The sequence below is a fragment of the Qipengyuania sp. L-5Y genome (assembly GCF_056859455.1).
On sequence record NZ_JBSXOM010000032.1, the window covers coordinates 172,543 to 227,530 of the forward strand.

General features: G+C 61.8%; 61 protein-coding genes and 1 tRNA gene (2 of these 62 running past the window's edge). 30 read left to right on the top strand and 32 right to left on the bottom strand.

What is annotated here, in order from left to right; genetic code table 11:
- From dnaN to AC13F2_RS14455, 4 genes are all read right to left on the bottom strand, one after another.
- Positions 1-635, bottom strand: the 5' portion of a protein-coding gene (gene dnaN, locus AC13F2_RS14440) for a DNA polymerase III subunit beta (RefSeq protein ID WP_301643025.1). The gene continues 490 nt to the left of window position 1, outside the view; only the first 635 of its 1,125 coding nucleotides appear in the window; its start codon is at positions 633-635; the stop codon falls past the left edge of the window.
- Between the two features lie 201 nt (positions 636-836).
- Positions 837-1,589, bottom strand: a complete 753-nt coding sequence (fabG, locus tag AC13F2_RS14445; RefSeq protein ID WP_196845978.1) for a 3-oxoacyl-[acyl-carrier-protein] reductase — start codon at positions 1,587-1,589, stop codon at positions 837-839.
- Positions 1,589-2,527, bottom strand: coding sequence for an ACP S-malonyltransferase (fabD, locus tag AC13F2_RS14450; protein ID WP_482965623.1), 939 nt, complete (start codon positions 2,525-2,527; stop codon positions 1,589-1,591). The genes fabG and fabD overlap by 1 nt, the downstream gene beginning before the upstream one ends.
- A 22-nt stretch (positions 2,528-2,549) precedes the next feature.
- Positions 2,550-3,374: an LD-carboxypeptidase gene (locus AC13F2_RS14455; RefSeq protein ID WP_482965624.1), complete on the bottom strand. Its 825-nt coding sequence runs from the start codon at positions 3,372-3,374 to the stop codon at positions 2,550-2,552.
- 54 nt (positions 3,375-3,428) lie between these two features.
- Between AC13F2_RS14455 and AC13F2_RS14460 the strand changes: the two genes are divergently transcribed.
- Positions 3,429-4,856, top strand: a complete 1,428-nt coding sequence (locus AC13F2_RS14460) for a glutamate ligase domain-containing protein (protein ID WP_482965625.1) — start codon at positions 3,429-3,431, stop codon at positions 4,854-4,856.
- Between the two features lie 10 nt (positions 4,857-4,866).
- Here AC13F2_RS14460 and AC13F2_RS14465 read toward each other — a convergent pair whose 3' ends face one another.
- The gene (locus AC13F2_RS14465) at positions 4,867-5,829 is read right to left on the bottom strand and encodes a DUF808 domain-containing protein (protein WP_221598266.1); all 963 of its coding nucleotides are present in this window, start codon (positions 5,827-5,829) and stop codon (positions 4,867-4,869) included.
- Between the two features lie 427 nt (positions 5,830-6,256).
- On the opposite strand from AC13F2_RS14465, the gene rpsF reads away from it, so the two are divergent.
- The 9 genes from rpsF to AC13F2_RS14510 all read left to right on the top strand — a co-directional run bounded on the left by rpsF (position 6,257) and on the right by AC13F2_RS14510 (position 12,260).
- The gene (gene rpsF, locus AC13F2_RS14470) at positions 6,257-6,622 is read left to right on the top strand and encodes a 30S ribosomal protein S6 (protein WP_103023651.1); all 366 of its coding nucleotides are present in this window, start codon (positions 6,257-6,259) and stop codon (positions 6,620-6,622) included.
- A complete protein-coding gene (rpsR, locus tag AC13F2_RS14475) occupies positions 6,622-6,846 on the top strand; it encodes a 30S ribosomal protein S18 (RefSeq protein ID WP_086436027.1) in 225 nt (74 codons plus the stop codon). Before rpsF ends, rpsR begins: the two co-directional genes overlap by 1 nt.
- 11 nt (positions 6,847-6,857) lie before the next feature.
- Entirely contained in the window at positions 6,858-7,484 is a 627-nt protein-coding gene (rplI, locus tag AC13F2_RS14480; RefSeq protein ID WP_103023650.1) for a 50S ribosomal protein L9, read from the top strand.
- Positions 7,485-7,606: 122 nt separating this feature from the next.
- Positions 7,607-9,046, top strand: a complete 1,440-nt coding sequence (locus tag AC13F2_RS14485; RefSeq protein ID WP_103023649.1) for an AMP nucleosidase — start codon at positions 7,607-7,609, stop codon at positions 9,044-9,046.
- A 66-nt stretch (positions 9,047-9,112) separates the two neighbouring features.
- Positions 9,113-9,436, top strand: coding sequence for a hypothetical protein (locus AC13F2_RS14490; RefSeq protein ID WP_482965626.1), 324 nt, complete (start codon positions 9,113-9,115; stop codon positions 9,434-9,436).
- Positions 9,433-10,917, top strand: coding sequence for a methyl-accepting chemotaxis protein (locus tag AC13F2_RS14495; RefSeq protein WP_482965627.1), 1,485 nt, complete (start codon positions 9,433-9,435; stop codon positions 10,915-10,917). The genes AC13F2_RS14490 and AC13F2_RS14495 overlap by 4 nt, the downstream gene beginning before the upstream one ends.
- A gap of 143 nt (positions 10,918-11,060) precedes the next feature.
- Positions 11,061-11,522, top strand: coding sequence for a hypothetical protein (locus tag AC13F2_RS14500; RefSeq protein ID WP_146029832.1), 462 nt, complete (start codon positions 11,061-11,063; stop codon positions 11,520-11,522).
- Complete coding sequence (locus tag AC13F2_RS14505) at positions 11,510-11,905, top strand: hypothetical protein (RefSeq protein WP_482965628.1); 396 nt, start codon at positions 11,510-11,512, stop codon at positions 11,903-11,905. The genes AC13F2_RS14500 and AC13F2_RS14505 overlap by 13 nt, the downstream gene beginning before the upstream one ends.
- Complete coding sequence (locus AC13F2_RS14510; protein WP_475210950.1) at positions 11,889-12,260, top strand: hypothetical protein; 372 nt, start codon at positions 11,889-11,891, stop codon at positions 12,258-12,260. Before AC13F2_RS14505 ends, AC13F2_RS14510 begins: the two co-directional genes overlap by 17 nt.
- 30 nt (positions 12,261-12,290) lie before the next feature.
- On the opposite strand, the gene AC13F2_RS14515 is transcribed toward AC13F2_RS14510, so the two are convergent.
- From AC13F2_RS14515 to AC13F2_RS14550, 8 genes are all read right to left on the bottom strand, one after another.
- Positions 12,291-13,043 carry an SIMPL domain-containing protein gene (locus AC13F2_RS14515; RefSeq protein ID WP_482965629.1) on the bottom strand — a complete coding sequence of 251 codons (753 nt, stop codon included), beginning with the start codon at positions 13,041-13,043 and terminating at the stop codon, positions 12,291-12,293.
- A gap of 66 nt (positions 13,044-13,109) precedes the next feature.
- Positions 13,110-14,015 (bottom strand): 30S ribosomal protein S6--L-glutamate ligase, encoded by a 906-nt coding sequence (gene rimK / locus AC13F2_RS14520; protein ID WP_482965630.1) that lies wholly within the window; start codon positions 14,013-14,015, stop codon positions 13,110-13,112.
- Positions 14,012-14,476 (bottom strand): ATP-dependent zinc protease family protein, encoded by a 465-nt coding sequence (locus AC13F2_RS14525; RefSeq protein WP_103023641.1) that lies wholly within the window; start codon positions 14,474-14,476, stop codon positions 14,012-14,014. Before AC13F2_RS14525 ends, rimK begins: the two co-directional genes overlap by 4 nt.
- Positions 14,473-15,486, bottom strand: a complete 1,014-nt coding sequence (locus AC13F2_RS14530; protein WP_482965631.1) for a beta-propeller fold lactonase family protein — start codon at positions 15,484-15,486, stop codon at positions 14,473-14,475. Before AC13F2_RS14530 ends, AC13F2_RS14525 begins: the two co-directional genes overlap by 4 nt.
- On the bottom strand, positions 15,480-17,327 hold the full coding sequence (locus AC13F2_RS14535) for a M2 family metallopeptidase (RefSeq protein ID WP_482965632.1): 1,848 nt from the start codon (positions 17,325-17,327) through the stop codon (positions 15,480-15,482). Before AC13F2_RS14535 ends, AC13F2_RS14530 begins: the two co-directional genes overlap by 7 nt.
- 67 nt (positions 17,328-17,394) lie before the next feature.
- Entirely contained in the window at positions 17,395-18,150 is a 756-nt protein-coding gene (locus AC13F2_RS14540; protein WP_103023639.1) for an alpha/beta fold hydrolase, read from the bottom strand.
- The gene (locus tag AC13F2_RS14545) at positions 18,147-18,596 is read right to left on the bottom strand and encodes a GFA family protein (protein ID WP_482965633.1); all 450 of its coding nucleotides are present in this window, start codon (positions 18,594-18,596) and stop codon (positions 18,147-18,149) included. Before AC13F2_RS14545 ends, AC13F2_RS14540 begins: the two co-directional genes overlap by 4 nt.
- Entirely contained in the window at positions 18,593-19,240 is a 648-nt protein-coding gene (locus AC13F2_RS14550) for a DsbA family protein (protein ID WP_482965634.1), read from the bottom strand. Before AC13F2_RS14550 ends, AC13F2_RS14545 begins: the two co-directional genes overlap by 4 nt.
- Positions 19,241-19,332: 92 nt before the next feature.
- Here AC13F2_RS14550 and AC13F2_RS14555 point away from each other — a divergent pair, with 92 nt between their 5' ends.
- Genes AC13F2_RS14555 through AC13F2_RS14565 form a run of 3 tightly spaced genes read left to right on the top strand, consistent with a single transcriptional unit; the run spans position 19,333 to position 22,450 of the window.
- The gene (locus tag AC13F2_RS14555; protein WP_103023636.1) at positions 19,333-19,779 is read left to right on the top strand and encodes a MarR family winged helix-turn-helix transcriptional regulator; all 447 of its coding nucleotides are present in this window, start codon (positions 19,333-19,335) and stop codon (positions 19,777-19,779) included.
- Positions 19,772-20,857 (top strand): HlyD family secretion protein, encoded by a 1,086-nt coding sequence (locus AC13F2_RS14560; protein WP_103023635.1) that lies wholly within the window; start codon positions 19,772-19,774, stop codon positions 20,855-20,857. Before AC13F2_RS14555 ends, AC13F2_RS14560 begins: the two co-directional genes overlap by 8 nt.
- A gap of 3 nt (positions 20,858-20,860) precedes the next feature.
- Positions 20,861-22,450, top strand: coding sequence for a DHA2 family efflux MFS transporter permease subunit (locus tag AC13F2_RS14565; RefSeq protein ID WP_222828642.1), 1,590 nt, complete (start codon positions 20,861-20,863; stop codon positions 22,448-22,450).
- Here AC13F2_RS14565 and AC13F2_RS14570 read toward each other — a convergent pair whose 3' ends face one another.
- From AC13F2_RS14570 to trmD, 5 genes are all read right to left on the bottom strand, one after another.
- Positions 22,451-23,020: a hypothetical protein gene (locus AC13F2_RS14570; protein WP_482965635.1), complete on the bottom strand. Its 570-nt coding sequence runs from the start codon at positions 23,018-23,020 to the stop codon at positions 22,451-22,453.
- A complete protein-coding gene (locus tag AC13F2_RS14575) occupies positions 23,002-24,027 on the bottom strand; it encodes an aspartate-semialdehyde dehydrogenase (RefSeq protein ID WP_103023632.1) in 1,026 nt (341 codons plus the stop codon). Before AC13F2_RS14575 ends, AC13F2_RS14570 begins: the two co-directional genes overlap by 19 nt.
- A 124-nt stretch (positions 24,028-24,151) precedes the next feature.
- On the bottom strand, positions 24,152-26,467 hold the full coding sequence (locus tag AC13F2_RS14580; RefSeq protein WP_482965636.1) for a S9 family peptidase: 2,316 nt from the start codon (positions 26,465-26,467) through the stop codon (positions 24,152-24,154).
- A gap of 169 nt (positions 26,468-26,636) precedes the next feature.
- Positions 26,637-27,005: a 50S ribosomal protein L19 gene (gene rplS / locus AC13F2_RS14585; protein ID WP_103023630.1), complete on the bottom strand. Its 369-nt coding sequence runs from the start codon at positions 27,003-27,005 to the stop codon at positions 26,637-26,639.
- Between the two features lie 42 nt (positions 27,006-27,047).
- Positions 27,048-27,743 carry a tRNA (guanosine(37)-N1)-methyltransferase TrmD gene (gene trmD, locus AC13F2_RS14590; RefSeq protein ID WP_482965637.1) on the bottom strand — a complete coding sequence of 232 codons (696 nt, stop codon included), beginning with the start codon at positions 27,741-27,743 and terminating at the stop codon, positions 27,048-27,050.
- 55 nt (positions 27,744-27,798) lie between these two features.
- Here trmD and AC13F2_RS14595 point away from each other — a divergent pair, with 55 nt between their 5' ends.
- Positions 27,799-28,719 (top strand): NAD(P)/FAD-dependent oxidoreductase, encoded by a 921-nt coding sequence (locus tag AC13F2_RS14595; protein ID WP_482965638.1) that lies wholly within the window; start codon positions 27,799-27,801, stop codon positions 28,717-28,719.
- Here AC13F2_RS14595 and rimM read toward each other — a convergent pair.
- The 5 genes from rimM to AC13F2_RS14620 form a co-directional block, all read right to left on the bottom strand.
- Positions 28,716-29,201 carry a ribosome maturation factor RimM gene (gene rimM, locus AC13F2_RS14600; RefSeq protein WP_482965639.1) on the bottom strand — a complete coding sequence of 162 codons (486 nt, stop codon included), beginning with the start codon at positions 29,199-29,201 and terminating at the stop codon, positions 28,716-28,718. The two genes, AC13F2_RS14595 and rimM, sit on opposite strands and share 4 nt — an antisense overlap.
- Before the next feature lie 8 nt (positions 29,202-29,209).
- Positions 29,210-29,698 (bottom strand): 30S ribosomal protein S16, encoded by a 489-nt coding sequence (gene rpsP, locus AC13F2_RS14605; RefSeq protein ID WP_103023627.1) that lies wholly within the window; start codon positions 29,696-29,698, stop codon positions 29,210-29,212.
- A gap of 33 nt (positions 29,699-29,731) precedes the next feature.
- Positions 29,732-31,216: a signal recognition particle protein gene (gene ffh / locus AC13F2_RS14610; protein WP_475210967.1), complete on the bottom strand. Its 1,485-nt coding sequence runs from the start codon at positions 31,214-31,216 to the stop codon at positions 29,732-29,734.
- A gap of 204 nt (positions 31,217-31,420) precedes the next feature.
- Positions 31,421-31,496 (bottom strand) — tRNA-Ala (locus tag AC13F2_RS14615).
- A gap of 90 nt (positions 31,497-31,586) precedes the next feature.
- A complete protein-coding gene (locus AC13F2_RS14620) occupies positions 31,587-31,931 on the bottom strand; it encodes a TIGR02300 family protein (RefSeq protein WP_103023625.1) in 345 nt (114 codons plus the stop codon).
- 116 nt (positions 31,932-32,047) lie between these two features.
- Here AC13F2_RS14620 and aroA point away from each other — a divergent pair, with 116 nt between their 5' ends.
- The 7 genes from aroA to AC13F2_RS14655 all read left to right on the top strand — a co-directional run bounded on the left by aroA (position 32,048) and on the right by AC13F2_RS14655 (position 38,745).
- Positions 32,048-33,403 (top strand): 3-phosphoshikimate 1-carboxyvinyltransferase, encoded by a 1,356-nt coding sequence (gene aroA, locus AC13F2_RS14625; protein ID WP_482965640.1) that lies wholly within the window; start codon positions 32,048-32,050, stop codon positions 33,401-33,403.
- Positions 33,400-33,657 (top strand): CBU_0592 family membrane protein, encoded by a 258-nt coding sequence (locus AC13F2_RS14630; RefSeq protein ID WP_103023624.1) that lies wholly within the window; start codon positions 33,400-33,402, stop codon positions 33,655-33,657. The genes aroA and AC13F2_RS14630 overlap by 4 nt, the downstream gene beginning before the upstream one ends.
- Positions 33,654-34,280 carry a (d)CMP kinase gene (locus AC13F2_RS14635; RefSeq protein ID WP_196845957.1) on the top strand — a complete coding sequence of 209 codons (627 nt, stop codon included), beginning with the start codon at positions 33,654-33,656 and terminating at the stop codon, positions 34,278-34,280. The genes AC13F2_RS14630 and AC13F2_RS14635 overlap by 4 nt, the downstream gene beginning before the upstream one ends.
- A 362-nt stretch (positions 34,281-34,642) precedes the next feature.
- The gene (rpsA, locus tag AC13F2_RS14640) at positions 34,643-36,346 is read left to right on the top strand and encodes a 30S ribosomal protein S1 (RefSeq protein WP_482965641.1); all 1,704 of its coding nucleotides are present in this window, start codon (positions 34,643-34,645) and stop codon (positions 36,344-36,346) included.
- Positions 36,347-36,444: 98 nt separating this feature from the next.
- Positions 36,445-37,200: a hydroxyacylglutathione hydrolase gene (gene gloB / locus AC13F2_RS14645; RefSeq protein WP_482965740.1), complete on the top strand. Its 756-nt coding sequence runs from the start codon at positions 36,445-36,447 to the stop codon at positions 37,198-37,200.
- Positions 37,201-37,202: 2 nt separating this feature from the next.
- Positions 37,203-37,775: a nucleoside 2-deoxyribosyltransferase domain-containing protein gene (locus AC13F2_RS14650; protein WP_482965642.1), complete on the top strand. Its 573-nt coding sequence runs from the start codon at positions 37,203-37,205 to the stop codon at positions 37,773-37,775.
- Between the two features lie 4 nt (positions 37,776-37,779).
- Positions 37,780-38,745: an NADPH:quinone oxidoreductase family protein gene (locus AC13F2_RS14655; RefSeq protein ID WP_482965741.1), complete on the top strand. Its 966-nt coding sequence runs from the start codon at positions 37,780-37,782 to the stop codon at positions 38,743-38,745.
- Between the two features lie 62 nt (positions 38,746-38,807).
- Here AC13F2_RS14655 and AC13F2_RS14660 read toward each other — a convergent pair whose 3' ends face one another.
- The 8 genes from AC13F2_RS14660 to AC13F2_RS14695 all read right to left on the bottom strand — a co-directional run bounded on the left by AC13F2_RS14660 (position 38,808) and on the right by AC13F2_RS14695 (position 45,395).
- Complete coding sequence (locus AC13F2_RS14660) at positions 38,808-39,380, bottom strand: F0F1 ATP synthase subunit B family protein (RefSeq protein WP_196845954.1); 573 nt, start codon at positions 39,378-39,380, stop codon at positions 38,808-38,810.
- Entirely contained in the window at positions 39,373-39,867 is a 495-nt protein-coding gene (locus AC13F2_RS14665; RefSeq protein ID WP_103023618.1) for a F0F1 ATP synthase subunit B family protein, read from the bottom strand. The genes AC13F2_RS14660 and AC13F2_RS14665 overlap by 8 nt, the downstream gene beginning before the upstream one ends.
- A 79-nt stretch (positions 39,868-39,946) precedes the next feature.
- Complete coding sequence (locus AC13F2_RS14670) at positions 39,947-40,174, bottom strand: F0F1 ATP synthase subunit C (RefSeq protein ID WP_006832363.1); 228 nt, start codon at positions 40,172-40,174, stop codon at positions 39,947-39,949.
- A gap of 39 nt (positions 40,175-40,213) precedes the next feature.
- On the bottom strand, positions 40,214-41,002 hold the full coding sequence (locus AC13F2_RS14675; protein WP_255407933.1) for a F0F1 ATP synthase subunit A: 789 nt from the start codon (positions 41,000-41,002) through the stop codon (positions 40,214-40,216).
- A gap of 55 nt (positions 41,003-41,057) precedes the next feature.
- Complete coding sequence (locus AC13F2_RS14680) at positions 41,058-41,378, bottom strand: AtpZ/AtpI family protein (RefSeq protein WP_103023617.1); 321 nt, start codon at positions 41,376-41,378, stop codon at positions 41,058-41,060.
- A gap of 188 nt (positions 41,379-41,566) precedes the next feature.
- Positions 41,567-41,959 (bottom strand): YdbL family probable chaperone protein, encoded by a 393-nt coding sequence (locus AC13F2_RS14685; protein WP_221598516.1) that lies wholly within the window; start codon positions 41,957-41,959, stop codon positions 41,567-41,569.
- Positions 41,960-41,967: 8 nt separating this feature from the next.
- On the bottom strand, positions 41,968-42,135 hold the full coding sequence (locus AC13F2_RS14690; RefSeq protein ID WP_369828432.1) for a YnbE family lipoprotein: 168 nt from the start codon (positions 42,133-42,135) through the stop codon (positions 41,968-41,970).
- A gap of 32 nt (positions 42,136-42,167) precedes the next feature.
- Positions 42,168-45,395 carry an intermembrane phospholipid transport protein YdbH family protein gene (locus AC13F2_RS14695; protein ID WP_482965643.1) on the bottom strand — a complete coding sequence of 1,076 codons (3,228 nt, stop codon included), beginning with the start codon at positions 45,393-45,395 and terminating at the stop codon, positions 42,168-42,170.
- A 59-nt stretch (positions 45,396-45,454) separates the two neighbouring features.
- On the opposite strand from AC13F2_RS14695, the gene radC reads away from it, so the two are divergent.
- The 9 genes from radC (at position 45,455) to AC13F2_RS14740 (ending at position 53,824) form a co-directional block, all read left to right on the top strand.
- Complete coding sequence (radC, locus tag AC13F2_RS14700) at positions 45,455-46,165, top strand: RadC family protein (protein WP_375246675.1); 711 nt, start codon at positions 45,455-45,457, stop codon at positions 46,163-46,165.
- Positions 46,166-46,270: 105 nt separating this feature from the next.
- The gene (gene purB / locus AC13F2_RS14705) at positions 46,271-47,581 is read left to right on the top strand and encodes an adenylosuccinate lyase (protein WP_482965644.1); all 1,311 of its coding nucleotides are present in this window, start codon (positions 46,271-46,273) and stop codon (positions 47,579-47,581) included.
- A gap of 56 nt (positions 47,582-47,637) precedes the next feature.
- Positions 47,638-47,994: a DUF1049 domain-containing protein gene (locus AC13F2_RS14710; RefSeq protein ID WP_475211846.1), complete on the top strand. Its 357-nt coding sequence runs from the start codon at positions 47,638-47,640 to the stop codon at positions 47,992-47,994.
- On the top strand, positions 47,994-48,668 hold the full coding sequence (gene pyrF / locus AC13F2_RS14715) for an orotidine-5'-phosphate decarboxylase (RefSeq protein WP_397490863.1): 675 nt from the start codon (positions 47,994-47,996) through the stop codon (positions 48,666-48,668). The genes AC13F2_RS14710 and pyrF overlap by 1 nt, the downstream gene beginning before the upstream one ends.
- 11 nt (positions 48,669-48,679) lie before the next feature.
- On the top strand, positions 48,680-49,321 hold the full coding sequence (locus AC13F2_RS14720; RefSeq protein WP_482965645.1) for a phosphoribosylanthranilate isomerase: 642 nt from the start codon (positions 48,680-48,682) through the stop codon (positions 49,319-49,321).
- Positions 49,318-50,532, top strand: coding sequence for a tryptophan synthase subunit beta (trpB, locus tag AC13F2_RS14725; protein ID WP_196845950.1), 1,215 nt, complete (start codon positions 49,318-49,320; stop codon positions 50,530-50,532). The genes AC13F2_RS14720 and trpB overlap by 4 nt, the downstream gene beginning before the upstream one ends.
- Positions 50,533-50,764: 232 nt before the next feature.
- On the top strand, positions 50,765-51,553 hold the full coding sequence (gene trpA / locus AC13F2_RS14730; protein ID WP_196845949.1) for a tryptophan synthase subunit alpha: 789 nt from the start codon (positions 50,765-50,767) through the stop codon (positions 51,551-51,553).
- A gap of 121 nt (positions 51,554-51,674) precedes the next feature.
- On the top strand, positions 51,675-52,523 hold the full coding sequence (gene accD / locus AC13F2_RS14735) for an acetyl-CoA carboxylase, carboxyltransferase subunit beta (protein WP_103023608.1): 849 nt from the start codon (positions 51,675-51,677) through the stop codon (positions 52,521-52,523).
- 8 nt (positions 52,524-52,531) lie between these two features.
- Positions 52,532-53,824: a bifunctional folylpolyglutamate synthase/dihydrofolate synthase gene (locus AC13F2_RS14740; RefSeq protein ID WP_482965646.1), complete on the top strand. Its 1,293-nt coding sequence runs from the start codon at positions 52,532-52,534 to the stop codon at positions 53,822-53,824.
- Positions 53,825-53,847: 23 nt separating this feature from the next.
- On the opposite strand, the gene AC13F2_RS14745 is transcribed toward AC13F2_RS14740, so the two are convergent.
- Positions 53,848-54,988: the 3' portion of an AmpG family muropeptide MFS transporter gene (locus AC13F2_RS14745; protein ID WP_482965647.1), read on the bottom strand. The gene runs 587 nt beyond the window's last position; only the last 1,141 of its 1,728 coding nucleotides appear in the window; its start codon lies off the right edge, out of view; the stop codon is at positions 53,848-53,850.

A 54,988-nucleotide genomic window follows, 5' to 3' on the forward strand; every position in this document is an offset into this window, starting at 1 on the left:
TCGAGCAGCTTGCGCAGTTCGGCCACGGCTTTGCGCGGCACGATAACGTCGGGCATGCCTTCTGCGCCTTCCGGACGCGACAGCGTGAAGCGTGCGAGGCGATGACCATCGGTGGCCGCAGCTTTCAGCACCGGCTCGCTGTCGTCCGACACGTGGAAGAAAATGCCGTTGAGATAATAACGGGTCTCTTCGGTCGAGATGGCGAACCGCGTGCGGTCGATCAGTTCCGCCAGCGTCTTTGCCGGCAGTTCGAAACTGGTAGGCAAATCGCCTTCCACGATCACCGGGAAGTCGTCGCGCGGCAGCGTCGGCAGCGAAAAGCGGCTGCGCCCGGCCTTGATCGCCATGCGGTTTTCCGCGGCTTCCAGGCTGACCTGCGAACCGTCCGGCAGCTTGCGGGCGATGTCGAACAGCAAGTGCGCCGATACGGTGATCGCCCCGGCGCTTTCGACGCTGGCGTCCATATGTTCGACCACCTGCAGGTCGAGGTCGGTCGCCATGACCTTCAGTGAATTGTCGCCTTCCGCCTCGATCAGGACGTTCGAGAGGATGGGGATGGTGTTACGGCGTTCTACGACCGATTGCACGTGGCTGAGGCAACGCAGCAGCGTAGCGCGTTCGATGGTGGCCTTCATGGTCCTACTTTCGTCCCTTTTGGGCACACAGAGGGCCGGAATCGCCCCCATCAGCGCCGGAATACGGATAATTACCCTAGCGGGGCGGTCATAGGGAGCAAGCCGCAAGCGGCCCGGTCCCGATTTCCTTGGGGAAAAGTGGTGGGTTTGTCGGACATGGCGCGGATTGCCCCCGCGCCCACGTCCGCCAAAGCGCCTCCCTTATCCCATCATCGCCATTCCGCCGTTTACATGCAGCGTCTGGCCGGTGACATAGGCGGCTTCGTCGCTCGCCAGATAGGCCACTGCAGCGGCGATTTCCTCGCCCTCGCCCATGCGGCCCATCGGGATACGTGAATTGATCGCGCCCTTCTGATCGTCGTTCAGCGCATCGGTCATGGCGGTGCGGATGAAGCCCGGCGCCACGCAGTTCACCGTGATGTTGCGGCTTGCAAGTTCCTGCGCCAGGCTCTTGGACATGGCGGTCAGCCCGCCCTTGGCGGCGGTATAGTTCATCTGGCCCGGATTGCCGGTGTGGCCGACCACGCTGGTGATCGAGATGATCCGCCCGCCCTTGGCCTTCATCATCGGCCGCGCGCTGGCGCGCATCAGGCGGAAACTGGCTTCCAGATTGATGCGGATCACATCGTCCCATTCCTCGTCCTTCATCCGCATGGCGAGGTTATCGCGCGTGATGCCAGCGTTGTTGACCAGGATATTCATGCTGCCCAGCGTGTCGACGGTGGCCGGGATCAGTTCCTCCACCTGCTTCGCGTTCGACAGGTCGCAGGTGATCTCGACATGATCGTGACCGAATTCGCTGTTCAGCTGTTCGCGAAAGGCGCGCAGCTTGTCCGAATTCGAGCCCGACAGTGCCAGCCGTGCACCCTGCTTAGCCAGGGCGTAGGCAATCGACGAGCCGATGCCGCCGCTGGCGCCCGTCACGAGGGCGGTTTTTCCTTCGAGGCTGAACATCACGCGTTCTCCTTCGCGAAATTCTCGAGGTCTTCCATGGTGACGAGCGATACGGTCGCCGCGTCCTTGTCGATCCGGCCGATCATCGGGCCAAGCACCTTGCCACCCAGTTCGACGAACCACTCGATACCCGCTTCGCGCATGGCGATCACGCTTTCACGCCACCGCACGCGGCCGGTGATCTGTTCAACCAGCAGAGCCTGTTCCTCCGCCGGGTCGGAAACGCGCGCGGCGGTAACATTGGCGTAGAGCGGCACGGTAAAGGCTTCGGGCGGCGTATCGCCCAGCGCGCGCTTCATGCGCAGGGCCGCAGGGCCCATGAGTGAACAATGGAACGGCGCCGAAACGGGCAGCTTGATGCCGCGCTTGATGCCATGATCCTTGGCCATTTCGATGGCGCGGTCGATCGCTTCGGCATGGCCGGAGATGACGACCTGCGTGGGATCGTTATCGTTCGCCACTTCGCACACCTGACCCTCAGCCGCGGCTTCGGCCAGCGCGGTGGCCTTATCGATATCGGCTCCCAGCAGTGCGGCCATCGCGCCCAGTCCGATGGGAACGGCATCCTGCATCGCGATACCGCGCAAGCGCAGCAGCTTGGCCGTATCCGTCAGCGAAAATGCCCCGGCAGCACACAGCGCGCTGTATTCGCCCAGGGAATGTCCGGCCACACATTCGGCCTTGTCCGCCAGCGCGACGCCGAATTCCTTTTCCAGAACGCGCACCGTGGCGATCGAATTGGCCATGATGGCGGGCTGCGCATTGGCGGTCATCGTCAACTCGCTTTCGGGTCCGTCCTTCATCAGGCCGGAAAGATTCTGCTTCAGCGCCTCGTCGACTTCCTGAAAAACCTCGCGGGCATGCGCGCTGGCTTCGGCAAGGTCGGCGCCCATGCCGACCTTCTGGCTACCCTGTCCGGGAAAGATGAATGCAGTCATGAATTTCTCCTTGCGGGCGCGCCTAGGCCCGTGGGCCGCGCGCCTCAAGTCCGAAGGGGACAATCTTGTTGGAAGCATCATGGCCGATATCGGCGCGGCCGAGATAGGGAATCCCGCTGCGCGCGCACCAATCCTGCGCAATGGCGATCTCGTCGCTGCCGAAAGGACGGTCGTTTTCCGGCACGTCGCTGATCCGGCCGAGCCGTAGTCCCGCAATGCCCTGCAGGTGCTGGCTGATGTGGAAGAACAGCCGGTCCACGGCATAAAGATGCTCTGCCACTTCTTCGATCATGACGACATGCCCGGCCAGGTCGGGCATCAGTTCGGTCCCCACCATCATCGCCAGCGTGGTCAGGTTGAAAGCGACCGCAGGCCGCTCGTCCAGGCTCGGTTCCAGGCCGCTCACCCCGCCTGCCAGCCAATCGAGCGCACGTTCCACCGCCGCCTCGCCTCCGGCGCGCCTTATGTCGCCCGCCAGCGGGCCATGCGCCACCTGACCGATCCCGTGGCTATACAGCGCGCCGAGCAGGAAACCCGTGTCCGAATAGCCGATGAACCGCTTGCCCCGCGCATGGTCGTTCATTTGCCTCGCCGCCTCCGCCGCGATCCTGTTCGAACCATATCCACCCATGGCAAACCAGACCGCATCGAATGCGGGATCGTTGGCACAGTCCAGCAAGGCGGCAAGGCGCACCGCGTCGCTGCCGGCAAAATGCCCCTCTTCCAGAAAGCACTGTTCGTGGAACATCAGTTCCACGTCCTCGCGGCCCGCCACCAAGGCCTGGACCGCCTCGGCCCTGTCGCGCTTCAACCGTTTTCCGGGGGCGCAGATCGCAATTTTGACCATGTCCGCGTGCTAGCGCGCTTGTGTCGGGCGACACAACTCAATAGCTGCACCGGCATGAGCGATATGCCCACTCCAGATGAATTGTTTGCCCGCCCCTTCTTCTTCTGCGGCATCGGCGGCTCGGGAATGCTGCCGCTTGCGCAGATCCTGAAAGGGCGCGGCTGCACCGTCGAAGGATCCGATCGCAGCTACGATCAGGGCCGCACACCGGAAAAATTCGCCGCGCTGGAAAATCAGGGCTTCACCCTGCACCCGCAGGACGGCAGCGGAATGGTTTCGGCCGAACAGATCCTTGTCGCCAGCGCCGCCATCGAAGATAGCGTTCCCGAAGTCAGCCGCGCGAACGAACTCGGGTGCCTGCGCCTTACCCGCGCGGAACTGAATTCGATCCTCTTCAATACCAGCGGCGCGGGTCTTGCCGTCGCGGGTACCAGCGGCAAATCGACGGTCACCGGCATGCTCGGGTGGATACTGCACGCCTGCGGGCGCGAACCGACCATCATGAACGGCGCAGTGATGAAGAACTTCGTGTCGCCCGAACGCCCCTTTGCCAGTGCCGTGATCGGCGGCCAGAGCCTCTATGTCAGCGAAGTCGACGAAAGCGACGGATCGATCGCGCTCTATCGCCCTGCGGTTGGCGTACTGCTCAATGTCAGCCTCGATCACAAGAGCATGGAAGAACTGCGCCAGCTTTTCGGGGACTATCTCTCGCGTAGCCGCATCTCGGTGATCAACGCCGATGATGAAGAGGCGCTCGCGCTCCTCCCGCATGCGAAGGAAGTTGTCACTTTCGGCATCGATCAGGACAAGGCGCAGATCGGCGTGGTCCCGGGCTCGATTGCGGAAGGCCCCATGCGGCAGGCGGCATTGATCGTGGATCGGCACGATGGCAGCCAGCATCCCCTCACGCTCCACCTGCCCGGTCGTCACAATCTTTCGAACGCGCTCGCGGCGATAGCCGGCGCTGCAGCGGCAGGTATCCCGGTCGGCAAGGCGGTCGAGGCTCTGGCCGCCTTTGCTGGCCTCGCGCGCCGCTTCGACATTGTCGGCACCAGCCCCTCGGCCATTACGGTGATCGACGACTTCGGCCACAATCCCGAAAAATGTGCCGCTACGCTGCGCACCTTGAAAGCGCATCCGGGCCGCGTACTCGCCTTCTTCCAGCCTCATGGCTACGGTCCGCTCAGGCAGATGGGCGACGAACTGGCGGAAACCTTCGCCAACGAACTGGACGAAGGCGACACGGTTATTCTGTGCGATCCGGTCTATTTCGGCGGCACGGTCGACCGCAGCGAAGGCAGCGAACGGATTGTCGGCTTGATCGAACAGGCAGGCGGAAACGCCGAATATATCCCGTCGCGCGATGCGGTGGGCGATCGGCTGGCCGAAATGGCCCGCCCTGCCGATCGTATCGTCATCATGGGTGCGCGCGACGATACGCTCAGCAGTTTTGCAAGGGACCTCTTCTCACGCCTTCCGTGACGGCTGGCGATCAGTGCGCGGCAGCCTCGCCGCCATCGCCATGTCCCATGCCGAAGACCTTGTGCAGCAGGAATAAGAGGACGAACCCCAGCGCAAGTCCGACCAGCGCGGACAGCCCGGCAAAGGTCAGCCAGCCCAGAACGCCGCCGGCTGCTCCGGCTACGGCGGATACGCCGTGCTCGATACCTTCGATCCAGTGTTCCGGCCCTGCAATACCGATGTCCGCCAGGCCGTGCAGGATGATCCCGCCGCCGACCCACAGCATGGCAATGGTGCCGATGAAGCTCAACGCCACCAGCAGATGCGGCATGAACGCCACCAGCCCGCGTCCGAAGCTCTGCGCTGCCGCGCCGTCCTTCTTGGCGAAATGCAGTCCGATATCGTCCATCTTCACGATCAGGCCGACCACGCCGTAGACGCCTACCGTCACCGCGATGCCGACGATGGCCAGAACCCCGGCGCGGGTCAGCAGATCTTCTGCCGCCACTTCGTTCAGCGTGATGGCCATGATTTCCGCGGACAGGATCAGATCGGTTCGGATCGCGCTGGAAACCCGCTGCTTCTCGAACGCGACCGGGTCCTTGATATCGTCTGCCACCGTCTGGCCATGCTTCTTGCCGCCCAGCTTCTCGGCCACCTTCTCCGCACCTTCATACGAAAGATAGGCACCGCCTAGCATCAGGATGAAAACGATCGCCTGCGGCAGGAACTCGCTCAGCAGGACGGCGCCGGGCAGCAGGATCAGCAGCTTGTTTTTCAAACTGCCCTTGGTGATGTTCCAGATGATCGGCAGCTCGCGCGCTGGCGACAGGCCGGTCACATAGCTCGGCGTAACGGCGGCGTCGTCGATGACCACGCCTGCCGTCTTGGAACCTGCCCGGCCAGCAGCCGCGGCAATATCGTCTACCGAAGCCGCCGCGGTGCGCGCAATGATCGATACGTCGTCCAGAAGGGCTACCAAACCGCCGGGCATTGCGCGTCCTTGTTTATTTGAAATCCGCACCACGCTTGCCTGCCTTACGCAAACGAAGCAACTGGCGATTTCGCGCTGTCCTACATCGTGATGAAATGGCATGCAGCATGCCCTCGCCGCTGGGCGGGTTCATGGCGGCGCTTCGTCGCCTACCCCAACCGGCGGTAACGTGGTCGCGACATGGAAGGTGACATTCCCGGCTGCCAATTCAGGACTAAATCGTTGTTTGACAAAGGGAATGACGAATGCGCGAGTTTTGAATTCACCCTCGGTCGGCGTAAACCTGTTCGACCCTCGCTTGCATTCTGCGCCAATCCCGTTATGTGCGCGCATCCCTTGGGTGTACCGGGGGATTCGAAGAAAGCCGGAGGGGCCCCGCAATCCCGCGGATCAGCCAGCGATCGGCCATATGTGAAAGGACAAGGGCATGGCTCTCTACGAGCATGTTTTCCTGGCGCGACAGGACCTGAGCCAGGCTCAGGTGGACCAGCTCGCCGCCACCGCGACCGAGATTGTCGAGAATAACGAAGGCAAGGTTACCAAGACGGAAACCTGGGGCCTCAAGAACCTCGCCTACAAGATCGACCGCAACCGCAAGGCGCATTTCGTAATGCTCAACATCGAAGGCCCCGGCGCCGTCGTGGAAGAGCTCGAACGCCAGACCCGCATCAATGAAGACGTCATCCGTTACATGACCATCCGTGTCGACGAGCATGAAGATGGCCCCAGCGTGATGATGCGCAAGAACGAGCGCGATGCCAAGAAGCGCCGCGACCGCGAGGAGCGTAACTGATGGCCCGTCCGTTTTTCCGCCGCCGCAAGTCCTGCCCGTTCTCGGGCAAGAACGCCCCCAAGATCGACTACAAGGACACACGTCTGCTGCAGGGCTTCATGTCCGAACGTGGCAAGATCGTCCCCAGCCGCATCACCGCCGTCAGCGCGAAGAAGCAGCGTGAACTGGCCAAGGCCATCAAGCGCGCTCGCCACATCGGCCTGCTGCCGTACATCGTGAAGTAAGGAGAAAATCCATGGATATCATTCTCCTTCAGAGGATCGAAAAGCTCGGCTCGATCGGTGACGTCGTCACTGTGAAGGACGGCTATGCCCGCAACTTCCTGCTCCCGCAGAAAAAGGCACTGCGCGCCAACGAAGCCAACAAGAAGGTCTTCGAAGCGAACCGCGATCGCCTGGAAAAGGAAAACGCGGAACGTCGTACCGAAGCCGAAAAGGCTGGCGAAAAGGTCGATGGCGTCGAAATCGTACTGATCCGCGCTGCGTCGAACACCGGCCAGCTCTACGGTTCGGTCAACGTTCGCGACATCGCTGCCGCGCTCGCCGACAAGGGCCACGACATCGACAAGAAGCAGGTCATCATGGGTGATCCGATCAAGGCGATCGGCATGCATGAAGTCCGCATCGACCTCCACCCCGAGGTGTCGGTTAACATCAAGGCCAATGTCGCCCGTTCGGACGACGAAGCCGAGCTGCAGAGCCAGGGTGTCGACGTGATGGCGCAGATGTTCGAAGACGAACAGCGCGAGATCGAAGAACAGGCCGAAGCCAACCGCATCGACTCCAACCTCGAGCCGGGCGAAATTCCCGCCGACATGCTCGAAGACGGAGCGGACGAAGGCGAAGAGACAGCCGAAGGCTGATCCTCGCTTCGAATAAAGTACAATTAGGGCGCGGCGGCTTCGGTCCCCGCGCCCTTTTTGTAACAAAGCCCTGCTTATGGCAGGGAGGGACTTCATAAACACAAGAGGCAGGAGAAACGCCCATGGAATCCATCGAACAGACGCTCGACAGGCTCGAGAGCATCTATGACGCGGCAGTCGAGCGGCTGCGCGCAGACGTCATCGCCTTCGGCCGTGAACGCGAATTGCCCGCGCCGGAACGCCGCAGCGACGGCAGCTATTCCTATCCCGAACTGCGCCTGCGTTTCCGCGGCGGCGATCAGCCAGAAGACCGCAACCGCGCCTTCGGCCGCCTCAACGCGCCCGGGCTCTACACCACCACGGTCACCCGCCCGGCGCTTTTCCGTGATTACCTTCGCGAACAGCTCGAACTCATCGACGAGAATTACGAAGTCGAACTGGAAGTCGGCTCGTCACGCCAGGAAATCCCCTTCCCCTACGTCCTCGATGGCGAAGCCGGTGCGGAACTCGTCGGCGTCGATCCAAACCTTATCGCCCGTCATTTCCCCTCGACCGAACTGGCCGACATCGGGGACGAGCTGGCCGACGGTATAATCCTCGGCGAGCCGGACGAAGCCATCCCCCTCTCCCTTTTCGACGGCTTGCGGACCGACTTCAGCCTGGCACGTCTTGCGCACTATACGGGCACCAGCACGGAACACTTCCAGCGTTTCATCCTGTTCACCAACTACCATCGCTATGTCGATGAATTCGTGGACTGGGCCGGATCGCAGCTCGGCGCCAACGGCTACACGGCCTTGGCGGGCGCCGGCGGCCTCATGCTGACGGAAAAGACCGACAATGCCCGCGCGCAATTGTCCGATACGGCATGGCGGCGGCACCAGATGCCGGCCTATCACCTCGTCGGCCCGAACAAGGAAGGCATCACGCTGGTCAATATCGGCGTAGGTCCTTCCAATGCGAAGACGATCTGCGACCACCTGGCCGTGCTGCGGCCGGAAGCTTGGTTGATGATCGGCCATTGCGGCGGCCTTCGCCCCAGCCAGAAGATCGGCGACTACGTTCTCGCTCACGCCTATCTGCGCGACGATCACGTCCTCGACCCTGTCCTTCCGCCGGAAATCCCCCTGCCCGCCATTGCCGAAGTGCAGCAGGCGCTGGCCGGAGCGGCGGAAATGGTCTCGGGCGAACATGGCGCGGATCTTAAAAAGCGCATGCGCACCGGCACCGTGGTGACCACCGACGATCGCAACTGGGAACTGCGCTATACCAGCTCTGCCCACCGCATGAGCCTCAGCCGCGCGGTCGGTGTCGATATGGAAAGCGCAACGATTGCCGGCCAGGGCTATCGCTTCCGGGTCCCCTACGGCACACTGCTGTGCGTATCGGACAAGCCCCTCCACGGCGAAATCAAGCTGCCGGGACAGGCCAATGCCTTTTACGAAGAAGCCATTGCTGCCCACCTCCAGATCGGTGTGACGGCCTGCAAACTGCTGCGCGATGAAGGCCCCCGCCTCCACAGCCGCAAGCTTCGCGCCTTCAACGAACCGCCATTCCGCTAAATGGCATGATTGTGGTGCTTTAGAGGGTTAACGGTCCAATAATCCTTTTCTGCCATATGGGCAGTAATGACCACTATCGAACTGTCGGCGGCGACTCGCCGGCACCTGCTTGATACGTTGCAGATCGGCGCCGGCGTGCTGGCGGTCGGTGCGCTTCTGCTCGCGCCACCTGCAAAGGGCACGATGGCATTCTATCCGTTGACGGTGTCGGCCAAGCGAAACCTTCCTATGCTCGCCACCTCCGAAGGGCGAAAGCTCCTTTCGAAAACCGCGCTGGCCAATGGCTATATCGTCACGGGAACCCGTCCGGCTTATGCCGATCTGCTTTTCAATCACGGCATCATTGCCCTGGCCGTCGCGGATGGCGGCTGCATCGGAACAGCAAAATGATACGAAACGAAGTCGATACCCTCAGGCAGCAGGGTATCAAATGGATTGCTGCCGCCGGATGGGGCACGACTTTCGCCATCGGCCTGCTCACCCTCTCCATGGGGCAGCAGGCTCTTCACGCATGCATGGTCAGCGCGCTGCTCAACATCGTGCCGTCGCTACACGCCCTGCAGCGCCGATCAGATCTTGCCGCACGCCTCGCAGTCGCGCTCATGGCCGCTCTGCAACCTGCATTGCTTCTTTATGCAATGCGCGGCGCCGCCTGGCAGATCGACATGCATATGTACTTCTTCGTCGGGTTGGCCCTGCTGACCGTCCTTTGCGACGCACGCCCGATCGTTCTGGCCGCTGTGGCCATTGCGCTCCATCACCTGCTGCTTGCCCTCGTATCGCCGGAATGGGTCTTTTCCGGCGGCGGCGGCATTGAACGTGTGCTGGTTCACGCCTTGGCCGTTGTTCTTCAGGCGGCGGCCTTGTGTTTCATCGCTATTCGCCTCCACGCGATCCTGTCGCATCTGGCCGATGCTCTCATGGCGAGTGAAAATGCCAATGTCCTGGCAAATGAAGCACTCCAGCAAGCTGATGCAGAACGATCGAAGCGTGGAATGATCGAAAACGAACAGGCCGAACGGCGCCGGGTCGAACTGCTCCGCATCGCCGAAGATTTCGAGGGATCGGTTGCCATGGTCGCCGCCTCTGTCTCGCAAAGCGCCCTTACCCTCGACAGGGCCATGACTTCGCTCGATGCAACCGTCCGCGACACAGGCCGGCAGGCCAGCGACGTTGCCGCCTCCGCGTCGCAGGTCTCGACCGCCGTAGAATCGGTGGCCAGAGGCGTTGCGGAACTGTCCCGTTCGATCAGCAGCATTGCCGTAACTGCAGGACAGCAGGATCAACTTGCGAGCGAAGCTGGCGTCCGAACCAATTCTGGCGGCGAGGCAGTCACTTCACTGTCGAAGCATTCGCAGACAATCGGCGAAGCGACCAAATCGATCGCCAGCGTTGCAGAGAAGACCAATCTGCTTGCCTTGAATGCAGCGATAGAGGCCGCGTCTGCAGGTGAAGCCGGAAGGGGCTTTGCCGTCGTGGCGCAGGAGGTCAAAGACTTGGCCAGACAGGCCGCCAAGGCAACGCAGCAAATCGACAATCTGCTGTCCGGTGTGCGGGACGGGACAGGCGAAGCGGAAACCAGTTTCGGTGAACTGAGCGAAGCGATCGAGGAGCTTGCACGGTCCGCGGCAGCGATCCGAAGGGATGTCGATGGACAGCGCGGCGCTGCAGCCATGATCGAGACCAACGCAGAAGAAACCGCCAACGGCACCGACCAGATGGCGCGGCTGAGCGCCCTTCTCGCCGAAAGTGCTGTCCAGACGGAGCACCTGTTCAGCGACGCGCGTCGCACAACCGGTGAGCTCATGACAAACATCCGCTCGCTCGAAGCATCGGCCGGTCGCTTCGTCGCTACTATCAAGGCGGCTTAACTTCATCTGCATCGGGATCGGCGCAGCACTTCACACCCGCATCGCTCGGCCTGCCACCCCCGGTATCGTACCTAACGCGCCGGGTAGGGGTCGGTTACTCTGTCCGTTTACTAAAAAGCCATCTCGTCAATTGGGAGATGGTAATGCTCAAATATCTTCTCGCTTCGGCTGTTTCGGTCGCAGGTGCACTGACCTTTCCAGCGTCCATTCAGGCGGAACCGATCAATTTTCGGGCGACGCTGCTCGTTTCGTGCATAATCGTGGTTACGGACGGAGCCTTGGCGCCCAATGGCGACTACACGTTGCTGTCATCGGAAAACACGGGCGGGCTCCCGGCGACTGCTACCGTTACCGCGCTAGGCGGCGCACCGCGCCTGACCTTTACGGCGCCGACCATAACGTCTTCGGCAGATGTTACCGGCGTGACGCCCCAAATCCGGTACGTATCGCCCGGCGGGGCCAATCAACCATACACCAGCAGCCAGACGACATATAACCAGTCGGGCCTGCTCGGAACCTACACCGTCAACGCGCAGGCGTCGAAACCGACCGGTTTCAATGTCGGTACGTATACGATCGGCACGGTGCTGACATGTTCGGGCTGAGAGTTATCGCACCGCTGCTGCTGGTCACGTCGACAGCCGCCTTGGCCGTGGGCCTTGGGCCGCTGGAAAAGAGCGGCGTGACCGCTACCGAGGCCAAGGGGTTCTATCTCACGCTGACGAACCCGTACAAGCAGCCCTTTCGATTCCGGACATTCGTCGATGAAGAAACCCCGGCCCTGGAAGGCCGGGTCAGGATATTCCCCGAAGTCGCGCTGATGGCACCCGAATCCAATCGCAAGGTACTCGTAGTCGTGCGCGACCTTGTACCTGGCGAACAGGTCGATGTGCGCGTCTGCGCCGAACGGATCGAAAACAAGGAGGTCGTGGTCCATGCGAGAGTTTGTTCGAAACTCAGCGCTCGCCGTGTTGGCACTGTTCGCTAGCACCGAGGCATTTGCTCAGGCGCAAGGCGTCTATCTGCCGGCGCCCCCTCAGGGGTCTGGAGGCGAAGATTCGATCGAAACTGCTGGCGGGACACGATGTCGCCAGTCGATCAATTCGTCCGGTGGCTATGTCGATGTCGGGGTCAGCGGTAGCGCGGCGACGCCAGAAACGGTCGACCCGTTCCTGCAGTACCGCCCCTTTTCCAACGAGCGCGATGCACGCGCCCTGGTCTATGCCCGCGTAACGATTCCGTTGGGTCAGCGCCCGGAACGTATCGATTGCACCAGGTTGTACGAAATGGAGTTGCAGCGACTGCGCGAAGAAATCGCCCTGCTCAAGATGGCTGCCGAATAGGCGGTGCCAGTCTCGTCAGGAGCGGGAACCTCACTTCAGACCGAGCGCGAAATCCACCCAGATCGTAACCTTCTGCTCCATTTCCCCGACTTCTACCGCCGGTGACGACATCGGCGGCGGTGGTGGAGGCGGAGCGCCAGCCGGCCGAATTCGCGAACCGGTCACGACGATGGATTCGTAAGATGCAGAACGTTGCCGCTCGCTAATCCTCAGGACCTTCACAACGCGCATTCCGAAGGCAGTTGCATAAGCATCGGCCTCGGCTTTGGCCTTTGAAACCGCATCGGCCCGCGCTTTGGCGACGGCTGCGCTGTCGTCTTCAATCGAGAAGAATGGGCCGTTTACATCGTTCGCGCCCGCCTCGAACAGGACTGTCAGCAATTCGGACGCCTTTGTCACATCGCGCACCCGTACCGTCACGGCATTGCGCGCCTGATAGCCAGTGATGCGTGGTGGCTCTGCGCCTTGCCGATCGTAGTTGGACTGCGGATCAAGGCTTACGCTCTGTGTCTGGATGTCGCGGGGGGCCACGCCAGCCTTTTTCAAAGCCGCAACGACTTGTGCCATGGCCCGGGCGTTGCTGTCCGCAGCCTCGCGCGACGTGGTGGCAAAGGTTACGACGCCTCCTGTCAGGGTCGCCTGATCGGGCGCGACATAACTCTGACCCGTGGACTGCACTTCGAGCAGCGTCTGGTTCGGTGCAAGAACCTCGGTCGGCGACGTCTGCGCCGCTGCTGTGCTCGCCCCTAGCAAAGCCAAGGATATGAAAAGTGCTCTACGCATCGACTAGGGCCTCCCTGGGCATCAATGTGTTTTTCTAACGTGTTGTAGGTTGCAGCGCCCCGCGTCCTACCCCTTCCCTTTGGTCATGGTCTTGCCGTCCCGGGCACTTTTCGCAACGAAATCGATGATCATGCCGGCAATATCCTTGCCGGTCGCATTCTCGATGCCTTCCAGCCCCGGCGAACTGTTCACTTCCATGATCACCGGGCCATGATTGGATCGCAGCATATCCACGCCGCAAACGTTCAGTCCCATGCGCTTGGCTGCACGCACCGCAGTGCTGCGTTCTTCGGGGGTGATCTTGATCAGCTGCGCACTGCCGCCGCGATGCAGATTCGATCGGAAATCGTCAGGGGCACCGGTCCGCTTCATTGCGGCGACGACCTTGCCGCCAACGACCAGCGCGCGGATATCCGTGCCGCCCGCTTCCTTGATGAATTCCTGCACGAGGATGTTCACATTGGCTCCGCGAAACGCTTCGATAACCGACTTTGCACTGCTCATGGTTTCGGCAAGCACCACGCCGATGCCCTGCGTCCCTTCCAGCAGCTTGATCACGACGGGCGGTCCTTTGACCGCCTTGATGATTTCTTCCGCCTGCTTGGGATCGTTCGCATAGGCAGTCAGCGGCAGACCCAGGCCGTGCTTGGCGAGTATCTGCATGCTGCGGAGCTTGTCGCGGCTGCGGCCGATGGCGACGCTTTCGTTCAAGGGCCAGCATCCACGCATTTCGAACTGCCGCAATATGGCTAGGCCATAATTGGTGATCGATGCGCCGATGCGCGGAATGACCGCATCATAACCGACACAGGGCTCGCCGTTGTAATACACCTCGGGCCGGTGGCTTGCGATATGGACAGTGCAGCGCGTCGTATTCAGAATGTCGAAATAGTGCCCACGCTCTTCCGCTGCCTCTTTAAGTCGCTGGTGCGAATAGAGGTTCGGGTTGCGCGCCAGCATGGCGATTTTCATGGTTTGTGGCCTTTCTTGACCTTCATTTCCGGCGTCTGCAGCCAGGAATAGCCGCTGTCCACGACAAACCGACGACGCAGAGACGAACGCCCGATCAGCATGGGAAACCGCATATCGCTACGGTCGGCCAGACTGATCTCGGCGCGGAATTCCACATCCCCGATCTTGAGCGGTGTCTTGATCACGTAGCGGCTCTGGGTCTCACCATTCGAACTGGTGATTCCGCGAATGTCGACATGCACGGCTTCACATACCTGGCGCACATGCTGCCGCGAGAAATCGACCGCGAAACGCACGTATTTCTCGCCATCACGCTCGAACTCCTCAAGCACGGTGCCATGGAGAGAGGACGTACGCGCTCCCGTATCGATCTTCGCTGGAACACTGTGCAGCCCCAGCTCAGGCAAATGAATCAGTTCCCGCCAACCGACGATCGGCAGTTCCTTGCGCTTCATGCTCATTCGATGATCGCCAGCCCATCGCCCCCGCCTGTTCCCGGTAGGCGGCGAAGCACGCGTCCGCTGGCAAAATCGGCTTCGGCTATGGTGTTGGCCATGGTCTCAGCCACATAGATGCGCTCGCCGTTCGGTGAGAACAGGATCGTCACCTGGGTCTTCGCCTCCGCCTGATCGGGCCCCGACACCTTTATATTGCGCACGACCTTTCCGGTGGCTGTGTCGATAACGCTCAATCCGCCATCGGACAGGTTGGACGTCACCGCGTAATCACCCTGCGGTCGCACGGTGATCCGCAAGGGGAAATTGCCGGTTTCGATTCGCTGGCGCACTTCCAGCGTTCGCGGATCGAGTTTGAACGCGGCGTTTGACCCGCGAGCCGAGACCCACAGCGTATCGCCGTCGTCGGACAGCCAGATCCCTTCCGGTTCCTCGCCCACCTCGACCGATTGCGGTGCACGGCGAGTCTTCAGATCGATGAGGCTGACCGTCCGGGAGCCCAGATTTGTGGTCCACGCGTGCAATCCATCGGGCGCGACGGCGAGCATGTGCGTGCCCTCCTGACCCGAACCGAATTCGAATGTTTCCGCTTCGCCCAGTGGATCGCGGATCCAGAATACCGATTTGCGGCCTTCTGCCGTTGCATAAAGATCGCCATTGGCGTGCCACACGATCCCGTGGGGGCGCGCATTTTCGCCCAGATCGATACTCGCCACGCGCGAGAGGTCAGTGGTGCTGAAGATATCCACCGTCTGCCCGCCGTAACAGGCCAGTGCGACATGCTTCTCGTCGGGCGAGGTTGCCAGCTCGTGCGGATTGGCGCAGCTGTCGACGGTCTTCACCGCCTCGCCGCTTGCCAGATCGACTTTGGACAGCGTGTTGCCGAACTTGCCGGCAACGAACAGCGCGCCTTCGGCATCGGGAGCTGGCGACGATAGGGCATCGCCGCCTCCCGCCACGGGCGCACAGGCGACCGCGAGCGGGAGGGTCAGCAATAGGGCAAAGCGGCTTACCACCCTTCGGTCTTGCCTGCGTTCTGTTCGTCCAGCCACGCCTTGAGCGGAGCGAAGTATTCGACCATCGCTTCGCCGCTCATCTGACGCTCGCCAGTGAAGGCTTCGAGCGCATCGGGCCACGGCTTGCTGGCACCCATTTCGAGCATGGCGTTGAGGTTCTTGCCCACTTCCTCGTTGCCGTAGAACGAGCAGCGATGCAGCGGCCCATCCCATCCGGCCTGATCGCAGGCAGCCTTGAAGAACTGGAACTGCAGGATCCGCGCGAGGAAATAGCGGGTGTAAGGCACATTGCCCGGCACGTGATATTTCGCGCCCGCATCGAATTTCGTCTCGTCGCGTTCGACCGGCGGGACGATACCCTGGTATTCGAGCCGCAGGTCGTTCCAGCCTTTGTTGAGTTCGCCGGCGGGGATCGATCCGTCGAACAGGCCCCAGCGATACCGGTCGACCATCAGGCCGAACGGCAGGAAGGCAACCTTGTCCATCGCCTGCCGCAGCAGCAGGCCGATGTCCTTGTCCGTGCCCGGCACCTGGTTCGGCTGGAGCATATCGATCTGCACCAGATATTCGGGCGTGATCGACAGCGCGACCATGTCGCCGATGGCTTCGTGGAAGCCGTCGTTGGCGCCGTTGAGGTACAGATAATCCTGCTTGTTATAGGCGCGCTGGTAATAGTTGTGGCCGAGCTCGTGATGGATGGTCACGAAATCGTCGGCGTTCTTCTTGATGCACATCTTGATGCGCAGATCGTCCACATTGTCGACGTCCCAGGCGCTGGCATGGCACACCACTTCGCGGTCGCGGGGCTTTACGAACTGGCTGCGTTCCCAGAACGTGCCCGGCAGCGGCGCAAAGCCGAGCGAGGAGAAGAACTGTTCGCCAGTGCGGACCATCTGGATTTCGTCCAGACCCTTCTGCTCGATCAGTTCGGTCAGATCGTACCCGATATCGCCCGCACCTGCCGGGGCGACCAGCGGGTAGATATTGCCCCATTCCTGCGCCCACATATTGCCGAGCAGATCGGCGCGGATCGGACCAGTCGCGGGCTGCACAGCGTCGCCGTATTTCTCGTTGAGCTTGCTGCGGACATAGGTGTGCAGCGCCATGTAGAGCGGCTTCACTTCCTGCCACATGCGCTCGGTTTCGGCGGCGAACTGGTCGGGGTCCATGTCGTAGTTGGAACGCCACATCGCGCCCAGATCGGCAAAGCCCAGTTCCTTGGCGCCTTCGTTGGCGATCGCCGTCATGCGCAGGTAATCGTCGCGCATCGGCGCGCCGACATTGTCGTGCCAGCTGGTCCACATTTCGGCATATTCTTCGGGCGTACGCTCGAGGTTGCCCATTTCGGCTTCGATATCGCTGCCGCTGATTTCCTGCCCGTCCAGCGTGCCCTTGCCCTTGCCGTACTGGCTGTTGAGGCTGGTGGCGATCTCGTTGAGTTCGGTCGCAGCACCGTCGCGGACAGGGGCCGGCATCACGATGCCGTTGCGCAGGATGTCGAGCTTGCGCGCCACGTCGGCGTCGAGGCCCTGTATCTGCGCGTATTTCGCCGCTTCATTGGCATAGCGGACCGACATTTCGGTCGCCTGCGCGCCGTATTTCGCGGCCAGCGCATCGGTGTCGGGGGTGATATAGGTGGAATTCACCCACGACACCCGCGCGTATTCGACACCGAAATCGCCCATCTCGTTCTCGACCATGGCCACCCAGTCGGCCGCGCCCTGCGGCGTCATCGGGTAGGCGGCATCGGCAGTTGCAGCCGCGGGTGCAGCATTCTGGGCCGCAGCAGGAGCGGCCGAAGCGATGGCCAGGGCCGCGAGCGAGGTACAAAGCAATTTCATCGTGTCGATCCTCATGGGGAGATACAAGTTACATCGGCTACCGGATTGCACCTGCCGCCACGCTTAATCAAGCGGTCTTGGCCAGCCATCCCGCGATCGCTTCGCCCAGCTCGGCCTTGGTTACGCTGCCCATGTGGGTGCCCGGTACTTCGACATATTCGGCGTTGGGAAGCAGCCCGGCAAGCTCTTCGGCCGAACCGTTGTCGCGGTCCTCGTCACCGCACACCACCAGCGTGGGCATGGTGATATTGGCGAGCAGCGCCAGATCGAGATCGGGCATGGTGTCGAGCAGCAGCCGCGCGGCCACCCGGTCGACCCCTTGCGATTTCAGGAACTGCATGGAAAAATAATCGGGATCGCCGCGCGGGATTTCATCGAACTTCTCGATGACCCGGCGAAACTTTGCCGCGCGCCGATGCCATTCGCCAAGTCCCGCCGTGCCCATTCCGCCCACAACCAGATGCCTGGGCTGCAAGACGCCATGTGCCGTTGCGTGGAGCGACGTGCGGGCGCCCAGCGAAAATCCGCCGAGGTCGTAATCCTCCAGCGCCAGATGATCGACCAGCGCCGCTACATCGCGCACCAGAACATTGGTGGGATATTTGTCCGGATCCTGCGGTGCGTCGCTGTCACCGTGCACCCGGAAATCTAGCATGATGACCTCATACCCCTTTTCCGCGATCGCTTCGTGGTGATCCCATTTGATCCAGTTCATCTGCGCGCTGGAAAACAGGCCATGCAGCAGGACGAAGGGCCTGCCCTCTCCATGACGATGCACGGCAAGCCGCGTGCCGTCGAAACTTTCGAAATATTCGGTATTCATTCGGGCACTGCTCCGGTTGCGTCGATCCATCGTTGGCTAAGCGCCGCATGTTCGCTCAGCGGCATCCGTTTCAACCCGGACGTGTCGATCCAGGCTTCGTGAATCTTCTCCGATGCGAAATGCCAGTGCGGTTCGATCCCATAGGGATCGTCCAGACTGCCAACGGTGATGTCCATATTCTCGCCCTCGTTGAAGACAAAACCCAGGGGCGTGCCGCACTTGCTGCAAAACGGCCTGCGGGCAATGGGCGAACTTTCATACCAGTCGGGCCCGCTCTCCCAGCTCATGTCGGATTTGGGCAGACCGATGAAGGCGATCGATACGCCGCCCGTGGCCCGCTGGCACATGCGGCAATGGCACAGATAGGCCTGCGTCCCATCGACTTGCGCAGAGTATCGCACGGCGCCGCACTGGCAGCCGCCCGTCATTGCCTTCTTGTCGCTCATCGCCTCGTCAGCCCTCTTTGTTCCATTCGCCATTGCGCCATTTCTATACGATCCTGGCCGAAGAACGGTTCGCCTTCGAAGACTAGTGTCGGCACACCCCAATGGCCGGACTTTTCAAGCGCATACTGATTGGCGGCTATTTCCGCGTCGAGCTCTTCGGGCTGATCCTTTACTTCGGCCTCGATTTCCCCCGCATCCAGCCCGGCACGTTCCAGAGCGCGGGCAAGGTGGTCTCCCTCGTGCCAGTCCGGCTGTCCGCCCCAGATCAATTGTCCTGCCTCGTGGGCAAAGGCGATGCCCCTGCCCTTCCGCGCTGCCGCTTGGCCCATGCGGGTCACTCGTTGAATGAAAGGCTGCTCTGCTGCAATTTCACGCGTTGCGGGGTTCTGCACGATCGGATCGGGCCGCGGCGCTCCGAATGGGATGTCATGGAATTGCGCTACCCGCATCATGTCGCGGATCGTATAACTCAGCCAGTTGGGGTGGTTCTTCTCGAAGAAGTCAGGCTGCCTGATGGCAAGGGGATAGACCGGCCTTAAAGCTAAAGTGAGATTGAACTTCTCGCTCATCGCGCGATAACGGCCCACAGACAGATAGCTGTAAGGGGACCGGAAGCTGAAATAGAGATCGGCGGTCAGCGTCATGCTGCAACCCTAACCCTCCATTGCCTCGCTTGCCATACCGTTTGCTTTAATTGCAACTTGCAATAATAAGCTATGTTATTATATCGCCGCGCATGGAAAACAACATCGGCTATCTTCTGTCCGACAGCGGCCGCCTGCTTCGCAAAACGTTCGACGAACGCGTGCGCGATCTCGGGCTTACCGCCGTGCAGGCGCGCCTTATGCTCAGCCTCGTCAAATTCCCGGACAATAATCAGGCTTTCTATGCGGAACGGATCGAAGTCGAACCGATCACCCTGACCCGCATCGTCGACCGGATGGAAGAAGCCGGGTGGGTGGAACGCGTCGCCGATCCGAACGACAGGCGCGCTCGCCTGCTGCACCTTACCGACAAAAGCCGTGAAATCGTAGAACCCCTGCGCGCCATCGTGAACGCTCTGGTCGAAGATATGGCTGAAGGGCTCACTTCGCGGGAGCAGGATCTGCTCGCGGAACTGCTTGGCAAAATATCGGCCAATCTGTCGGCCGAACGTGAATACAGGAATGTCGTAAATGTCTGAGGCCGATCCCCAGATCCCGGTCGAACCCGTGGACGAAACCGAAACCGTGGTCGAAACCGAAGCTCCCGCACCCAAGCGGAACAAGCGCCGCCTGCTGTTGATGCTCAGCGTGCCGCTGCTGCTGCTCATCGCCGGCGGCGTCTACTGGCTCTCTCTGCAGGGCAAGGTGACGACCGACAACGCCTACATCCAGCAGGACAAGGTCGCCGTCAGCGCACAGGTCGGCGGCGAAATCGTCGAGATATTCGTTGGCGAAGGCGATACCGTGAATGCAGGCGATCTGCTGTTCCGCATCGATCCCGAACCGTACAAGCTGCAGATCGCACAGGCCAATGCCGCCATCGCCGGGGCGCAGGCCAATGTCACTGCCCTGTCGAATTCGTCCGACCTGTCAGGTGCCGACATTTCCGCAGCGCGCGAAGACATCGCCTTCGCACAGTCCGATTTCGAACGGAATGATGCTCTCTACAAACGTGGCTTCGTGACCAAGGCGGATCACGATGCGGCGCAGCACCGTGTCAATCAGGCCAGGGAAGCTCTGCGTCAGGCTCTCGCCCGTCAGGAAGCCGCCCGCGCCAAGCTCGCTACGGGGAGCGCGGTTCCGGGTGAAAACCCGCAGGTTGCCGCCGCCCAGGCCGAAAAGGCCGTCGCCGAACTATCTCTCAGCCGGACCGAAGTGCGCGCGCCGTCTGCCGGGCGCATCGCTCAGGCCGATCGCCTGCAACTCGGCCAGCAGGTCGTTCAGGGGCTGCCCGTCCTCACGCTTGTCGGGGATGGCACCAGCTATATCGAAGCCAACTTCAAGGAAACCGACCTGGCAGACATGCAGGTCGGCCAGCCGGCAGAAGTGCATTTCGATGCCTATCCCGGCCTCAAGCTCAGAGGCCATGTGGAATCGATCGGTGCCGGTACGGGTAACGAATTCTCGGTGATCCCTGCGCAGAATGCCACCGGCAACTGGGTGAAGGTGACGCAGCGCGTGCCCGTGCGCATCGCCATCGACGAAAAGAGCGCTCGCCCGCTCATCGCCGGACTCTCTACCGAAGTCACCGTCTTCACCGACGGCAAGAAGCACTGATCCATGGCTAGCCGCGCCGCCCCTGCGGGATCCGCCGCCGCGACGGCGCCGGACCCGGCGCACGATGTCGCGCAGCTTCCGGTAGCCAATCCGGGGATACTGATCGTCGGCATCATGGCGGCATCGCTGCTGCAGGTGCTCGACACGACCATTGCCAACGTCGCGATTCCGCACATGCGCACCGCGCTGGGTGCGACGACGGAAACGATCACCTGGGTCCTCACCAGCTACATCATCGCCAGCGCCGTGGCTTTGCCGATCACCGGCTGGCTGGCCGATCGAGTGGGCGGGCGGCGTCTGTTCATTCTCTCCGTCGCGGGCTTCATCATGTCATCCATGCTCTGCGGCATGGCGCAGAATCTGGAAGAGATGGTTCTGTTCCGCGCCTTGCAGGGTGTGACCGGCGCCTTCATCGCCCCGCTCAGCCAGGCCTTCATGCTCGACACCAACAAGCCGAGCAAACACGCGCAGATGATGGCGCTATGGGGCATGGGCATCATGATCGGCCCGATCCTCGGCCCGGTGCTGGGTGGCTGGCTGACGGAACAGGCCAACTGGCGCTGGGTGTTCTACGTCAACCTGCCTGTCGGCATCCTCAGCCTCGCCATCCTGATATCCCAGCTCCCGACCCGCGAAACGGTGAAGCGCAAGTTCGATCTCACCGGCTTCATCCTGCTCGGTGTGGCTCTGGCAAGCTTCCAGATGCTGCTGGATCGCGGGCAGACGCTCGACTGGTACGACAGCTACGAAATCTGGCTCTGGACCTTCCTGTTCATCTCCGCCGCCTGGATGGCGGTCATCCATCTGGGCACCGCAAAAGACGGCCTGTTCGACCGTGCGCTGTTTCTCGACCGCAACTTCGCGATCGCCATGGGCTTCATGCTGGCCATCGGCGTGGTCATGTTCGCCACCATGGCGCTGCTCCCGCCGATGCTGCAGCAATTGATGGGCTACGACGTGATCGACACGGGGCTTGTCCTGATGCCGCGCGGGATCGGGGTACTCATCTCGATGCAGTTCGCCGGCATGGCCATGCGCCGCGGCATCGATTCCCGGCCTGTCGTGGCGACCGGCTTCCTTATCTGCGCGCTGTCTCTTTACGAAATGGCGCAATGGTCCCTGGGCGTCGACCAGTTCCATATCGTCGCCTCCGGCCTGGTTCAGGGCCTCGGCATGGGGCTGGTCTTCATTCCGCTCAACGTCAGCGCGTTTGGTACCCTCCCCCCGCGTCTGAGGACGGACGGGTCGAGCCTTCTGAACCTGTTCCGCTCGCTCGGCGCCTCGGCCGGCATCTCGCTGACCACGGTCATGCTGGCGCGCAATATCCAGATCGCTCATTCCGACATCGCCTCGAACGTCACCGGCGCCTCCGTGTCGAGCATGATCGATGTCAGCACGGTCGACCGGTATCAGAACCTCGGCCAAGTCGCGCTCAGCATGCTCGATCTCGAAGCAAACCGGCAGGCGGCAATGGTCGCCTATATCGACGATTTCTGGATGATGATGTGGATTACGCTGGCTGCGGTCCCGCTGGCCTTCATCATGCGCAAGCCGAAACCGGCCAAGGGACCCATGCCCCCGCCGGGGGAATGATCAGCGGAAGAAACAGGTCACGCCGGCCGCCAAGCCGGTGATGGTCCCATCGGGGTCGGCAAAGCCTGTGATCGTGCCGTAATCGGCGCTGGTGTACTGGAATTCGCCGTCGAGCGTCGTGTCGAGCTCCTGCACCTGACGTTCCAGCCTGAGGCTCTCCAGGCTCGTGACACCGGGTGCGACGCCATCCGACGTCACCACCCCTTGCCCCTTGCCCAGGAACCAGCCCGCCAGCTTGTCGTCCTGATAGCCGACCTGGAGCGGCCCGAACTGACTGAATTCCATCGGTCCGGCGCCGCATTCGTCGTTTCGGGTGGTGTTCGGCGCACTGCCGAACGCCGATTCAAGCGTATGATCGACATCCGTTCGCAGTGTTCCGAAGCGCATCGGGTCGCCTTTCGCACCCACTCCGTTGGCATCGACCACGATCTTCGCATCGGTCAGCGACGCCTCAAGAGGCGCGGAATCCGCGGCTTTCTCCCCGTCCGCGCCCTCTTGCTGACCGCAGGCTGCAAGCGCCAGCGGCAGGACGAGCAGTGCGCCCTTCCGGATCATCCCTTCTTCAGACATTCGCGCCCCAGCAGCTCCGCGATCTGCACCGCATTGAGCGCCGCGCCCTTGCGCAGATTGTCCGATACGCACCACAGGGTGATGCCGTTGTCGACGGTCGGATCGTCCCGCACACGGCTGACGTAAGTTGCGCTATCGCCAGCACTTTCCACCGGGGTAACGTATCCCTCGTCCTCTCGTTTGTCGATCAGCATGATGCCCGGCGCCTCGCGCAGGATTTCCTGCGCCTGCTCGGCGGAGAGCTCGTTTTCGAACTCGATATTCACCGCTTCGGAATGGCCGACGAAGACCGGCACGCGCACGCATGTCGCGTTCAACTTGATCTTCGGATCGAGGATTTTCTTGGTCTCGACCATCATCTTCCATTCTTCCTTGGTCGAACCATCGTCCATGAAGACATCGATATGCGGAATGACGTTGAAGGCGATCTGCTTCGTGAATTTCACCGGCTCGATCTGATCGCCGACGAAGATGGCGCGGCTCTGCTGGAACAGTTCGTCCATCCCCGCCTTCCCCGCGCCGGACACCGACTGGTACGTCGAAACGATCACCCGCTTGATCGTCGCCGCATCGTGCAAGGGCTTCAGCGCCACAACCAGCTGCGCGGTCGAGCAGTTCGGATTGGCGATGATATTGCGCTTCTTATAGTCGTGGATCGCTTCGGGATTGACCTCGGGCACGATCAGCGGAACGTCCGGATCCATCCGGTACAGCGAGCTGTTGTCGATCACGATGCAGCCGGCGGCGGCGGCCTTGGGCGCATAGTCTTTCGCCGGGCCGCTACCAGCTGCGAAGAGGGCGATGTCCCAGCCAGACCAGTCGAAATGCTCGATGTTCTGGCATTTGAGCATCTTGCCGGTATCGCCGAATTCGACCTCCGACCCGTGCGAACGGCTCGAGGCGACGGCAGCGATCTCGTCGATCGGAAACTCGCGCTCGGCGAGCACCATCATCATTTCACGCCCGACATTTCCGGTCGCGCCGACTACGGCAACACGATAACCCAATTCAACGTCTCCACTATGAATGCGCCGTCGAGATAGCGATTACCTGCACACCCGCAAGCGCACATTCGATTGCGGGGCCTAAAGATCAGACGAGGTCGGTGCGATCCGAGCGCATGTGGTCAGGTCATTCCGGCGGCGTCACGCCATTCTGCTCGAGAAACCGGAAAACCGTATTGTACCGATGGGGCGAGATTTTCTCACCCGAAACGCGGTGCGTGTAACCGGGATAGAGCATCATCTCGAAGGGCACATTCGCTTCCTGCATGGCAGAAATCACTTCGGTCGCATTTTCGAAAACGACATTGTCGTCCGCCATTCCGTGAATGATCAGCAGGGGATCGGTGACCTTGGTCGCGTCCGGGATGGCACTGGAAAGCTCATAGGCTTGCGCATCCGCCTGCGGCGTTCCCATGAACCGCTCGGTGTAATGGGTGTCGTACAGTTCCCAGCGGGTCACGGGCGCGCCGCTGATGCCTGCAGCGTAGAGACCCGGATCGGCCTGCAACTGCTTTAGGGTCATATATCCGCCGTAGGACCAGCCATCGATGGCGATCTTGTCCGGGTCCACGAAATCCAGCGTCTTGAGGTACTCCGCCCCCGCCTTCTGGTCCCGCACCTCGACGCCGCCCATCGCACGATAGATCGGCTGTTCGAAAGCGACGCCGCGATTGGCGCTGCCGCGATTGTCGAGCGCGAACCAGATATAGCCCTTGTCGACGATCGCCTGCCGCAGCGCGCCATCCCAACCCTTGTTCACGACCTGCGGCCCCGGCCCGCCATAATGGTAGAAATAGACCGGATACCGTTTGCCCGGCTCCAGTTCCGGTGTGACCATTTCCCAGTAAAGTGGAGTACCATCATCGGCCTCGATGGTGCCGTATTCCACCGGCCTATGGCTGGCGAGATATGGCGCATAGGGATGATCGGAATCGAGCGCATTTTCCTCGACCCAGGCAAGGCGGTTGCCCTGCTCATCGGCAATATAGGTCTGCGGTGGGGAATTGTCGCTGGAACGGGTGGTCAGCAACGTCTGCCCCTTCGCATCCATCTTAGCCGAATGCATGAAGCCGGGCTCCGTCAGACGCTGGGCCGTCGCTGGGCCTTCCGCATCGAGATCGAGAGAATAGACATGCTGTTCAAGCGGGTCGTCTTCGCTGGTCGCAAGGTAAAACAAGCGCCCATCCTCTTCGTTCACGCCCACCAGTTTGGTGACAACGAAATTACCCTTGGTCAGTCGCTGATAGCCGCGCCAACCTTCATTACCGAGGTATCGATACAAATGTCCGAAGCCATCGCGTTCGGACCACCAGATCAGATCCCCGTTATCGAGAATGCGGTAATTGTCGGACAGGTTGATCCAGTATCCTTCGCCTGAATGGGCCTGCGATGCTTCTTCCTGCAGCACGATCTCGCTCGCTCCAGTGGAAGGGTCCACCTTCAGCACATCCATCCATGTCTGCTGTCTATTCTGGCGCTGCACGTACAGCGCCCGGCCATCGGGCGCCCAGTCTACCCGTGCCAGATAGAAATCGTCGGGATCTTTGGCATTGTAATAGTCGGGTGACTGGTTGCTGCGCAAATCGACCTCGACCCGGTCGCTCCCATCGGGGTTCATGACAAAGAGCTCGACCTTGGCATTCTGGCTGCCTGCGATCGGGTAACGCTGATCGAACACCTTTGTCCCGGTGGCCCCGATGGCGGCGCGCGTAACAATGCCGACCATGCTTTCGTCGAACCGTTCAACGGCGACCCGTCGGTCATCCGGGCTCCACCAATATCCGGTGTGGCGACTCATTTCTTCCTGAGCGACGAACTCCGCCTCACCCCAGCGGATCGCCTCGCCCTCTTTCGTGGTGATCGGCTGCGCATCGGCGCCTACCTCGCCAACCCAGAGCTGGCGATCCCGCACGAAGGAAACGTAACGCCCCTTGCTACTGAGTGCCGGATTGAGTTCACTTTCCTCGGTATCCGTCAGCCGCACCACATCACCGCCCAGGCGCGCAAGATAGAGGTCACCGTCGAGCGGGACCAGCACGCCCGTACCATCTTCCGTCCATTGATAATCGATAATGCCCTTCAGATTGCCGACGCGTGCGCGCTCGCGCTGCATCTTCTCGTCTTCGGACAGCTCCCGTCCGCTGCCCAGCGCCTTGCTGTCGACCAGCATGGCCCACTGTCCCGCTTCGCGATCGAAAGCCCAAAGATCGTAGCGCTCGCGGTCATCTTCGCGGTTGCGCAGTACGGTCAGGTAGCGCCCATCCGGCGAAAGCTTGACCGCCCGCGGCGTCGGACCATCTAGGGCTGGCGAGGCGAAGACACGTTCGAAAGTCAGCTCCATGGGCGCGGTCTCCGTCGATTGGGCAGCAAGGGGCGCAGACAGACATGTGCTCAAAGACAGTGCGGCTGCGAGGGTCAGATGACGCAATTTCTTTTCCTCCATCAATGCGATGCTTGATGGACAAGCGCGCGCGCAAGCGCAAGCGGCCCGCAAACCCATACCCTATTGTTCCGGACCTCCGGTAAGTCGGCAGGCTGAACACACGAAAAAGGGCGGCTTCCCGATCGGGAGGCCGCCCTTCGATCTCTCGCGTGAAGAAACTCGTGTCTGCTTACGCCTTCGGGGCGTTGTCGCGACGCTCGGCGATACGAGCGCGCTTACCGGTACGGCCACGCAGATAGTACAGCTTGGCGCGACGCACGATACCGCGACGAACGACGGTGATGCTGTCGACGATCGGCGAATAGAGCGGGAACACACGTTCCACGCCTTCACCGAAGCTCATCTTGCGGACAGTGAAATTGCTGTTGATCGAGCGGTTCGAACGGGCGATCACGACGCCTTCGAACATCTGGACGCGTTCGCGCGTGCCTTCGATAACCTTCACGCCAACGCGAACGGTGTCACCGGCACGGAATGCCGGAATGTCTTTTCCCAGGTTCTCGACGGCTTCGGCCTCGAGCTGCTGAATGAGGTTCATCGAACCATATCCTTAGTCTTTTCGCCGCGCGCCAGAGGCAGATCAGTCCCGAGCGTCACTATAACGCTCCCAAAGGTCCGGCCTGCGTAACCGTGTATCGTCTTCGCTCCTTGCCTTGCGCCAAGCAGCGATTTTCGCATGATCCCCCGATCGCAGCACTTCAGGGATCGTGCGCCCTTCCCATTCCTGAGGTCGGGTATATTGCGGGTATTCGATGAGGCCGTTTTCGTAGCTCTCTTCGACTCCGCTATCGGGCGCGCCCATTACGCCGGGGAGCAAGCGAATGCAAGCGTCGAGTATGGCGAGCGCGGCCGGTTCTCCGCCCGAGAGGATGATATCGGCCAGGCTGACCTCTTCGACCTGCGGGAAAGCGTCGAAAATCCGCTCGTCGAAGCCTTCGAACCTGCCGCACAGTACAGCGACGCCGGGACCCTGCGCGATCTCGCGGATGCGCGCTTGGCTGACCGGCTTACCGCGCGGCGTCATGGCGAGGACCGGCCTGCCTTCGCCCACGCTGGCAAGAGCAGCCCCGATAACATCGGGCTTCAATACCATCCCTGCCCCGCCCCCGGCCGGCGTATCATCGACCGTCCTGTGCCTGTCTTTCGCAAAGTCGCGGATCTGCACCGTTTCGCAGGACCAGTCTCCGCGTTCCAGAGCCCGACCGGCCAGGCTGATACCCAGGGGGCCAGGAAACATCTCGGGATAGAGGGTGAGAATGGTGGCCGCAAATGTCATGCTGCGCCCGATAGCCCGCCGGGCACAGCTTTGCCATCCCGGCGTTTACTTGCCGATGACCGACCAAATCGATGACTGCATTATCGTGGGGGCCGGGCCTGCCGGACTCACCGCCGCGATCTATCTGGCACGCTTCCACCTTGCCATCCGCATGTTCGATTGCGGCACCAGTCGTGCGAGCTGGATACCGACCAGCCACAACCATGCGGGTTTTCCAGACGGTATCCATGGTGAAGACCTGCTCGACCGAATGCGCGAACAGGCGGCAAAGCATGGGGCTTTGCGTGAACCCAAACGCGTTACCGATCTGGCGAAAGACACCGACTGCTTCATCGTTTCCTGCGATGATGAAGAGTACAGAGCCCGCACGGTGCTGCTGGCCACAGGCGTGGTAAACAACCAGCCGCAGGGGATCGACGATCAACTTCATCGGGAAGCACTGGCAAGGGGGCTTCTGCGCTATTGCCCGGTCTGCGATGGCTACGAGGTTACCGACAAGCGCGTCGGTGTGATCGGCACTAGCGATCATGGCACGGCAGAGGCACAGTTTCTTCGCGGTTACACTACCGATCTTACGCTGATCTCGCCGCATGGCGATCACGACCTCTCGGATGCCTGTTCCAGCGCGCTGGAGGATGCCGGCATCGTGCGGGTGGCAGGGCCTTGCGGTGCCTTTGAAATCAGGGGTGACAAGCTGGCAGTCGAAACCGCCCAAGGATGGCTGGAATTCGATTCCGTCTATCCGGCACTCGGCTCGGTCGTTCGCTCGGGTCTAGCCCGATCCTGCGGCGCAGATGTCAGCGAAGGGGACTGCATTCTCGTCGGCGATCACATGGAAACCAGCGTGCCCGGCCTGTTCTCAGCCGGCGATGTCGTGCTCGGTCTCGACCAGATCAGCCACGCCATGGGTCAGGCCGGCGTTGCGGCGACCACGATCCGCAATCATTTGGCCGATCAGAAGCCGATCAGGCGTTAATCCACGAAATCGGCGTTGAGCGTAAGACGGGCATCGTCCCACCCGGGGACGACCTGCTTGGTCAGCGGCACCATGAACTTTGCGCCATCGGCCTTCTCGATCTCGATGATGTCCGTTGCGCCGTAATTCTCGACCGCACACACGCGGCCGACGGGCTCACCTGCTTCCGTGACCACCGCGAGATCGATCAAATCCGAAAAATAGAATTCGTCTTCCTCAAGGTCCGGCAAGACCTCCCGGGAAACAGACAGGGCAGTGCCACGCAGCTGCTCGGCCGAAGTCCGATCCATGACCTCGGCAAAGCGCGCAATGGCACCGCCCTTGTTGTCGCTGCGAATTTTTACGAGGGTCAGCGCGCCCTCGTTGAAGCGCTTGTGCGGTTTGAGCGCGTCCACGCCCTCGCCGAACAGCTTCAGACGGACTTCGCCCGCCACACCATGCGCGCCGGTTACGGCTGCGAGCGTGACGGGCTTGTCTAACATGGGTGCGATTACTCGCCCTTGTTTTCAGCGGCTTCGTCAGCCGGTGCTTCTTCCGCTGCAGCTTCCTCGGCGGGAGCTTCTTCAGCGGCAGCTTCTTCAGCCGGAGCTTCGGCAGCGGTCTTGGCTTCTTCCTCGGCAGCCTTCTTGGCTTCTTCGGCTTCAGCGATCTTGGCGGCCTTTTCTTCGGCGCGTTCCTTGGCGGCTTCGCCCGGTTCACCCTTCTTGGGGTTGTTGCGCGCTGCACGCTCCAGGATACCGGCGGCATCGAGGAAGCGATGGACGCGGTCCGAAGGCTGCGCACCGACCGACAGCCAGTGGCGGGCACGGTCTTCGTTGAGCTTCACGCGCTCGCCCGAATCCTTCGGCAGCATCGGGTTGTAGGTGCCGATCTGCTCGAGATACTTGCCGTCACGTGCCGAACGCGAGTCCGAAACCACGATACGATAGTAGGGGCGCTTCTTGGCACCACCACGCGAAAGACGGATTGCAACTGCCATTTGATATTACCTTTCGAATATAAACGTCTGAAATTATTTCTTTTTGAGAAGGTCCTGCAGGTCCGGCGGAAGCGTGCTGGGATCCACACCGGGACCCTTTGCACCACCCATGCCGGGCATGCCGCCCGGACCGCCGAGCCCGGGCATCGCTGCCCCCAAGCCCCCGCCGCCGAACAGCGCGCCGAGGCCCTTGAGACCGCCCATCTTCTTGATCTGCTTCATTGCGCGCGACATCTCCTGGTGCATCTTCAGCACCTTGTTGACGTCCTGCACCTGCGTTCCGGAACCTGCCGCCACACGCTTCTTGCGTTTGGCATTCAGCAATTCGGGGCGCTTTCTTTCCTTCGGCGTCATCGATCCGATGATCGCATCCATGTGCAGCAATACCCGGTCGTCCATATTGGACGCTGCCATTGCCGCCTTGGCCTTCTTCATGCCCGGCAACATGCCGGCCAGCATGCCGAGGCCGCCCATGTTCTGCATCTGACGAAGCTGCATGCGCAGGTCTTCCAGGTCGAACTTGCCCTGCGCCATCTTCTTGGCGAGCGCTTCGGCCTCGTCCTGCTTGATGGTTTCGGCAGCCCGCTCGACCAGCGATACGACATCGCCCATACCGAGGATGCGGCTCGCCACGCGCTTGGGATCGAACGCCTCGATCGCGTCGAGTTTCTCGCCCGTACCTGCAAATTTGATCGGCTTGCCGGTTACGTACCGCATCGACAGCGCCGCACCGCCGCGCGCATCGCCATCCATCCGGGTCAGCACCACGCCGGTCAGCGGCACTTCGCCGGTGAAGCTCTGAGCCACGTTGACGGCGTCCTGGCCGGTAAGGCTGTCGACGACCAGCAGGACTTCGGTCGGCGTGGAGACGCTGGCAATGGCCTTCATCTCGGCCATCAGCGCTTCGTCGACATGCAGACGGCCCGCAGTATCGAGCAGCAGCACGTCGGCCGACTGCAGCTTGGCACTTTCCATTGCGCGGCGAGCGATGTCGACCGGCTGCTGACCTTCGATGATCGGCAGCGTGGCCACGTCCACCTGCTCGCCAAGCACCTTGAGCTGTTCCTGCGCGGCAGGACGGTTCACGTCGAGCGACGCCATCAGCGCCTTCTTGCCGTGCTTGGCCTTGATCAGCTTGCCGAGCTTGGCCGTCGTCGTCGTCTTACCCGAGCCCTGCAGGCCCACCATCATGATGACGACCGGGGGCTTGGCAGCGAAATTCAGTTCGCGGTCCTTGGAATCGGCATCTTCACCCCCGCCAAGCATGGCAGTGAGTTCGTCGTCGACGATCTTGACGACCTGCTGCCCGGGCGTAACCGACTTCAGGACTTCCGAACCGATCGCCTTTTCGGTCACCGCATCGATGAAGCGCCGAACTACCGGCAATGCGACATCGGCTTCGAGCAGGGCGATGCGAATCTCGCGCATCGCTTCGCGCACGTCGTTTTCCGACAGTGCTCCGCGCCCTTTCAGGCGATCGAAGACATTACCTAGGCGGTCGGACAGATTGTCGAACATGCCTGTTACTCCTCATCGAACCGTTGCCGGACCGAATAAACGCGAAAAACGCCGGCGGACGAGAACTCGTCGGCCAGCGTGGGGAATTCCCCGATGAAACCCAAACTATTGCCCGGGTGTGGTGGAAGCAAGCCGGCGCCGTTGCCACGGCAAGCTACCATCAAACTCGAACACGGATCTGCCGACTGGCGGAAAATCCGGAAATGGTGGAGCCTAGCGGGATCGAACCGCTGACCTCTACAATGCCATTGTAGCGCTCTCCCAGCTGAGCTAAGGCCCCGAGCCATTTCATACGGCGCACCCTGGGAGGCGCGCCAGCCTTGCGGAGGCAGCCCTTTATGAGGCCGCCCCGCGCAACGCAAGAGAAAAATCAGCTCTCGTCGACGTCGTCGTCGTCACCCTTCGACTTCGTCTCGACGCCGAGATCGTCGTCGCCGCCGAGATCGACTTCGTTATCGGGAGAATCGTCGTCCTCGTCGATATCGATATCCAGATCGTCGTCGTCATCGCCGCCCAGATCGCTATCTGCTTCGGCGTCCTTCTTCTTCTTGGCTTCTTCTTCGGCCAGAATCGGCTGCTTGGACTTGAGCACCGGTTCCGGCGTCCATTCTTCACCGCATTCGATGCAGGTGACGGGATCTTCCTTGTTCAGATCGTAGAAGCGGGTGCCACAGTTCGGGCAGGTCCGCTTGGTGCCCCATTCAGGTTTGACCATGTGTAATCCTTGGCTTTGCCGCCCCCGGCATTGCGCCGCAGGGCCATGAATTCGTAATTGTATTGATGGGTACCTGCCGGGCAGGAATCAACAGCGCGCGCGCCTTGCCAGAACGCATGTGCGCTGTCAAAGCGCCGCCTTCATATGGATACCCATTCGTGACCGCTCACCGCTTTCTGCCTTCAGCCCCCTTGACCGGACGCATCCGTGTGCCCGGCGACAAGTCGATCAGTCACCGCTCCTTGATGTTCGGAGCGCTGGCCATCGGGCGCAGCCGCATTTCCGGACTGCTCGAAGGCGAAGACGTTCTTGCCACCGCCGCGGCCCTGCGCGCAATGGGCGCAACGATCAACCGTGATGGTGACGACTGGGTCGTCGACGGAGTTGGCGTCGGGGGACTGCTGCAGCCCGAACAGGCGCTGGACATGGGCAATTCCGGCACATCGACCAGACTTCTGATGGGCTTGGTGGCAAGCCACGGCATCACTGCGGCTTTCACCGGCGACGCTAGTCTTTCGAAACGGCCTATGGGCAGGGTTATCGACCCGCTGTCGACCATGGGGGCCAGTTTTACGGCTTCGCCCGGCGGCACACTCCCCCTGATGATGGAAGGGATGGAACCGGCCGTGCCCATCACCTACGAACTGCCGGTCGCCAGCGCTCAGGTAAAGAGCGCGGTTCTCCTAGCCGGCCTCAACACGCCGGGTACCACGACAGTGATCGAACCGGTCCCGACGCGCGATCACACCGAACGCATGTTGCGCGGGTTCGGTGCAGAACTGACCGTCGAGGAGGTGGACGGCAATCGAGTGGTCCGCATCCACGGGCCCGCCGATCTTCACTCTTGCGACATCACCGTCCCCGGGGACCCGTCTTCGGCAGCCTTCTTCGCCGTTGCCGCCAGCGTGGTACCAGGCAGCGATCTGGTGGTCGAGAATGTCGGTCTCAACCCGACACGAAGCGGCATATTCACGGTCCTCGAACAGATGGGCGCAAATATAGAGAAGCTGGACGAACGCGACGTCGGCGGCGAACCGGTCGCCGATCTTCGCGTGCGCCACGCCGCCCTCAAGGGGATCGACGTCGATCCCGCAATCGCGCCCAGCATGATCGATGAATTCCCGATCCTGTTCGTCGCAGCCGCCATAGCCAGCGGCACGACCGTCACCAGTGGGCTCGACGAATTGCGTGTCAAGGAAAGCGACCGCCTTTCGGCCATGGCCGCCGCGCTCTCGGCATCCGGCGTGAACGTGGAAGAACGCGACGATGGCCTCATGATAGAAGGCAGCGGCGGCTTGCCTCTTCGCGGGACCGCCAATGCGAAGGTTGAAACGCATCTCGATCACCGCATCGCCATGAGCATGGCAATAGCCGGCCTCGTCAGCATTGACGGTGTCGAAATCGACGATGTGGAACCAATCGCCACCAGCTTCCCTAATTTCACCGCGCTGCTGGACGCTGCGTCCTCATGATCGATATCGACATCTATACCGCGGTGGGCTTTGTGGGCATGGCCTGCATTATCGGCGCCTATGGCTATCTCACGTGGAAGGAAGACCCAAATCCCTATATTCTTCACGGTACCAATCTTGCGGGCGCGGCCCTTTTGACCGTTTCACTGCTAATCCATACGAACTGGCCCAGCCTTGTTCTCGAAGGATTCTGGGCCGCGATTGCGATTTGGGGTCTTGCCAAGGCGCTCCGCTCCCGCAGGACGCAGGCATGATTATCGCCGTCGACGGGCCGACCGCTTCCGGCAAGGGCACGATTGCCAAGGCACTCGCCGCGCATTTCGGCCTGCCCCATCTCGATACTGGCCTTCTATACCGTGCGGTCGGCAGACAGGTTTTCCTCGACGGGGGCGATCCCGACAACGGCGGGGACGCCCTGGCGGGCTGCGCTTTTCCCGATACGCTTCTGAACGACCCGCAGCTGCGCGACGAAGAGACCGGTGGCCTGGCAAGCCGCGTCTCGGTCCATCCGCCGGTGCGCCAGGCCTTGTTCGACCGCCAGCGCAAGTTCGCCGAACAGGCTGGCGGCGCTGTCCTCGACGGGCGCGATATCGGCACGGTCATCGCACCGGAAGCGGAAGCGAAATTATTCGTGACCGCCAGCGTGGAAGCCCGCGCGCAGCGCCGCTTCCTCGAAATGCGGGAACGGGGCGCCGGCGTTACGTTGCTGGAAATTCAGGACGATCTCCGCCGGCGTGACGAACGCGATCGCAGCCGGGCAGTCGCTCCGCTGGTTCCGGCCGAAGATGCGATGGTGATCGACACCAGCGCCCTCGACAGGGACGAAGCAATTTCGGCAGCGATAGAGGCGGTGAAACAGGCGACGGGCGCAAACTAGGGCTTTCCTACATACCCATTACGGTGGCACGCCTGCCTCGTACCTCCGCCTTCTGTCGAGGCTCCCCAGCCCAGCCCAATGCCACTTCGCCACCCGCACGATATTATTGAGCCTTGGACGGTGTAACAGGCGGTCCATGTCTCGCTCGCGGCGTTGCAATTCGCTTGCTTTTACGACCGGTTTCGCCTAGGCGCGCGCCCGTTCATGCAATCTGTCGATTGAAGGACCCGTGCGAAGGCATTCGGCCCCGCGCGGTATTCGGCCTCTTGCCCCGTTGGCCTGCGTAATGGTGCGCAGAGACGGGTAAAGACCCCGGGAAAACCGGTGGCCGGTAGCAAAACGAACGTTAGGACTACTCACATATGGCAACTGCAGCCAATCCCACTCGCGATGATTTCGCGAAAATGCTCGACGAGCAGCTCGGCGGCGCCGGCGACGAAGGCTTTGAAGGCCGCGTCGTTAAGGGCACCGTCACCGCCATCGAAAACGGTATGGCACACATCGATGTCGGCCTGAAAAGCGAAGGCCGCGTCGATCTCAAGGAATTCCAGCGCTCCGAAACCGAAACCGCACCCGGCGTCGGTGACGAAGTCGAAGTGTTCGTCGATCGCGTTGAAAACGCCGAAGGCGAAGCAATGCTCAGCCGCGACCGCGCCCGCCGCGAAGCCGCCTGGGACAAGCTCGAAAGCGAATTCGGCGAAGGCAAGCGCGTCGAAGGCCGCATCTTCGGTCGCGTCAAGGGTGGCTTCACCGTCGACCTCGACGGCGCCGTGGCCTTCCTGCCCGGCTCGCAGGTCGACATCCGCCCCGTGCGCGACGTCAGCCCGCTCATGGACATGGCGCAGCCCTTCCAGATCCTCAAGATGGACCGCCGCCGCGGTAACATCGTCGTTTCGCGCCGTGCGGTTCTCGAAGAAACCCGCGCCGAACAGCGCAGCGAGCTGATCGACAAGCTGGCCGAAGGCGAAGTGATCGACGGCGTCGTGAAGAACATCACCGATTACGGTGCCTTCGTCGACCTCGGCGGTATCGACGGCCTGCTGCACGTCACCGACATGAGCTACAAGCGGGTCAACCACCCGAGCGAAATGATCGAAATCGGCCAGACCGTGACCGTCCAGATCATCCGCATCAACGAAGATACGCAGCGCATCAGCCTCGGCATGAAGCAGCTCGAAAGCGATCCGTGGGATGGCGTTGCCGCCAAGTACCCGATCGGCATGAAGATGACGGGCACCGTCACCAACATCACCGAATACGGCGCATTCGTCGAAATCGAACCGGGCATCGAAGGCCTGGTCCACGTTTCGGAAATGAGCTGGACCAAGAAGAACGTCCACCCGGGCAAGATCGTCTCGACCTCGCAGGAAGTCGAAGTCATGGTCCTGGAAGTCGACAGCGAAAAGCGTCGCATCAGCCTCGGTCTCAAGCAGGCCCAGCGCAACCCGTGGGAAGAGTTCGCCGAAAAGCATCCGGTTGGCTCGAAGGTCGAAGGCGAAGTCAAGAACGCCACCGAATTCGGCCTGTTCATCGGCCTCGATGGCGACGTCGACGGCATGGTTCACATGTCGGACATCGCATGGGGCATCTCGGGTGAAGACGCCCTCGCCCTGCACCGCAAGGGCGAGCAGGTCGAAGCCGTCGTTCTCGATGTCGACACCGACAAGGAACGCATCAGCCTCGGCATGAAGCAGCTCGAAAAGGGTGCGCCGACCGAAGCAGGTGCCTCGGGCAGCCTGCGCAAGGGCGAAACCGTCACTGTCACCGTTCTCGAAGTCCGCGATGGCGGCCTCGAAGTTCAGGTTGGCGAAGACGGCGCGACCGGCTTCATCAAGCGTAGCGACCTCGGCCGCGACCGCGACGAACAGCGCCCCGACCGCTTCCAGGTTGGCGGCAAGGTCGACGCAATGGTCACCGGCTTCGATCGCTCGAAGAAGCCCAACTTCTCGATCAAGGCGCGTCAGATCGCCGAAGAGAAGGAAGCTGTTGCACAGTTCGGTTCGTCGGATTCGGGTGCCTCGCTCGGCGACATCCTCGGCGAAGCGCTGAAGAAGAAGGAAGACTAAGCTCTTCTCTCCTTTCTCAAGGTAATCAGAAAGGCCCGCCCGCTCACTCGAGCAGGCGGGCCTTTCCTATGGCGCCAAGGCAAACTACATTGGCCGCCATGCTCGAAGTTCATCAATTCCCGTGCCTGTCCGATAATTACGGATACCTCCTCCACGATCCCGCCAGCGGGGAAACCGCCGCGATCGACACGCCCGATGGCGCGGAATATCTGAAACAGGCGGACGCCAGGGGCTGGAAGATAACCCAGATCTGGAACACCCACTGGCACCCCGATCACGCCGGTGGCAACAAGACGATCGTCGAAGCGACCGGTGCGACCATCACTGCACCTCAAGAGGTTGAGAAGCTCAGCCCGATCGATCGCATCGTGGGTAATGGGGACAGCGTATTCCTGGGCGACTGGACGGCCCGCGTAATCGACGTATCCGGCCATACCAACGGACACATCGCATTTTATCTGGCAGAGGCAGACATGGCCTTCGTAGGCGACAGCGTCTTCGCCCTTGGCTGCGGCCGCATGTTCGAAGGCGAACCCGAACAGTTCTGGAACAGCCTCGACCGTATCCGCCAGCTGCCCGACAACACCATGCTGTATTGCGCGCATGAGTACACGCAGGCCAACGCCAAATTCGCGCTGCATGCCGATCCGGACAACACCGAACTGAAACTCTACGCGAACCGCATTGATGAAAAGCGCGCAAAGGGCGAACCGACAGTGCCCACCATCCTGTCGCGCGAACTGGAAACCAATCCCTTTCTTCGCGCAGACAAGGCCTATATGCGCGACCGCTGGGGCGGAAACAGCCCATCCGAAACTTTCGCTGCGCTACGTGCGGCGAAGGATAATTTCTGACAATGCATTTGCTTCGGCTGGCGGCGGCGTCCGCCCTGATTTGCGGATCTATCGGGATCGGGAGCGAGCCCCTTTCAGCTGCGCCGCAATCGGCATCCACCGTCGTCACGTCACCCGAACCTTTGTCGGAAGCCGACGGTCGTTTGCGCGTGTTTCTCGGCGGTAGCATCGACATGGGCGAAGCGCGCGATTGGCAGAGCGAGATCATCGCGGCACTTCAGCTGGCCCCGGTCGTATTGCTGAATCCGCGCAGAGCAGACTGGGACCCAGCCTGGCTTCCTAGCGCCGACAATCCGGAATTTCGCAGGCAGGTCGAATGGGAGCTCCACGCACTCGATAATGCCGACATCATCATGATGTACCTCGCGCCAGGGACCAAAAGTCCCGTGAGCTTGATGGAACTTGGCCTTAACGCGCAAAGCGGCAAGGTCATCCTGTATTGCCCCGATGGCTTCTGGCGAAAGGGCAATGTCGACATCACCGCGGAACATTACGATATCGAACAGGTCAGCTCGATCGACGAACTCATTGCCGCAGTCAGGGCCCGGGTCGGTCACGGCGATGGTGCAGACTGACGCGATGAAGGCGGTTCTGGTTCGCCATCTTTCACCCGATCTGTCAGGTGTCGAACTCGCCGAAATCGAGAGGCCCCAAGGGGATATCCTGATACGCGTGCGCGCCGCTTCGCTGAATTATCCCGACCTGCTGATGACGCAGGGCAAATACCAATTCAAACCCGATGTGCCGTTCGTGTCCGGGCTCGAAATGGCCGGCGAAGTCGTCGAAGCGCCGGAAGCGAGTGGGCTCAGGCCGGGCGACAAAGTGCGCGGCGGAGCCAAGACGGGCGCGTTTGCCGAATATGCCGCCCTCCCCGCGGCCTCGCTCCGGACCATTCCTGCCGGTCTGGATTTCGCGAGCGCGGCCGCAATGGGAGCCGCTTACCAAACCGCATATGTGGCCCTTGTCGAAATCGGCAGGCTACAGGCCGGACAGACCGTTCTCGTCCACGGGGCCAGCGGCGGCGTGGGTCTTGCGGCATGCGACCTCGCTCGCGCGATGGGAGCGCAAGTCATCGCCGCCACTCACGGTGCCGACAAGCTCGAGCAACTACACACGATTGCCAAACCCCACGCCGCGATCTGCAACACCGGGCGCTTCAGAGAGGACGTTGCAGAAATCACCGATGGCCGCCTGTGCGATCTGGTCTTTGACCCCATCGGCGGGGATGTTTTCGACGAAAGTACGCGCTGCGTGACCTTTGGTGGAAAGCTTCTCGTGATCGGCTTCGTTTCCGGCCGCATTCCGGAAATTGCCGTCAACATTCCATTGATCAAGGGCTTCTCGGTCGTCGGTGTACGCGCAGGCGAATATGCGCGCCGCTTTCCCGATCGCGGCGCACGAATTGCCGACGCCATCGATCGTCTGGCGAAGGAAGGGCGTATAGTGCCCCATATCCACCGTAGACTACCGCTCACATCCTGGCGGCAAGCATTCGAAACGATGCAACGCGGCGAAATCATCGGCAAGCTCGTCCTCGAACCCTGAATCGAAAAGGGCGGCCCCACGGACCGCCCTCTCGAATATTCTCAGACATGTCCGTTCGCGGATCAGATGCCCGCGATGACCTTGTCGGCCAATGCCTTGTCGGCTTCGGCGTCGTGCTTTTCTGCGATCAGCTTGCGGCTTGCAGCCGTGGCAGCGTTGACGGCACGATTGCGCACATCTTCTACTGCCTCGCGCTCGGCAGCGGAGATCTTGTCTTCCGCCATCCGCTTACGGCGCTCGACCATTGCCTTGCTGTCGGCTTCGGCCTTCTCGAGAAGGGCATCCGCCTCATGCTGCGCGTTGGCGAGCATGGCTTCAGCATCCTTTTCGGCGCCGGCGATCTTGTCCGCATATTCCTGGCGCAGCGTTTCGGCTTCGGCGCGAAGTTGTTTCGCCTCGTCGAGCTGCTCCTTGATGGCGGCGATCTTGCCGTCCAGCCCACTGCCGATGGACTTGTGTACCTTCGCGCCGAAAAACGCGATCAGCAGCAGGACGAACATCGCGACCGAAACGATCTGAAACGGCGCGAGACCGAACAGTTCGGGTTCGGAATGCGTCGGTGCACCGCCATGCCCCGCCTCGACGAAGGTGTCGGCAGATTCGGTGGCGAATACTTCCGGGGCGACATTAGCCATGGTTCATCGCCTCCTTGACGGCCTTGGCGGCTGCAGGCTTGGTCACCTTGGCACCGGCCAGGCGTGCCACGATATCCTGCGCAGCCTCGACGGCAACCGATTCAACCTCGGTCAGCGCGGCAGTGCGGGCTTCGGCAATGCGGGTTTCGGCTTCGGCCAGCTTCTTGTCGAGGCGCGACTGAGCCGCTTTCAACTTGCTCTCGGATTTGGCGGCTGCCTCATCCTTGGCCTTGGCGACGATTGCCTGCGCAGCTGCGCGGTTCTCGTTCTCACGAACCCGCCACGCTTCTTCTTCTGCGTCGGCTGCATCACGAGCAGCCTTTGCGGCGGCAAGGTCTGCAGCGATCTGGCCATCGCGCTGGGCGACGGTTTCCATCACCTTGGGCACCATGCCGCGGCCGATGACGAAGAAGGTTATGCCGAAGAAGACCAATAACCAGAAGACCTGGCTGGACCATGTTTCGGCAAGCTGTGCTATCTGGGGCATTGCAGCTCTCGAAAGGCGGGTACGAAAATTCGTGGGCCGGCCGGGGTTATCCCGACCGGCTCAAATCCGATTGCGTCGATTAAGCGACGAAGATCAGGATCATGGCAACGACGAACGCCAGCAGGCCGAGAAGTTCGGCAGCGGCGAAGCCGATGAACAGGCGGCCCTGCTGGCCGTCGGCAGCACCCGGATTGCGCAGAGCGCTTTCGAGGAACGAACCGAAGACGTTACCAACGCCGATCGCAGCCATACCGGCACCGATTGCAGCGAGGCCAGCACCGATGAGCTTTGCAGCTTCCATTTCCATGACAAACTCCTTTGGGAAATCAGATTGATTAATTGAAGACTAGTGAAGGTTCTCGGCGTCGTTGATGTACAGCGACGTCAGAAGAGCGAAGACATATGCCTGGATGCCTGCAACCAGCAGTTCCAGCGCACAGATGCCGATCATGAGAAGGAAGCTCGGCAAGCCGACGACGCCGCTCCACAGGATGCCCGCGTTGGTACCGTCGATCACGAAGCTCGACAAGACTTCGAGCAATACGTGTCCGGCCATCATGGCCACGAACAGACGCAGCCCGAGGCTGAACGGGCGCACCATGAACGAGATGAACTCGATCGGCGCGATGATCGGGATCATCGGCAGCGGCGTGCCATGCGGCACGAACAGGCTGAAGAAATGGAGGCCGTGCTTCCAGAAACCAACCAGCAGGACGATCGCAAAGCTGATGATTGCGAGCACGCCGGTCACGGTGAAGTGGCTGGTAAAGGTGAACGGGTGGAGCCCGATCACGCCCAGCGGCATCAGACCGAGGATGTTGGCGAAGAGGATGAACATGAAGAGGCTGAAGACATAGGGCACATATTTGCGGCCCGCCTTGCCGATATTGGCTTCCAGCATATTGTCGATGAAACCGGTGAAGGTCTCCACCGTCATCTGCCAGCGCCCGGGCACCAGCTCGCGCTTCATGCCACCCAGCACGAAGATGAAGAGCACCACGGTGGTGATCAGCATCCACAGCGCGGAATTGGTGAAGGCGATGTTGTAGCCGGCGATTTCCCAGCCACCCGAACCGGCGAGCGGTTCGATGGTGAACTGATGCATCGGATCGACTTTGGCCTGCTCGGCTACCACGTCTCTACTAGTCCCTAGATCCTGTAACTAACGCCCCGGAAGCCCCACGACGGGATCATTCTTCGGGGCGCTGGTTTGCCGCACGGATAATGTTCCTGAAGGCGACCACTATTCCGAGGAACAGGCCGACCAACAGACCCCATGGATTGGTCCCCGTGAAATACCCGATGGCATAACCGATGACCGCACCACCAAGAAGCCCCCCGAGAAGATCCGCAAGAACCCGGTTACCGCTGCGATAGTTCGCATCGGCCCCGGAAGCCTTGGGAAGGTTACGCTGTTCTTCGCGCTGCTGGGCGGCTGCAAGCCGCTTTTCCAGCGCATCGATCCGCGCGTCCTCCTCGATTGGTTCCCGTGCGGGTTTGTCGTCGCTCATGCCTTGCTCCTTTGAAGGGGGTTGCGCGGCACGCGCAGGGACTTGCCCGCCAAGGGCGCCGCCCCCTTAGAAGGGGGGGTGTGGCGAGTCAACACGAGGAAGGTCCGGAAAGAGCCGTCGTGTCGCAAAAAAGCCTCTCGCTCCCGTATCTGGAGCAAGAGGCCGTGAAAGAGTGCGAGGTCCGAATCCTACGGGCAGCGCGGATCGCGTTGCGGAGCGCCCGCACCGCGGGTTTCCCAGCTGCCGTTCGGCGCCTGGTATTTCTCGCCCGGCTTGGTGGCCAGGATCGCCTGGCAACCAGCCGTCAGCGCATATTCCTCGAGCGTCGCATTGTTCGCCTTGGCCCGATCCGAATAAACGGCTCGGCGCTTGATATTGATATCGTTGACGATCTTGCGCAGCGCGGGCGTTTCCGCACCCACGATGCCGAGATAGCCATCCATCTTCTCGCCGATCTCGCCATCCGCGCGGGCAGCGGCATAGGCAGGGTCGCGCTGCGCGAAAGCTGGCGCTGCGAACCCACCGAATGCCGTAGCCACGGCTGCTGCCGCGAGAACCGATTTCGTTATCTTGTTCATCATGTCACCCATCAGAAGATATCCGCATTGTCCTCTATCGTATTGCCCGCATCCTCCGCGAGCCGATAGATTACTTCCTGGCGGATGTTGACGTTCAGCTCGATCACGATCGGCTTTTCGGGCGCATTCACCGTTATGCATCCCCCGAGCGCGACTGTGACAAGCATGGCGGCAGCCATCCTCCCGGTCAATTTGGCATGGTTCATAGCCCTCACTCGCTTTCCTGCTCCTGAATGGTGGGTTCATCCGGAATGATGTCGTCCGGACCGATTTCGGGTGGCGCTTCCTCGCCAGTGATCGAGCGCCTCAGGAAACGTGTTCCGTCGTCGGACAGCAGACCCAGTTCGCGTGGATCGCGTACTGCGGCCGGATCGTACAGCGATTTCAGGCTGGTCATCAGCTGGTAGAACTGCGCCTTGATGTTGATACGGAATTGCAGCGGCAGTGCAGCTAGTCGCCGCGTAATGAAATTCGATTTGGCGCCCTTGCCCTGGCTCACGCCGTCGAACCGCACCCGCGTAACGATCTCGCCCGTCAGGGGGCCTTCCATGACCACTCGCATCTGCGTGTAGTCGAGGCTCTTCAGTGCATCGAAGGCGAAGTTCGCGATGGGCGAAAGATCCTCGTAGGTCAGATCGCCCACATAGGAAATGTTCCCCCCTGGCGGCCGGGATATCAGCACGCCGGTATCGATTCGTCCGTTGCCCGCGGCATCGAACACGATCGGCACCGTTCCGTCGAAAAGTCCGGTGGCGGATATGTTCTCGAGATCCATCTGCGTCATGAACACGGCCGCATCCAGGCCGACGATCTCGAACAGGTAACGGCGCTCTTCGCTGACCCCTAGATTGAGGTCGACATCGCGCAAGATCAGCTGTCCGCCCATGAAGGGCCAACTGCCCCCGGAAACCGCCAGCAACTCGCCATTGCGCAATTGAAACTCGACCTCGCCATCGAAGACCTCCACGCCGGGATTTACCGATGCGACACGGATCTTCTGGCCCGGTGCGGTCGTCAGATTCAGCAGATCGACGAACTCGATCGTGCCACTGGCGCCCTCGACAGGCCCGAACGCTGCGGCGAAATCCAGATCATCGCTCGAAAAGCTACCCGTGCTCTTGATGGTGCCGTTCGGTGCCCAGTCGATCCGGCCCGTGCCGGTCACGATGCCTTTGGTGTTAGCGATGACGCCCAGCGCAAGACGGGAAATCTCGCCCGGCTGAAGCTCGTCGTCCAGCTGCAGCCCAGGAACATCGAGATCGGCACGACCGGTACCGCTCTGCAAATCGTGGCGAATGTCCACGGTTGTCACCAGCCGGTCGCTTGCGGGATTTCGCAATTGTGCCTGCGCGGCGATGACATTGTCGATCAGTATCAACCTGGCATCGCGCGCGATCAGCGGCTCGAACCGGGGCGAAGCATTGCGGTCCACCAATGTGAAGTCGGCACCATTGATTGTCAGCCGACCGTCGGCGAAACGCCAGTTCCCCTCGGCCTTGTTCAGATCCATTGGCACGGCCGCCAGCATCACGTCCGCATCCGTGAACGTCCCTGCGATATCGTCGCCGAACCTCGCCTCCAGGCCAGACACGTTGAAGCGGCTGGCCGTCTCTACAGGGCCCAGCGATACTTCGATTTCACGAGCCGTCATGACGCCGGGATAGGCAAAGCCGACCGGTCCCGACGCAAGTCGGATCGGGGTTTCACCGAGATGGCCCTGCAGATCGAGCGATGGCGCCCCCGCGGCTATGCGAATTCCGTCAGCGCCCGCGTTCACGATTGCCCGGCCCCGTGCAGGACACAGCGTCAGCCCACGCTTTTCGAATGAAAGATTGGCCAGTTCGAGACGGTCGAACCGGATATCCGTGCACGAGCGCCACAAGGCGATGTTCCCACCCTCATAGCGTCCGTCGACGGGCAACAACAAGTTGGTCGCCGCCCCGCCCGGCAGCTTGCCACTTGCCAGAACCCGGCCCGAAAATCCAAGGGCGCCGCCGCTTTGCTGGGCGATGGTCATTTGCGGCACGGCAAGGGCGGAATCGTCTGCTTCGTACCGCTCCATCGCCAGGCGGAAAATCGAACTGTCGCCCTCGCCTCGCTCCATCCGGCCAGATATGCGCGGCATATCGGCGCCGCCGGTCGCGATATTGCCTGCGATCCTCGGCGTGTCGCCGCCCCGGGACGCGATTTCGACGCGCGATAGGGAAACCAGCCGCGCACCGCTTCCGCCGCGCAGTTCTGCCCTTGGCGCGAACAGGGAATAGGTGCCGGGTTCTGTCCTGATACGCAGGTCGGCGGATAGCGCGCTTCCGCGGGTCTCGGCCTGCAACGCATTCGCCATTTTGCGAGTCAGCGGCGCGATCAGCGTGCCATCGCCGGTTTGCGCCAGCGCCTCGACTGCCGCGACCAGGTCGCTGCCGAGCCGTAGACCATTGCCTTCAAGATTGCTCTCGACCTGAACGCGCTTGAACCCTTCGTTTGCGCGTAGCTGTCCATCTGCCGTGAGCACAGCCGCCAGTGCCTGCGGCGTTTCGACACCGCGGGCCGCCAGTGAAAAGCGGGCGGTGGTCGACTGGTCGCGGATCTGCGCGCGAATCGTGCCGATGATGGCCGCAGCAGAATTCTCCGCGAACCGCGTGTCACCGCCTTCGATCCGTGCCTCGATCGACGGATTGCGCAGGCGATTGTCCGCCTCGACGGTCAGATTCATCTCGTATTCGGCCAGATCGAGGTCCTGCGCTTCGCATTTCAGAGAAGCGAGCCGCACCGGGCCGACGAATTTCGGTTCGCCGGACGTGCTGGTTATTTTTCCATACGCGCTGGTCCGACCGGCCTCACAGCCCGGCAGCCGAAGGTTTGGCGCAATCGCAGCAAGCGTCCCGTCCCAGCCATGGCTGGCCAGTCCCGAACCGACCATTTTTAGCCCGACGGGGCCATAATCCGTTTCGATCAGCCCACGTCCATCGCGTATTGCGACATTCAGATTGGGAAGCCCGCCCGGACCCTCGCTCGGCGCAAATATCAGCGCGTCGAGCGAGCCGAAGCTCAGTTCGTTATTACGGTACGTTCCGAAAAGACGCGGCTCGACCAGGGTGACGCTGCCGATCTCCGGCACGCCCAGCCGGTGGCGCAATTGCACGATGATTCGCTTGGCGGTAAAGTCCGGCGCATCCGGATCGCCAAGGACCACGTTTGACAGTTCCTGCGTCTGGCCGCCCACATGATCGATAGTGTACGTCGCGGGGATATTGTTGGCTTCGAGCTGGTCGCGAATAATATCGTCGACAATGCTTTCGCGCGAAAACCATGCGGCGATCCCTGCAGCGATCAGCAGGGCAAGCAGAACACTCGGAATAGCCCAGCGTTTCTGGCGCCATCTCGCGCGCCGGATGGAATCGGCGCCCTCCGCCATGGCATTGTCGTCAGCGTCCCGCTCCATCGAACCCCACTTGCGCCAGCAGCCCGTGAAAGGCAATGCAAGTGGTCGAAACGCCGTGCATGGGGGAATGGTTGCCGGAGGAATCGAATAATTCGGCGGGCCATGCGGGTGCCGGTCATCGCGCTCGACTGCGCGATCGACTGCTTACCGGCGGGCCCGAAGCGCTCGCCGATTACGAGCTGCTCGAATTCCTCCTGTTCGCAGCGATCAGGCAGGGCGACACCAAGCCGCTGGCCAAGAATCTGATCGCCCAATTCGGGTCTTTCGCCGCTGTTCTGGCTGCAGATCCGCAGGCTTTGAAGCAGGTCAAGGGCATGGGCCAAGCGAGCGTGGCCGCGCTTCATGCCGTCAGCCTCGCGACCAGGCGGATGGCGCGCGGGGCGGTGCAGGACAAACCGGTACTGGGCAGCTGGCAGGCTCTGCTGGACTATCTCGCTGTCGATATGGCCCATCTCAACCACGAACGGGTGCGCGTCCTTTATCTCAACGCGCAAAACCGCCTCATCCTCGACCATCACTTCGCCGAAGGGTCGATCGATGAAGCGGCCATCCACCCGCGTGAAGTCATCCGCAAGGCGTTCGACATCGGCGCAACCGCGCTGATCCTCGTGCATAATCATCCCAGCGGAAATCCCGAACCAAGCCGTGCGGACATCGCCATCACCGCCCGGATCGCAGAAGCCGGTCGCCTGCTCGGCGTTACCGTACACGACCATGTAATCGTTGGTCGCAGTGGCCACGTCTCGCTGCGTGCCAAAGGTCTGATCTGACCGATCCGCTTATAAGAAGCGTAATAAGCGTGCGCCTGCGCCTTGCCACGGGCCGCCGCCTTGCCTAGCGCGCTGCGCAAACAGCCGCCAACTCCGGAGTTCACCATGGTCCCCCGCTACGCCCGCCCCGAAATGACCGCCCTGTGGGAGCCGGAAGCCAGATATCGCATCTGGTTCGAAATCGAAGCGCATGCGACCGAAAAGCTCGGCGAACTCGGCGTTGTCCCGGCAAGCGCGGCCAAGGCCCTGTGGGACTGGTGGGCCACCAACCCCACAATCGACGTCGAAGCGATCGACGCGATCGAGGCCGTAACCAAGCATGACGTGATCGCCTTTCTCACCTGGGTGGCGGAAAACGTGGGCGAGGAGGCGCGGTTCATGCACCAGGGCATGACCAGTAGCGATGTCCTCGACACCACGCTGGCTGTACAGCTTGCCCGCTCGGCCGATATTCTGCTGGCCGATCTCGACGCGCTGCTTTCGGCAATCCAGCGCCGTGCGGAAGAACACAAATACACACCGACCATCGGGCGCAGCCACGGCATCCATGCCGAGCCGGTGACCTTCGGCCTCAAGCTGGCGCAGGCCTACGCCGAATTCGACCGCTGCCGCCGGCGCCTGCTCGCCGCGCGCGAAGAAATCGCCACCTGTGCCATCTCGGGTGCGGTCGGCACCTTTGCCAATATCGATCCCCAGGTCGAAGAACATGTCGCCGAAAAGCTCGGCTTGTCGGTCGAGCCCGTGTCGACCCAGGTCATCCCGCGCGACCGGCATGCCATGTTCTTTTCCACGCTCGCCGTCATCGCCGGGTCTATCGAACGGCTGGCGGTCGAAATTCGGCATCTCCAGCGCACCGAAGTGCTCGAGGCGGAAGAATATTTCTCGCCCGGCCAGAAGGGATCGAGCGCCATGCCGCACAAGCGCAACCCGATCCTGACCGAAAACCTCACAGGTCAGGCCCGCATGATCCGCGCCTATGCCCTGCCCGCGCTCGAGAATGTGGCCCTGTGGCACGAGCGCGATATTTCGCATTCCTCGGTCGAACGCTTCATTGGCCCGGATGCCTGCATCACGCTCGATTTCGCCCTCGCCCGCCTCACCGGCGTGATCGACAAGCTGCTGATCTATCCCGAACGCATGCAGGCCAACATGGACCGCATGGGCGGCCTCATCCATTCGCAGCGTGTCTTGCTCGCCCTCACCCAGAACGGCGTCAGCCGCGAAGATGCCTATCGCCTCGTCCAGCGTAACGCGATGAAGGTCTGGGAATCGGACGGCAGGCTAATGCTGCTCGATCTGCTCAAGCAGGACGAGGAAGTCACCGCAGCGCTCAGCGCCGAACAGCTGGAAGAACGGTTCGACCTCGAATACCACTTCAAGCATGTCGACACGATCTTCGAACGCGTGTTCGGCTAGACGAGCGCGCGCTTGCAGCCTAGCAAGGCCTGCATAGCCAATTAGGGGAGCTCCCGATGCAGATCGTACGTACTATCGTTTGGGTCCTGCTGCTGTTTTCGCTGCTGGCATTCAGTTTCTTCAACTGGAAATCGGTCGAAGTTCAAATCTGGTCGAACTTGGTGCTGGAAACCAAGCTGCCGGCGCTTGTCATCGTGTCCTTCCTGCTGGGCCTATTACCCATGTGGTTGCTCCACCGCGCCAGCGCATGGCGCGCCAGGCGGCGGATAGCTGCGCTTGAAACGGCCACGCACAAGATGTCCGCGCCAGCCGCTACCCCTACACCGACGGCCACCCCGCCGGTATCGCCGCCACGCGACGATTTTGCACCCCAGTCTACCAATCCGGTCGATCCCGAACCAACGAAGCCCTGATGTCCAATCCGATCTATCTCGCACTCGACGTCCCGCAACTGAACGACGGGATCGACCTCGTTAACAAGGTCAAGGGACACGTCGGCGGGATCAAGCTCGGGCTGGAATTCTTCTGTGCGCATGGCGCACATGGCGTGCACATGATCGGGCAGCTCGGCCTGCCCATTTTTCTCGATCTCAAACTGCACGATATTCCCAATACCGTCGCAGGCGCCATGCAGGCGATCCACGTGCTCGAACCGGCGATCGTCACCGTTCATGCAGGCGGCGGCCGCGCGATGATGGAAGATGCCAAGGCTGCAGCTGGCGAAAATACCAGGGTCGTCGCCGTGACCATGCTGACCAGCATGGACGAACGCGATCTCGCACGCACCGGCATCGAAGGCAGCGCGCATGATCAGGTCATGCGTCTCGCACAGCTTGCCAACGATGCAGGCCTCGACGGGATCGTGTGTTCGGGGCAGGAAGTGAAAGCGGTCCATGACCAGTGGCGGGACGGCTACTTCGTCGTACCCGGCCTGCGCCCTGCCGGAAGCGCGGTCGGCGATCAGAAACGCGTCGTCACACCGCGCCAGGCGCGTGATCACGGCGCCAGCGTGCTGGTGATCGGGCGTCCGATCAGCCGTGCGGACGATCCTGCGCGGGCCGCGCGCGATATCGAAGCCACGCTGTAACGGCGCGCTTCATGGCAGCCGCAATCAAGATCTGCGGGATTTCTACGCCCGAAACGCTCGACGCTGTCCTCGATGCGCAGGCTGACCACGTCGGCTTCAATTTCTTTCCGCCCAGCCCTCGCCACCTCGGCCTCGCCGAAGCATCGGCGCTCGCCGCGCGCGCCGGGCCGCGCATTTCCAAGGTCGGCGTGTTCGTCGATCCGGACGACGCCGCCCTGCGCGATGCCATATCGGCCGCGAAACTCGACGCGGTGCAGTTGCATGGCGGCGAATCTCCCGCGCGCAGCGCCGCGGTCAGGGCGCAGTTCGATCTCCCTGTCTGGAAAGTGATCCCGGTGGCCACCGCCAGCGATGTCGTCAGGGCTCAGGCTTATACCGACGCGGCTGACTTCATCCTGTTCGACGCCAAGACGCCGAAGGACGCTCAGCTCCCCGGTGGGATGGGGCTACGCTTCGACTGGGGCCTTCTTTCCGGCATCAGCATGTCGCTGCCCTGGGGTCTTGCCGGCGGTTTGTCGCCCACCAATGTCGCGGGTGCGATCGCCGCAACCGGTGCCCCGCTGGTGGATACGTCCAGCGGCGTGGAAAGCGCTCCGGGTGTGAAGGACATGGACAAGATTGCCGCCTTCTGCAAAGCGGCGCGGTCTGTATGACCGAACACGCAAACTCCTTCCGCAATCAGCCCGATGAACGTGGCCACTTTGGCGATTACGGCGGCCGTTATGTCGCCGAAACGCTGATGCCGCTGATCCTCGATCTCGAACGCGAATATCGCAAAGCTCAAGCTGACTCGAGCTTTAAGGCTCAGTTCGACGATTTGCTCGAACACTATGTCGGCCGTCCCTCCCCGCTCTATTTCGCGGAACGGCTGACAGAGGCGCTCGGCGGCGCGCAGGTCTGGTTCAAGCGCGACGAGCTCAATCACACCGGCGCGCACAAGATCAACAATTGCATCGGGCAGATCCTGCTCGCCATGCGCATGGGCAAGACCCGCATTATCGCCGAAACCGGCGCCGGCCAGCACGGCGTCGCCACGGCTACCGTCTGCGCACGCTTCGGCCTGCCTTGCGTCATCTATATGGGCGCGACCGACGTGGCCCGTCAGCAGCCCAATGTGTTCCGCATGAAGCTGCTGGGCGCCGAAGTCGTGCCCGTCACCAGCGGCGCGGCAACGCTCAAGGACGCCATGAACGAAGGGCTGCGCGACTGGGTCGCGAATGTCCACGACACCTTCTACATAATCGGCACGGCTGCCGGCCCCCATCCCTATCCGGAAATGGTGCGCGATTTTCAGAGCGTGATCGGCAAGGAAGCGCGCGCACAGATGCTCTCGCGCATCGATCGCCTGCCCGACTTGCTGGTGGCAGCCATCGGCGGCGGCTCCAATGCGCTCGGGCTGTTCCACCCCTTCCTCGACGATCCGGATGTAAAGATGCTCGGCGTCGAAGCGGCGGGTTACGGCCTCGACGGGGATCAGCATGCAGCATCGCTGCTTGGTGGGTTCCCCGGCGTGCTCCACGGCAACAAGACCTACCTGCTGCAGGACGATGACGGCCAGATCACCGAAGGCCACTCGATCAGCGCGGGTCTCGATTATCCCGGCATCGGCCCCGAACATGCCTGGCTGAAAGACATGGAACGCGTCGAATACACCGCCATCACCGATGACGAGGCGCTGGATGCTTTCCAGCTCCTCTGCCGGACCGAGGGCATCATTCCCGCGCTCGAGCCCAGCCATGCCATCGCAGCAGTCGCCAAGCGTGCCAAGACCATGCCCAAGGACAGCGTGATCCTCGCCAACCTCTGTGGCCGCGGCGATAAGGACATCTTCACCGTGGCGGAAAAGCTCGGAGTTGAGATCTAGCCCTCGCTCCGAACGATGGAGGTGCCTCGTGCTGGTTTACGCATACCCACTCATGCAGGCTGTCCTACACGACTGCATTCATGCGATGGGGCTTTGATGACGCCTAATCGTTCCTTGCAGTGCAAACCCGGATACGCCCTGATGGCGCCAGCCAGTTTTTTCTCCCTTGGACTGTGTAACACCCGGTCCATGTCTCAGACTTCTGCCAAGCTAGATGAACGAACCTGACACCATGAACGCCTCGAATCGCCTCTCCGCTGCCTTCGCCAAGCCTCACCCTGCGCTGGTCTGCTTTCTGACCGCCGGTGACGGCGACACCGCCGCCAATCTCGACGCGCTGGTCGATGGCGGCGCGGACGTGATCGAACTCGGCATGCCCTTTACCGATCCCATGGCCGATGGGCCGGCCATCCAGGCGGCGAATATCCGCTCGCTCGGCAAAGGCACCACCACGGCCGATGTCCTCTCGATCGCAAGCGGCTTTCGCCAGCGCCATCCCGACGTTCCGCTGGTGCTGATGGGCTATGCCAATCCGATGGTCCGGCGCGGACCGGAATGGTTCGCCTCTGCCGCCATGAACGCGGGCGTCGATGGCGTGATCTGCGTCGATATCCCGCCCGAAGAAGACGATGCGCTCGGCCCGTCCCTGCGCGATGCCGGGATCGCCCCCATCCGCCTCGCCACACCGACAACCGACGACCGCCGCCTTCCCGCCGTGGTCGAAGGTTCCGAAGGCTTTCTCTATTACGTCGCGGTCGCAGGCATCACCGGCATGCAGCAGGCAGCGATTGAATCGATCGAAGCCAATGTCGCCCGGATCAAGCAGGCCACCGACATTCCGGTCGCTGTCGGCTTCGGCGTCCGCACACCCGAACAGGCCGGCGAAATCGCGCGCGTGGCAGATGGCGTCGTGGTGGGCTCGGCGCTGGTCGAACTCGTGGCAGAACATGGCGCCGATGCTCCGGCCCGCCTGCGCGAACTGACATCGAAGCTCGCCGGCGCTGTTCGTTCGGCCCGCTGAGCGGGTCCGACCGCTCTTCCACCCGGAGACGATCAGCCCGCCCGGCAAAGAGCAATTTGATTTTCCTAGGTATTCTGCCGACTATTTGAGCTTTGCTGCAACAGGACTATAGGCTTCAACTATGAACTGGTTCACCCGCGTCCGCAATTCGATCACCTCGCTGTCCAAGCGCAGCACCGACAAGGATCTGTGGGTCAAATGCCCCAGCTGTCAGCAGATGGTGTTCGCGCAGGAATATGAAGACAATGCCTATGTCTGCCCGCGTTGCGATCACCATGGTCGCATCGGCGCGGACGAACGCCTGCGCCAGTTGATGGACGAAGGCTTCGAAGTTCTTCCGATCCCCGATGTGAAGGAAGATCCTCTCAAGTTCCGCGACACGGCAAAATACACCGACCGCCTGAAGAAGGCGCGCGCCAAGAGCCCGCACAAGGACGCCTTCCTCGTTGGCTCGGGTGCGATCGATGGCAAGCCCGCGGTGGTCGGGGTGCAGGATTTCGGCTTCATGGGTGGCTCCATGGGCATGGCCGTAGGCACCGCCTTCTGCCAGGGTGCGGAACGCGCGCTGACCCGGCGCTGCCCTTATATCGTCGTCACCGCTGCTGGAGGCGCCCGCATGCAGGAAGGCATTCTCTCGCTCATGCAAATGCCCAAAGCGACCGTGATGACGCGCCGCCTGAAGGAAGCTGGCTTGCCCTATATCGTGGTGCTGACCGATCCGACTACCGGCGGCGTGACGGCTAGCTACGCCATGCTCGGCGATATCCATATTGCCGAACCGGGCGCACTGATCGGCTTTGCCGGGCAGCGCGTCATTCAGGACACGATCCGCGAGCAGTTGCCCGATGGCTTCCAGCGCGCCGAATATCTGCACAAGCATGGCATGGTGGACATGGTGGTCCATCGCCGCGACCTCAAAGCAACGCTGGCGACGCTGCTCGATTACCTCACCCCGGCCAAGGCTGCCTGAGGCACGGCATGCGGGACTTCGCCCGCTCTGACAGTCCGGCAGTGCAGCGACAGCTCGACCGGCTGGCCGCGCTGTCCATTCCAGAAGGCAGGCTTGGTCTCGATACGATCCGCGCGCTGCTGGACAGGCTCGGCAATCCGCACCACCGCCTCCCGCCCATCTTCCATGTCGCCGGAACCAACGGCAAGGGGTCGACCTGCGCCTTCCTGCGCGCAATGCTCGAGGAGCAGGGACATACGGTCCATGTTACTACGAGCCCGCACCTTGTGCGGTATAACGAACGCATTCGCCTCGCAGGAACTCTGATCGATGACGACCGGCTGGCCGAACTGCTCGCCGAAGTGCTCGATGCAGGCAAAGATCTCAGCCCCAGCTTTTTCGAAGTCACGATCGCCGCAGCATTCTCCGAATTCGCCCGCGTCCCCGCCGATGCCTGCGTCGTGGAAGTCGGCCTGGGCGGACGCTTCGATGCGACCAATGTTCTGGAACCCGAAAGCGTCGCCGCCTGCGGCATCGCATCGCTCGGCATCGATCACGAACGCTTCCTGCTCACCCCGGAAGAAGGCGCTCCGACGGAGCCTATCGCGCGCATTGCCTTCGAAAAGGCTGGCATCGTAAAACCGGGGGTTCCACTCGTCTGCCTGTCCTATCCAGCCGATGCACGCGCCCAGATCCAGACCGCTGCGGAGCGGGCAAAAGCGCAGCTGGCGCTGCTCGATTACGACTGGGACGTCGAAATCGGCCTCGGCCTCAGCTATCGCGACCGGCGCGGCAGCCTGAACCTGCCCCGCCCCGCATTGCCCGGCGATCATCAGGCGCTGAATGCCTCGCTGGCCGTGGCCATGCTTCGCCATCAGGACAAGCTCCGGATCACGCCCGGGGCCATCGCTCGCGGGATGGGCCAGGCGCGCTGGCCAGCGCGCCTTCAGCGCCTTTTGGCGGGTCCGCTGGCCGGTCAGCGCGAAGTCTGGCTGGATGGCGGGCACAATGCCGATGCGGGCCGCATGTTGGGCAGGCACTTTTCGGGCCGACGCCTGCATCTCATCATCGGCATGCTGGAAAGCAAGGATCCCGCGGCCATCATCACGCCGCTGGCGGATAGCCTGGCCAGCATTTCCGCCGTTGCCGTGCCGGGCCATGACTGGCATCCGCCTGAAGCCTTTGGCGACCATGCGGCGGCGCAAAGCGATGTCGCGGCGGCTCTCGCCAGCCTGCCCGAAGACGGTCTGCCGGTGCTGATCGCCGGATCGCTCTATCTCGCCGGGGACGTTCTCCGGCAGAACGGCGAGCTACCCGACTAGATCGCCCGGCGCTCCCGCCAAGCTCATTCGGCTGGCTCAGCGGCTCCGGCCTCGGGCGCAATAATGCCGGCATCATCCTTCGCACGGCTGACTCGCCACCATTCGATGCATACCAGCACTGCTGCCCCCAACCCGATCCACGTCGTCAGTATGAAGACGTCGTAATAACCCTGGTTCTCGATCATCTCGCCCAGTGCCCCGCGGCCGAGCGTCCCGACCAGCAGTGTCAGGGACGACAGAAGCGCATATTGGACTGCGCTGAACTTCTTCGACACGATCGATGACAGCCAGGCGATATAGGCCGCGCCCGCTATACCGATCGCCAGGTTTTCGAAAGCGATGGTGATAGTCAGTCTGGCCAGATCGGCATCGCCGATACCCGGCACCTGCTCGATCAGATAGGTAAAGCCTATTGCATCGCTGAACGCCTGCATATTCGCACCGCCGATGGCCATGTCGGCATACAGCAAGTTCGTCAGCGCTGCGAGGATACCGCCGATCAGCAGTGTTGCCATCCGCCCGATGGTGGTCAGCATCAGCCCCCCCAGCGCCAGCCCCGCGATGATTGCCCCAACGCCGAAGAACTTGGACGCGAAGGCCACGTCGTCATTGGTATACTGCAGCTCGCCCAGATAGAACGGATACGCAAAAGTACCCCAGATCGCATCGCAGATCCGATAGGTCAGCACGACGGCCAGGATCAGCACCAGCGACCAGCCCAGGCGGCCCACGAATTCCACCAAGGGCAGCACCAGTGCACGGTAGAGATGGTCCAGCGCATACGCAGTTCCGCCCACGGCCGGTGCATCTTCGGCAAGCAGGTTCCGCCCCTGCTTCTGCTGGCTCGACAGCCAGCCTGCGATCAGTGCGGGCAGAATGATCGTCGCCACGATGATCCACGGCCCCCATGTGAGCGTAAAATCGGTCGGATTGGGTCGATCTTCGGGCGCATACGTCATCGACATGATCATGAAGGCCAGCACGGCACCGATGGCCAGTGCCCATAGAAGCGCAACGGCGGCCAGTGCGCGGTTCCGCACGGAAGGTACCAGTTCACCTGCCTTGCGCAGCGCCCGAACCTGTTCGTCGCCCTCCGTCAGTTCGGCCGCGCCTTCCGCATTCGGAGCGAACAGGCCGACCGCGCCGACGAACAGCAAGATGCCG

Bases quoted from the DNA above. Each gene is read 5' to 3' on its own strand.
- fabG (WP_196845978.1), bottom strand. From the start codon at position 1,589: ATGTTCAGCCTCGAAGGAAAAACCGCCCTCGTGACGGGCGCCAGCGGC.
- fabD (WP_482965623.1), bottom strand. From the start codon at position 2,527: ATGACTGCATTCATCTTTCCCGGACAGGGTAGCCAGAAGGTCGGCATG.
- AC13F2_RS14455 (WP_482965624.1), bottom strand. From the start codon at position 3,374: ATGGTCAAAATTGCGATCTGCGCCCCCGGAAAACGGTTGAAGCGCGAC.
- AC13F2_RS14460 (WP_482965625.1), top strand. From the start codon at position 3,429: ATGAGCGATATGCCCACTCCAGATGAATTGTTTGCCCGCCCCTTCTTC.
- AC13F2_RS14465 (WP_221598266.1), bottom strand. From the start codon at position 5,829: ATGCCCGGCGGTTTGGTAGCCCTTCTGGACGACGTATCGATCATTGCG.
- rpsF (WP_103023651.1), top strand. From the start codon at position 6,257: ATGGCTCTCTACGAGCATGTTTTCCTGGCGCGACAGGACCTGAGCCAG.
- rpsR (WP_086436027.1), top strand. From the start codon at position 6,622: ATGGCCCGTCCGTTTTTCCGCCGCCGCAAGTCCTGCCCGTTCTCGGGC.
- rplI (WP_103023650.1), top strand. From the start codon at position 6,858: ATGGATATCATTCTCCTTCAGAGGATCGAAAAGCTCGGCTCGATCGGT.
- AC13F2_RS14485 (WP_103023649.1), top strand. From the start codon at position 7,607: ATGGAATCCATCGAACAGACGCTCGACAGGCTCGAGAGCATCTATGAC.
- AC13F2_RS14490 (WP_482965626.1), top strand. From the start codon at position 9,113: ATGACCACTATCGAACTGTCGGCGGCGACTCGCCGGCACCTGCTTGAT.
- AC13F2_RS14495 (WP_482965627.1), top strand. From the start codon at position 9,433: ATGATACGAAACGAAGTCGATACCCTCAGGCAGCAGGGTATCAAATGG.
- AC13F2_RS14500 (WP_146029832.1), top strand. From the start codon at position 11,061: ATGCTCAAATATCTTCTCGCTTCGGCTGTTTCGGTCGCAGGTGCACTG.
- AC13F2_RS14505 (WP_482965628.1), top strand. From the start codon at position 11,510: ATGTTCGGGCTGAGAGTTATCGCACCGCTGCTGCTGGTCACGTCGACA.
- AC13F2_RS14515 (WP_482965629.1), bottom strand. From the start codon at position 13,043: ATGCGTAGAGCACTTTTCATATCCTTGGCTTTGCTAGGGGCGAGCACA.
- rimK (WP_482965630.1), bottom strand. From the start codon at position 14,015: ATGAAAATCGCCATGCTGGCGCGCAACCCGAACCTCTATTCGCACCAG.
- AC13F2_RS14525 (WP_103023641.1), bottom strand. From the start codon at position 14,476: ATGAGCATGAAGCGCAAGGAACTGCCGATCGTCGGTTGGCGGGAACTG.
- AC13F2_RS14535 (WP_482965632.1), bottom strand. From the start codon at position 17,327: ATGAAATTGCTTTGTACCTCGCTCGCGGCCCTGGCCATCGCTTCGGCC.
- AC13F2_RS14540 (WP_103023639.1), bottom strand. From the start codon at position 18,150: ATGAATACCGAATATTTCGAAAGTTTCGACGGCACGCGGCTTGCCGTG.
- AC13F2_RS14545 (WP_482965633.1), bottom strand. From the start codon at position 18,596: ATGAGCGACAAGAAGGCAATGACGGGCGGCTGCCAGTGCGGCGCCGTG.
- AC13F2_RS14550 (WP_482965634.1), bottom strand. From the start codon at position 19,240: ATGACGCTGACCGCCGATCTCTATTTCAGCTTCCGGTCCCCTTACAGC.
- AC13F2_RS14555 (WP_103023636.1), top strand. From the start codon at position 19,333: ATGGAAAACAACATCGGCTATCTTCTGTCCGACAGCGGCCGCCTGCTT.
- AC13F2_RS14560 (WP_103023635.1), top strand. From the start codon at position 19,772: ATGTCTGAGGCCGATCCCCAGATCCCGGTCGAACCCGTGGACGAAACC.
- AC13F2_RS14565 (WP_222828642.1), top strand. From the start codon at position 20,861: ATGGCTAGCCGCGCCGCCCCTGCGGGATCCGCCGCCGCGACGGCGCCG.
- AC13F2_RS14570 (WP_482965635.1), bottom strand. From the start codon at position 23,020: ATGTCTGAAGAAGGGATGATCCGGAAGGGCGCACTGCTCGTCCTGCCG.
- AC13F2_RS14580 (WP_482965636.1), bottom strand. From the start codon at position 26,467: ATGGAGGAAAAGAAATTGCGTCATCTGACCCTCGCAGCCGCACTGTCT.
- rplS (WP_103023630.1), bottom strand. From the start codon at position 27,005: ATGAACCTCATTCAGCAGCTCGAGGCCGAAGCCGTCGAGAACCTGGGA.
- trmD (WP_482965637.1), bottom strand. From the start codon at position 27,743: ATGACATTTGCGGCCACCATTCTCACCCTCTATCCCGAGATGTTTCCT.
- AC13F2_RS14595 (WP_482965638.1), top strand. From the start codon at position 27,799: ATGACCGACCAAATCGATGACTGCATTATCGTGGGGGCCGGGCCTGCC.
- rimM (WP_482965639.1), bottom strand. From the start codon at position 29,201: ATGTTAGACAAGCCCGTCACGCTCGCAGCCGTAACCGGCGCGCATGGT.
- rpsP (WP_103023627.1), bottom strand. From the start codon at position 29,698: ATGGCAGTTGCAATCCGTCTTTCGCGTGGTGGTGCCAAGAAGCGCCCC.
- ffh (WP_475210967.1), bottom strand. From the start codon at position 31,216: ATGTTCGACAATCTGTCCGACCGCCTAGGTAATGTCTTCGATCGCCTG.
- AC13F2_RS14620 (WP_103023625.1), bottom strand. From the start codon at position 31,931: ATGGTCAAACCTGAATGGGGCACCAAGCGGACCTGCCCGAACTGTGGC.
- aroA (WP_482965640.1), top strand. From the start codon at position 32,048: ATGTGCGCTGTCAAAGCGCCGCCTTCATATGGATACCCATTCGTGACC.
- AC13F2_RS14630 (WP_103023624.1), top strand. From the start codon at position 33,400: ATGATCGATATCGACATCTATACCGCGGTGGGCTTTGTGGGCATGGCC.
- AC13F2_RS14635 (WP_196845957.1), top strand. From the start codon at position 33,654: ATGATTATCGCCGTCGACGGGCCGACCGCTTCCGGCAAGGGCACGATT.
- rpsA (WP_482965641.1), top strand. From the start codon at position 34,643: ATGGCAACTGCAGCCAATCCCACTCGCGATGATTTCGCGAAAATGCTC.
- gloB (WP_482965740.1), top strand. From the start codon at position 36,445: ATGCTCGAAGTTCATCAATTCCCGTGCCTGTCCGATAATTACGGATAC.
- AC13F2_RS14650 (WP_482965642.1), top strand. From the start codon at position 37,203: ATGCATTTGCTTCGGCTGGCGGCGGCGTCCGCCCTGATTTGCGGATCT.
- AC13F2_RS14655 (WP_482965741.1), top strand. From the start codon at position 37,780: ATGAAGGCGGTTCTGGTTCGCCATCTTTCACCCGATCTGTCAGGTGTC.
- AC13F2_RS14660 (WP_196845954.1), bottom strand. From the start codon at position 39,380: ATGGCTAATGTCGCCCCGGAAGTATTCGCCACCGAATCTGCCGACACC.
- AC13F2_RS14665 (WP_103023618.1), bottom strand. From the start codon at position 39,867: ATGCCCCAGATAGCACAGCTTGCCGAAACATGGTCCAGCCAGGTCTTC.
- AC13F2_RS14670 (WP_006832363.1), bottom strand. From the start codon at position 40,174: ATGGAAATGGAAGCTGCAAAGCTCATCGGTGCTGGCCTCGCTGCAATC.
- AC13F2_RS14680 (WP_103023617.1), bottom strand. From the start codon at position 41,378: ATGAGCGACGACAAACCCGCACGGGAACCAATCGAGGAGGACGCGCGG.
- AC13F2_RS14685 (WP_221598516.1), bottom strand. From the start codon at position 41,959: ATGATGAACAAGATAACGAAATCGGTTCTCGCGGCAGCAGCCGTGGCT.
- AC13F2_RS14690 (WP_369828432.1), bottom strand. From the start codon at position 42,135: ATGGCTGCCGCCATGCTTGTCACAGTCGCGCTCGGGGGATGCATAACG.
- AC13F2_RS14695 (WP_482965643.1), bottom strand. From the start codon at position 45,395: ATGGAGCGGGACGCTGACGACAATGCCATGGCGGAGGGCGCCGATTCC.
- radC (WP_375246675.1), top strand. From the start codon at position 45,455: ATGGGGGAATGGTTGCCGGAGGAATCGAATAATTCGGCGGGCCATGCG.
- purB (WP_482965644.1), top strand. From the start codon at position 46,271: ATGGTCCCCCGCTACGCCCGCCCCGAAATGACCGCCCTGTGGGAGCCG.
- AC13F2_RS14710 (WP_475211846.1), top strand. From the start codon at position 47,638: ATGCAGATCGTACGTACTATCGTTTGGGTCCTGCTGCTGTTTTCGCTG.
- pyrF (WP_397490863.1), top strand. From the start codon at position 47,994: ATGTCCAATCCGATCTATCTCGCACTCGACGTCCCGCAACTGAACGAC.
- AC13F2_RS14720 (WP_482965645.1), top strand. From the start codon at position 48,680: ATGGCAGCCGCAATCAAGATCTGCGGGATTTCTACGCCCGAAACGCTC.
- trpB (WP_196845950.1), top strand. From the start codon at position 49,318: ATGACCGAACACGCAAACTCCTTCCGCAATCAGCCCGATGAACGTGGC.
- trpA (WP_196845949.1), top strand. From the start codon at position 50,765: ATGAACGCCTCGAATCGCCTCTCCGCTGCCTTCGCCAAGCCTCACCCT.
- accD (WP_103023608.1), top strand. From the start codon at position 51,675: ATGAACTGGTTCACCCGCGTCCGCAATTCGATCACCTCGCTGTCCAAG.
- AC13F2_RS14740 (WP_482965646.1), top strand. From the start codon at position 52,532: ATGCGGGACTTCGCCCGCTCTGACAGTCCGGCAGTGCAGCGACAGCTC.